At 41.2% G+C, this 57,671-nt stretch carries 57 protein-coding genes, 1 tRNA gene and 1 rRNA gene (1 of these 59 running past the window's edge); 5 read left to right on the top strand and 54 right to left on the bottom strand.

Annotated features, from left to right (window positions below; translation table 11 throughout):
* The 9 genes from CSV70_RS13215 to CSV70_RS13175 all read right to left on the bottom strand — a co-directional run.
* Positions 1–1,364, bottom strand: the 5' portion of a protein-coding gene (locus CSV70_RS13215) for an anthranilate synthase component I family protein (RefSeq protein ID WP_085132339.1). Its footprint begins 67 nt before the window's first position; 1,364 of the gene's 1,431 nt are visible here — the first part of the coding sequence; the start codon lies at positions 1,362–1,364; its stop codon lies off the left edge, out of view.
* Between the two features lie 26 nt (positions 1,365–1,390).
* Positions 1,391–2,032 carry a peroxiredoxin family protein gene (locus CSV70_RS13210; RefSeq protein WP_085132338.1) on the bottom strand — a complete coding sequence of 214 codons (642 nt, stop codon included), beginning with the start codon at positions 2,030–2,032 and terminating at the stop codon, positions 1,391–1,393.
* 231 nt (positions 2,033–2,263) lie between these two features.
* The gene (cysK, locus tag CSV70_RS13205; protein ID WP_085132337.1) at positions 2,264–3,190 is read right to left on the bottom strand and encodes a cysteine synthase A; all 927 of its coding nucleotides are present in this window, start codon (positions 3,188–3,190) and stop codon (positions 2,264–2,266) included.
* Between the two features lie 299 nt (positions 3,191–3,489).
* On the bottom strand, positions 3,490–4,359 hold the full coding sequence (gene hslO / locus CSV70_RS13200; protein ID WP_085132336.1) for an Hsp33 family molecular chaperone HslO: 870 nt from the start codon (positions 4,357–4,359) through the stop codon (positions 3,490–3,492).
* A gap of 12 nt (positions 4,360–4,371) precedes the next feature.
* Positions 4,372–5,136, bottom strand: coding sequence for a type III pantothenate kinase (locus tag CSV70_RS13195; RefSeq protein ID WP_085132335.1), 765 nt, complete (start codon positions 5,134–5,136; stop codon positions 4,372–4,374).
* A 139-nt stretch (positions 5,137–5,275) separates the two neighbouring features.
* A complete protein-coding gene (gene ftsH / locus CSV70_RS13190; RefSeq protein WP_099679264.1) occupies positions 5,276–7,288 on the bottom strand; it encodes an ATP-dependent zinc metalloprotease FtsH in 2,013 nt (670 codons plus the stop codon).
* A gap of 131 nt (positions 7,289–7,419) precedes the next feature.
* Positions 7,420–7,962, bottom strand: coding sequence for a hypoxanthine phosphoribosyltransferase (gene hpt / locus CSV70_RS13185; RefSeq protein WP_085132333.1), 543 nt, complete (start codon positions 7,960–7,962; stop codon positions 7,420–7,422).
* Between the two features lie 19 nt (positions 7,963–7,981).
* Positions 7,982–9,391: a tRNA lysidine(34) synthetase TilS gene (gene tilS, locus CSV70_RS13180; RefSeq protein WP_099661130.1), complete on the bottom strand. Its 1,410-nt coding sequence runs from the start codon at positions 9,389–9,391 to the stop codon at positions 7,982–7,984.
* Positions 9,392–9,426: 35 nt separating this feature from the next.
* Positions 9,427–11,826, bottom strand: a complete 2,400-nt coding sequence (locus CSV70_RS13175; RefSeq protein ID WP_085132331.1) for a SpoIIE family protein phosphatase — start codon at positions 11,824–11,826, stop codon at positions 9,427–9,429.
* Positions 11,827–12,034: 208 nt separating this feature from the next.
* On the opposite strand from CSV70_RS13175, the gene CSV70_RS13170 reads away from it, so the two are divergent.
* Positions 12,035–12,108 (top strand) — tRNA-Met (locus CSV70_RS13170).
* Between the two features lie 423 nt (positions 12,109–12,531).
* Here CSV70_RS13170 and CSV70_RS13165 read toward each other — a convergent pair.
* The 24 genes from CSV70_RS13165 to CSV70_RS13050 all read right to left on the bottom strand — a co-directional run bounded on the left by CSV70_RS13165 (position 12,532) and on the right by CSV70_RS13050 (position 35,132).
* On the bottom strand, positions 12,532–12,957 hold the full coding sequence (locus tag CSV70_RS13165) for a S1 domain-containing RNA-binding protein (protein ID WP_029054887.1): 426 nt from the start codon (positions 12,955–12,957) through the stop codon (positions 12,532–12,534).
* A gap of 121 nt (positions 12,958–13,078) precedes the next feature.
* The gene (locus CSV70_RS13160) at positions 13,079–13,492 is read right to left on the bottom strand and encodes an FtsB family cell division protein (protein WP_085132330.1); all 414 of its coding nucleotides are present in this window, start codon (positions 13,490–13,492) and stop codon (positions 13,079–13,081) included.
* Between the two features lie 29 nt (positions 13,493–13,521).
* A complete protein-coding gene (gene yabQ / locus CSV70_RS13155; protein ID WP_085132329.1) occupies positions 13,522–14,007 on the bottom strand; it encodes a spore cortex biosynthesis protein YabQ in 486 nt (161 codons plus the stop codon).
* A complete protein-coding gene (gene yabP, locus CSV70_RS13150) occupies positions 14,004–14,300 on the bottom strand; it encodes a sporulation protein YabP (protein ID WP_029054884.1) in 297 nt (98 codons plus the stop codon). The genes yabQ and yabP overlap by 4 nt, the downstream gene beginning before the upstream one ends.
* A gap of 126 nt (positions 14,301–14,426) precedes the next feature.
* A complete protein-coding gene (locus CSV70_RS13145; RefSeq protein ID WP_085132328.1) occupies positions 14,427–14,717 on the bottom strand; it encodes an RNA-binding S4 domain-containing protein in 291 nt (96 codons plus the stop codon).
* Complete coding sequence (gene yabN, locus CSV70_RS13140) at positions 14,714–16,174, bottom strand: bifunctional methyltransferase/pyrophosphohydrolase YabN (protein WP_099661129.1); 1,461 nt, start codon at positions 16,172–16,174, stop codon at positions 14,714–14,716. Before yabN ends, CSV70_RS13145 begins: the two co-directional genes overlap by 4 nt.
* Before the next feature lie 5 nt (positions 16,175–16,179).
* On the bottom strand, positions 16,180–17,772 hold the full coding sequence (locus CSV70_RS13135; protein WP_085132326.1) for a putative polysaccharide biosynthesis protein: 1,593 nt from the start codon (positions 17,770–17,772) through the stop codon (positions 16,180–16,182).
* 51 nt (positions 17,773–17,823) lie between these two features.
* A complete protein-coding gene (gene ytaF, locus CSV70_RS13130; RefSeq protein WP_085132325.1) occupies positions 17,824–18,417 on the bottom strand; it encodes a sporulation membrane protein YtaF in 594 nt (197 codons plus the stop codon).
* Between the two features lie 513 nt (positions 18,418–18,930).
* On the bottom strand, positions 18,931–20,136 hold the full coding sequence (locus CSV70_RS13125) for an NAD(P)-dependent malic enzyme (RefSeq protein ID WP_085132324.1): 1,206 nt from the start codon (positions 20,134–20,136) through the stop codon (positions 18,931–18,933).
* A 575-nt stretch (positions 20,137–20,711) separates the two neighbouring features.
* Positions 20,712–21,248 (bottom strand): stage V sporulation protein T, encoded by a 537-nt coding sequence (spoVT, locus tag CSV70_RS13120; RefSeq protein ID WP_085132323.1) that lies wholly within the window; start codon positions 21,246–21,248, stop codon positions 20,712–20,714.
* A gap of 83 nt (positions 21,249–21,331) precedes the next feature.
* Entirely contained in the window at positions 21,332–24,865 is a 3,534-nt protein-coding gene (gene mfd, locus CSV70_RS13115; protein WP_099661128.1) for a transcription-repair coupling factor, read from the bottom strand.
* 103 nt (positions 24,866–24,968) lie between these two features.
* On the bottom strand, positions 24,969–25,187 hold the full coding sequence (locus CSV70_RS13110) for an anti-sigma-F factor Fin (protein ID WP_085132321.1): 219 nt from the start codon (positions 25,185–25,187) through the stop codon (positions 24,969–24,971).
* A 47-nt stretch (positions 25,188–25,234) separates the two neighbouring features.
* Positions 25,235–25,807, bottom strand: a complete 573-nt coding sequence (gene pth / locus CSV70_RS13105; protein ID WP_099627851.1) for an aminoacyl-tRNA hydrolase — start codon at positions 25,805–25,807, stop codon at positions 25,235–25,237.
* Between the two features lie 80 nt (positions 25,808–25,887).
* Complete coding sequence (locus CSV70_RS13100; RefSeq protein WP_085132319.1) at positions 25,888–26,517, bottom strand: 50S ribosomal protein L25/general stress protein Ctc; 630 nt, start codon at positions 26,515–26,517, stop codon at positions 25,888–25,890.
* 81 nt (positions 26,518–26,598) lie between these two features.
* Entirely contained in the window at positions 26,599–27,558 is a 960-nt protein-coding gene (locus CSV70_RS13095) for a ribose-phosphate diphosphokinase (RefSeq protein WP_085132318.1), read from the bottom strand.
* Between the two features lie 27 nt (positions 27,559–27,585).
* Complete coding sequence (glmU, locus tag CSV70_RS13090; protein WP_099627850.1) at positions 27,586–28,944, bottom strand: bifunctional UDP-N-acetylglucosamine diphosphorylase/glucosamine-1-phosphate N-acetyltransferase GlmU; 1,359 nt, start codon at positions 28,942–28,944, stop codon at positions 27,586–27,588.
* A 448-nt stretch (positions 28,945–29,392) separates the two neighbouring features.
* On the bottom strand, positions 29,393–29,680 hold the full coding sequence (gene spoVG, locus CSV70_RS13085; RefSeq protein ID WP_085132316.1) for a septation regulator SpoVG: 288 nt from the start codon (positions 29,678–29,680) through the stop codon (positions 29,393–29,395).
* Positions 29,681–29,933: 253 nt separating this feature from the next.
* Positions 29,934–30,308 carry a RidA family protein gene (locus CSV70_RS13080; RefSeq protein ID WP_085132315.1) on the bottom strand — a complete coding sequence of 125 codons (375 nt, stop codon included), beginning with the start codon at positions 30,306–30,308 and terminating at the stop codon, positions 29,934–29,936.
* Complete coding sequence (purR, locus tag CSV70_RS13075; RefSeq protein ID WP_085132314.1) at positions 30,296–31,138, bottom strand: pur operon repressor; 843 nt, start codon at positions 31,136–31,138, stop codon at positions 30,296–30,298. Before purR ends, CSV70_RS13080 begins: the two co-directional genes overlap by 13 nt.
* Before the next feature lie 58 nt (positions 31,139–31,196).
* Complete coding sequence (gene ispE / locus CSV70_RS13070) at positions 31,197–32,063, bottom strand: 4-(cytidine 5'-diphospho)-2-C-methyl-D-erythritol kinase (RefSeq protein ID WP_099661127.1); 867 nt, start codon at positions 32,061–32,063, stop codon at positions 31,197–31,199.
* A 190-nt stretch (positions 32,064–32,253) separates the two neighbouring features.
* Positions 32,254–32,604, bottom strand: coding sequence for a DUF2200 domain-containing protein (locus tag CSV70_RS13065; protein WP_085132312.1), 351 nt, complete (start codon positions 32,602–32,604; stop codon positions 32,254–32,256).
* On the bottom strand, positions 32,591–33,685 hold the full coding sequence (locus tag CSV70_RS13060) for an NAD(P)H-dependent flavin oxidoreductase (protein ID WP_099661126.1): 1,095 nt from the start codon (positions 33,683–33,685) through the stop codon (positions 32,591–32,593). The genes CSV70_RS13065 and CSV70_RS13060 overlap by 14 nt, the downstream gene beginning before the upstream one ends.
* A 21-nt stretch (positions 33,686–33,706) precedes the next feature.
* Entirely contained in the window at positions 33,707–33,910 is a 204-nt protein-coding gene (locus CSV70_RS13055) for a hypothetical protein (protein ID WP_099661125.1), read from the bottom strand.
* Positions 33,911–34,085: 175 nt separating this feature from the next.
* Positions 34,086–35,132 (bottom strand): S-layer homology domain-containing protein, encoded by a 1,047-nt coding sequence (locus tag CSV70_RS13050; RefSeq protein ID WP_158232355.1) that lies wholly within the window; start codon positions 35,130–35,132, stop codon positions 34,086–34,088.
* Between the two features lie 428 nt (positions 35,133–35,560).
* On the opposite strand from CSV70_RS13050, the gene CSV70_RS16535 reads away from it, so the two are divergent.
* Positions 35,561–35,710 (top strand): hypothetical protein, encoded by a 150-nt coding sequence (locus CSV70_RS16535; RefSeq protein WP_157111246.1) that lies wholly within the window; start codon positions 35,561–35,563, stop codon positions 35,708–35,710.
* Between the two features lie 144 nt (positions 35,711–35,854).
* Here the strand turns inward: CSV70_RS16535 and CSV70_RS13045 are convergent, their stop codons facing one another.
* The 7 genes from CSV70_RS13045 to metG form a co-directional block, all read right to left on the bottom strand.
* Complete coding sequence (locus CSV70_RS13045; RefSeq protein ID WP_085132308.1) at positions 35,855–36,028, bottom strand: small, acid-soluble spore protein, alpha/beta type; 174 nt, start codon at positions 36,026–36,028, stop codon at positions 35,855–35,857.
* A 141-nt stretch (positions 36,029–36,169) separates the two neighbouring features.
* Positions 36,170–36,436 (bottom strand): biofilm formation stimulator Veg, encoded by a 267-nt coding sequence (gene veg / locus CSV70_RS13040; RefSeq protein WP_029054863.1) that lies wholly within the window; start codon positions 36,434–36,436, stop codon positions 36,170–36,172.
* Positions 36,437–36,579: 143 nt separating this feature from the next.
* A complete protein-coding gene (gene rsmA, locus CSV70_RS13035; RefSeq protein ID WP_085132307.1) occupies positions 36,580–37,473 on the bottom strand; it encodes a 16S rRNA (adenine(1518)-N(6)/adenine(1519)-N(6))-dimethyltransferase RsmA in 894 nt (297 codons plus the stop codon).
* Positions 37,466–38,032 (bottom strand): ribonuclease M5, encoded by a 567-nt coding sequence (gene rnmV, locus CSV70_RS13030; RefSeq protein WP_085132306.1) that lies wholly within the window; start codon positions 38,030–38,032, stop codon positions 37,466–37,468. Before rnmV ends, rsmA begins: the two co-directional genes overlap by 8 nt.
* 133 nt (positions 38,033–38,165) lie before the next feature.
* Entirely contained in the window at positions 38,166–39,437 is a 1,272-nt protein-coding gene (locus CSV70_RS13025) for a G5 and 3D domain-containing protein (RefSeq protein ID WP_085132305.1), read from the bottom strand.
* A 132-nt stretch (positions 39,438–39,569) separates the two neighbouring features.
* Positions 39,570–40,337 carry a TatD family hydrolase gene (locus CSV70_RS13020; RefSeq protein ID WP_085132304.1) on the bottom strand — a complete coding sequence of 256 codons (768 nt, stop codon included), beginning with the start codon at positions 40,335–40,337 and terminating at the stop codon, positions 39,570–39,572.
* Positions 40,338–40,863: 526 nt separating this feature from the next.
* Complete coding sequence (gene metG / locus CSV70_RS13015; RefSeq protein ID WP_099629281.1) at positions 40,864–42,858, bottom strand: methionine--tRNA ligase; 1,995 nt, start codon at positions 42,856–42,858, stop codon at positions 40,864–40,866.
* A gap of 266 nt (positions 42,859–43,124) precedes the next feature.
* Between metG and CSV70_RS13010 the strand changes: the two genes are divergently transcribed.
* On the top strand, positions 43,125–43,400 hold the full coding sequence (locus CSV70_RS13010; protein WP_029054857.1) for a transition state genes transcriptional regulator AbrB: 276 nt from the start codon (positions 43,125–43,127) through the stop codon (positions 43,398–43,400).
* A gap of 43 nt (positions 43,401–43,443) precedes the next feature.
* On the opposite strand, the gene rsmI is transcribed toward CSV70_RS13010, so the two are convergent.
* From rsmI to CSV70_RS12945, 13 genes are all read right to left on the bottom strand, one after another.
* Positions 43,444–44,319 (bottom strand): 16S rRNA (cytidine(1402)-2'-O)-methyltransferase, encoded by an 876-nt coding sequence (gene rsmI / locus CSV70_RS13005; RefSeq protein WP_099629288.1) that lies wholly within the window; start codon positions 44,317–44,319, stop codon positions 43,444–43,446.
* Complete coding sequence (locus CSV70_RS13000) at positions 44,319–44,582, bottom strand: GIY-YIG nuclease family protein (protein ID WP_085132302.1); 264 nt, start codon at positions 44,580–44,582, stop codon at positions 44,319–44,321. Before CSV70_RS13000 ends, rsmI begins: the two co-directional genes overlap by 1 nt.
* A complete protein-coding gene (locus tag CSV70_RS12995) occupies positions 44,569–45,312 on the bottom strand; it encodes a tRNA1(Val) (adenine(37)-N6)-methyltransferase (RefSeq protein ID WP_099629282.1) in 744 nt (247 codons plus the stop codon). The genes CSV70_RS13000 and CSV70_RS12995 overlap by 14 nt, the downstream gene beginning before the upstream one ends.
* Before the next feature lie 55 nt (positions 45,313–45,367).
* Complete coding sequence (yabA, locus tag CSV70_RS12990) at positions 45,368–45,727, bottom strand: DNA replication initiation control protein YabA (protein WP_085132300.1); 360 nt, start codon at positions 45,725–45,727, stop codon at positions 45,368–45,370.
* Between the two features lie 13 nt (positions 45,728–45,740).
* The gene (locus tag CSV70_RS12985) at positions 45,741–46,568 is read right to left on the bottom strand and encodes a PSP1 domain-containing protein (protein ID WP_099629283.1); all 828 of its coding nucleotides are present in this window, start codon (positions 46,566–46,568) and stop codon (positions 45,741–45,743) included.
* Positions 46,561–47,571: a DNA polymerase III subunit delta' gene (gene holB, locus CSV70_RS12980; RefSeq protein ID WP_085132298.1), complete on the bottom strand. Its 1,011-nt coding sequence runs from the start codon at positions 47,569–47,571 to the stop codon at positions 46,561–46,563. The genes CSV70_RS12985 and holB overlap by 8 nt, the downstream gene beginning before the upstream one ends.
* Before the next feature lie 68 nt (positions 47,572–47,639).
* Positions 47,640–48,080, bottom strand: coding sequence for a YaaR family protein (locus CSV70_RS12975; RefSeq protein ID WP_085132297.1), 441 nt, complete (start codon positions 48,078–48,080; stop codon positions 47,640–47,642).
* A 17-nt stretch (positions 48,081–48,097) separates the two neighbouring features.
* The gene (locus CSV70_RS12970; RefSeq protein WP_009499399.1) at positions 48,098–48,427 is read right to left on the bottom strand and encodes a cyclic-di-AMP receptor; all 330 of its coding nucleotides are present in this window, start codon (positions 48,425–48,427) and stop codon (positions 48,098–48,100) included.
* 53 nt (positions 48,428–48,480) lie between these two features.
* Positions 48,481–49,122 carry a dTMP kinase gene (gene tmk / locus CSV70_RS12965; RefSeq protein ID WP_099629284.1) on the bottom strand — a complete coding sequence of 214 codons (642 nt, stop codon included), beginning with the start codon at positions 49,120–49,122 and terminating at the stop codon, positions 48,481–48,483.
* 15 nt (positions 49,123–49,137) lie between these two features.
* On the bottom strand, positions 49,138–50,562 hold the full coding sequence (locus tag CSV70_RS12960) for an aminotransferase class I/II-fold pyridoxal phosphate-dependent enzyme (RefSeq protein WP_099629285.1): 1,425 nt from the start codon (positions 50,560–50,562) through the stop codon (positions 49,138–49,140).
* Between the two features lie 153 nt (positions 50,563–50,715).
* On the bottom strand, positions 50,716–53,046 hold the full coding sequence (locus CSV70_RS12955) for a winged helix-turn-helix domain-containing protein (protein ID WP_099629286.1): 2,331 nt from the start codon (positions 53,044–53,046) through the stop codon (positions 50,716–50,718).
* Positions 53,047–53,081: 35 nt separating this feature from the next.
* Positions 53,082–55,643 (bottom strand): winged helix-turn-helix domain-containing protein, encoded by a 2,562-nt coding sequence (locus CSV70_RS12950; RefSeq protein ID WP_099629287.1) that lies wholly within the window; start codon positions 55,641–55,643, stop codon positions 53,082–53,084.
* A 67-nt stretch (positions 55,644–55,710) separates the two neighbouring features.
* On the bottom strand, positions 55,711–55,914 hold the full coding sequence (locus CSV70_RS12945; protein WP_085132292.1) for a helix-turn-helix transcriptional regulator: 204 nt from the start codon (positions 55,912–55,914) through the stop codon (positions 55,711–55,713).
* 672 nt (positions 55,915–56,586) lie between these two features.
* Here CSV70_RS12945 and CSV70_RS12940 point away from each other — a divergent pair.
* A complete protein-coding gene (locus CSV70_RS12940; RefSeq protein WP_085132291.1) occupies positions 56,587–56,970 on the top strand; it encodes a helix-turn-helix domain-containing protein in 384 nt (127 codons plus the stop codon).
* 224 nt (positions 56,971–57,194) lie between these two features.
* Positions 57,195–57,425 (top strand): hypothetical protein, encoded by a 231-nt coding sequence (locus CSV70_RS12935; RefSeq protein ID WP_085132290.1) that lies wholly within the window; start codon positions 57,195–57,197, stop codon positions 57,423–57,425.
* Between the two features lie 156 nt (positions 57,426–57,581).
* On the opposite strand, the gene rrf is transcribed toward CSV70_RS12935, so the two are convergent.
* Positions 57,582–57,671: ribosomal RNA gene (rrf, locus tag CSV70_RS12930) — 5S ribosomal RNA — on the bottom strand; the annotation flags it as partial.

Genomic DNA, 57,671 nt, shown 5'->3' with positions numbered 1-57,671 from the left:
TTCGCTTTATTGAGAGACTCTTGATATTCAGCAGCAGGATCCGAATCAGGTACTAAACCAGCACCCGCTTGGATATGCACGATACCATCTTGAATGAATGCTGTACGAATGGTGATATTCAGCTCCAGATCTCCGTTGAAACCAATCCAACCCATTGATCCTGTATAGAGTCCTCTGCGCGTCGGCTCCAGTTCTTCAATGATTTCCATTGTCCTCAATTTAGGATCTCCCGTAATGGAGCCTCCAGGGAATACTCCGTGTACAATAGATGCCAGATCTTCAGAAGACGCAGTACCGCGAACATTAGACACCAAATGCATAACGTGCGAATACTTTTCGACGACCATGAATTCATCCACTTCCACTGTGCCTTCCTGACAGATCCCTTCAAAGTCGGCACATTCGAGATCGACAAGCATCTTGTGCTCACCTATCTCCTTTGCGTTCGATATCAATTCTTCCTGTAAAGCAAAGTCTTCCGCTTCCGTCATCCCACGCTTTCGTGTACCACCGATTGGTCGCGTGCTCAACTCAGTCCCACGCTTTTTCAACAATAATTCAGGCGAACCGGAAACTACTTCAAAGTTCGGTGCCGCCATATAGGCCATATAAGGTGAAGGATTGAACGAGCGCAATGCTTCATACATCAATAAAGATGGTGCGATGAGCGGTTTTGACTGGCGTACGGACAAATTCACTTGCACGACATCTCCATCCTCAATGAATTGCTGTACATCGCGCACCATTTGCTCGAACTGTTCTCCCGTTACAGATACTTGTAAATCTTCTTCTGTAACGTCCACATCCACCGCCTGACCAGTAGTAAATTGACGATTCAGCAGACCTGTTTGTGATGCTTCGGTCCATTCCTTTACCATACTATCCAGCGCATGCCGTTTTTCAGGCAATGCCATAAAGTAGACATTTTCCTTTTCTATATCGAACACAGCCCATTGATCAAAGAGATAAAAGAATACGTCAGGCGTCGTCAAATCGTTCTCCGCAATAATCGGTAGGGTCTCGTAGCGTCTGACATAATCGTAACTGACCATCCCAATCGCCCCCCCTTGATAGGCAGGCATATCGTTCTGATGCTCCAATTCATATTTCGCCATAAAGTCATTCAACAAGACTAGCGGATCTTCTCCCGTCAGCAATTCTTCTTTACCATCACGCCATTCTAAACGTAGACCGGTTTCGGTTGCATTGAACGTCACAAGCGGATCAAGTCCCGCCACACACATCTTCCCGCCACGACCACTCTCCAACAAAACATGCCGATCCATTTCTGTTGCAAGTTGGCGATAGGCATAAAAGAATTCGTCTTTTGTCATTGAAGCTGTCTGATAGGCTACTGTATTCATGCTAGTTCCCCCTGCGTCTCTAGTATTTACTCTGCGTTACTTTCGTCTATTAACTGTTTGATCATCGTATCATCCAACGGCAGCATCACTTTATCTGTAATCACACCTTCTTTATTGATGATATACGAAGTCGGATAAACTTTTATCTGATACATTTTCATTACTTCGCTGTCCTTATCCAATAAAATTGGAAACGTTAATTTATATTCATCGACGAATTCTTTCGCACTCTCTACCTTATTCTTCTCAGTTTTCGTCATGTTGACTGCGAGTATCTCCATATCGTCGGACTCTTTATTGTCTATATAGTAGTTTTCCATATGCGGCATTTCTGATCGGCATGGCGGACACCACGACGCCCAGAAGTTCAACATGACCGTCTTGCCACGGTAATCGGACAATTTGACTGTGTCACCTGAAAGTGTAGTTAATTCGAAATCCGGAGCCAAATCTCCTTTAGCAAGCCCAGGCTTATCAACGTCCGTAGTAGTTTGCCAATCTTCAGGTAAACGATCAACCACATCTTTCGGCAAGCTTTCCATATTCAAATCCTCATAACCTGGGATGCCGCCCGTTTCTTCTTTAATTTCCTTGTTCAATAAGAAAATAATCGTGCCCATGACAATTACAATTATAATCGAAACTATTATGCTCCACTTTTTATTCACAGTGAGCCTCCTCTGTTCTATGTATAACTAGCTTGGTTCATCTCAATTATACAGAATTTTGCCCACTGATAACAGCTTAGAGATTATGCTATTTAGTTACAGGATAAAAAAAGAAACTGTCACTAGAAGCAACTTACTACTTCTAGCGACAGTTTCATATGCAGAAAGGATAAAATTACTTCATTGGAATCACTGGTGCGCTAGCAAATGGCTCCCACGATACCTTATCTCTTACTCTTCATCAAACTGATAAAGGGGCGTGCTCAAGTAACGCTCTCCGTTAGATGGAATGATCGCGACTACCGTTTTGCCTTTGCCTAACTTCTTAGCCACTTGCAATGCAGCTGCAATCGCTGCGCCTGAAGATACTCCTCCAAGGATGCCTTCCTCACGAGCTGCACGACGCGCAAACGTATACGCGTCATCATTAGATACTTTGATAATCTCATCGTAGATTTTCGTATCTAATACTTCCGGCACGAATCCTGCACCGATCCCTTGAATTTTATGTGGTCCCGGCTTACCGCCAGATAATACCGCTGAATCTTCTGGCTCTACCGCTACGATATTGATTCCAGGGAAACGCTCTTTCAGCACTTCACCTGCTCCTGTAATTGTACCACCCGTACCGATTCCCGAGATAAATGCATCTACTTGCTCCAACGCATTCGCGATTTCTGGTCCCGTTGTCAGACGATGAACTTCGGGGTTTGCTTCATTGTTAAACTGTTGCGGTAGGAACCAACCGTTTTCTTCTGCCAATTGCTCAGCTTTTGAGATTGCGCCTTTCATTCCTTCAGCTCCCGGTGTTAATACCAAATCCGCTCCGTATGCGCGAAGTAAATTGCGTCGCTCTAGACTCATTGTGTCCGGCATGACGAGTACAGATTTATATCCTTTCGCCGCCGCAATCATAGCGAGCCCGATTCCTGTATTGCCACTAGTCGGTTCGATGATTGTGCTATCTTCTTTCAAATCACCGCTTTTTTCTGCCGCCTCGATCATGGCGAGTGCAATACGATCTTTGACGCTTGAGCCAGGATTGAAGAATTCAAGTTTCAAATACACATCTGCGTCATCTGCACCTGTTAAACGATTTAATTTTACTAACGGCGTGTTACCTACCAAATCAATAACTGAATTTCCCACTCTACTCATTTGTCATCCGCTCCTAATACCTAGTATTTTAATATGATTTATTAACTTGATATTACTACCATCTATTTTACTTGTCAATATAATCATTCAGAACATTATGGTTTATCAATCCTACACTAAACAAGCTAATCCGCAGGTTTCATGTAATACTGCATAAAAGGTGGTATCCATTTATACTAGGGATGCTTGTGCGGGTGCTGGTAGCGCTTTCTAAATTGATTGTACAAATTTGCGTAGATTAGTAAATTACCCGCCACCGCAAAACACTTTCGGCAACGGGTGAGTAGTTTAGAGTAAAATCAAATTAATTCACGAAGCTCTTGCTCAGAGAATTGATACTTCTCCAAACAGAAGTGGCATTGCGCTTCCGCACCCTGATCTTCATCGATCATCGCTTGAATTTCTACAGCTCCAAGCCCCTTAATCGCTTCGCTAAAACGTTCCTTTGAACAATCACACTCAAATCTTACGTCGATTCTAGAGAGGAATTCTACATTTTCCTGACCTAGTACTTCTGCTAAGATTCCTTCAGGTGTCAGTCCGTTGTCAATCATAGTAGAAATTGCCGTCATGTTCGCGATTCTTCCTTCCAGCAATTCAATCGTCTCTTCCGTAGCTCCTGGCATTACTTGCAGAATAAAGCCACCTGATGCTTTAACCGTGTTATCTGGATCAACGAGTACACCTAACGCCACAGCGGATGGTACTTGTTCAGATACTACCATGTACTGTGTGAAGTCTTCTGCAATTTCCCCGGAAATAATCGGTACTTGCCCCGTAAAATAATCTTTCATTCCTAAATCTTTTACAATCGATAGCATACCTTCCGTACCTACTGCTCCACGAACGTCTAATTTGCCTTGTTTATTCAGCGGTAAATGCGTTTGTGGATTCGTTGCATAACCACGAACTTCCCCTCTAGCATTAGCATCCACGACAATTGGACCAAGTGGACCATCGCCTTGAATTTTTACCGTAATGCTATCATCGCCTTTTAACATAGCCCCCATCATGACTGATGCTGAAATTGTACGCCCAAGAGCAGCAGTCGCTGTCGGCCACATTTGATGACGCTCTTGCACTTCTCCTACTGTTTCTGTTGAACGAACTGCATATGCGCGTATTTGCCCTTCAAAGGCTAATGCTTTTACTAAGTAATCTGTTGTCATTTTATTCTCTCCTTACATATTTCTTTCATAAATCAGATGTAATCCTTTTAGCGTTAAAAAATCATCCACAATATCAATCACTTTGGTTTCAGATGCAATTAAATCCGCCATTCCACCTGTTGCGATCACAGTAGGTTCTACTGCACAATCTTCTTTTATACGGTTGACGATTCCTTCTACTTGTCCAACGTAACCAAATATTATACCCGACTGCATGGCAGCTACGGTGTTCTTACCTACTACATGCTCCGGCCGTGCCAGTTGAACGCGCGGTAGTTTAGAGGCACGATCAAATAATGCTTCCATGGAGATTTTAATACCAGGCGCGATAGAACCACCCATGTATTCGCCATGCTCATTAACATAGCAATACGTAGTAGCTGTTCCAAAGTCTACGATAATGAGCGGACTACCGTATTCACGAATCGCTGCCACCGCATTGACAATGCGATCTGCACCGACTTCGCGGGGATTTTCATATTTGATATTTAATCCGGTTTTTACGCCAGGTCCAACGACCATCGGCTTTTGATTAAAATACTTTTTACACATTTGCTCTAACGGGAACATAACGGGCGGCACTACAGAAGAAATAATAATGCCTGTGATGTCAGTGAATGAAATCCCCACATGCTGGAACAATGCCTTTACTTGCATAGCATATTCGTCTTCTGTTTTATGTCGATAGGTTTCCATCCGCCAATGGTGCTTCAGTTGATCCCCTTCATATACACCTAACACAATATTCGTATTGCCTGTGTCTAATACTAATAACATAGTCGTTGTCCCCTCTTACTTTGACTTTTTCCCGTACATCATATCATAATTTCACATCCAGATACTGTGAATGTGTACTGAACGCGCTCCCCCTTCATAAGAAAACAGCCGACTGTATACAGTCGGCTGTTGGGTTCGCTTAGTCTCTACGTTCTTCATCAATGGATGGCAGTGTCTTATCTACTGCTCCACTTTCACTTGGCAAGTCACCGATTGACGGGTCTGATGGCGCACCCGTGCTATCAGGAGTTGTAGTTTCCACAGGGGATTCTTCTACAATTTTCTTGTCATCAACGCTACCATCGTTGTTGTCGTATGGGCGATCAGGCAAAGTACCGTGATCTTTCAAGTGATTGATTTGTTCCGCATCCAACGTTTCGACTTCCAATAAAGTGGTTGCGATTAGATTAAGCAACTCTCGGTTTTCAGTCAAAATTTGTCTTGTGCGTTCGTATTGTTCTTTTATGATCATTTGCATTTCAGAGTCAATCTCGTATGCGATTGCTTCAGAATAGTTTTGTTCAGAGTTGAAGTCACGTCCAAGGAATACTTGGCCGCCTTGTGTCTGCCCGAACTGCATCGGACCAATTTTATCACTCATTCCATATTCTGTAACCATCGATCGTGCAATACCTGTAGCGCGCTGGAAGTCATTATGTGCACCGGTTGACACTTCACCTAGTACAATTTCTTCTGATACACGTCCACCTAGAAGACCCGCGATTTTGTCGAGAAGTTCAGGTTTTGTCATGAAGTAGCGATCTTCTTTCGGAAGCATAACTGCGTATCCACCAGCTTGCCCACGAGGAACTATAGTTACTTTATGGACAATTTCTGCATCGTCGAGCATTAAACCTACGACTACGTGACCCGCTTCGTGGAACGCAACGATGTTTCGCTCTTTTTTCGAGATGACACGATTTGTTTTCGCAGGGCCTGCAATCACACGATCCGTCGCTTCATCAATATCGGACATATCGATTTTCTTTTTATCTCTTCTCGCTGCCACAAGAGCTGCTTCATTCAATAAGTTCTCAAGATCTGCACCAGAGAATCCTGGAGTACGTTGAGCAAGAGCTTTCATATCGACCGTATCATCAAGCGGCTTATTTCGTGCATGTACTTTCAACACAGCTTCTCTTCCTTTAACATCTGGACGACCAACCGTAATTTGACGGTCAAAACGTCCCGGACGAAGAAGTGCCGGATCCAAAATATCCGGACGGTTTGTTGCAGCAAAGATAATAATTCCTTCGTTCCCTTCAAATCCATCCATTTCTACTAGCAACTGGTTCAATGTTTGCTCACGTTCATCGTGACCGCCACCTAAGCCGGCTCCACGCTGACGTCCAACTGCATCAATTTCATCAATAAAAATAATACATGGTGAGTTTTTCTTAGCATTCTCAAATAAATCACGTACTCGAGAAGCACCCACACCTACGAACATCTCAACGAAATCAGAACCTGAAATCGAGAAGAATGGTACACCTGATTCACCTGCTACTGCACGTGCAAGCAATGTTTTACCTGTACCTGGAGGTCCTACTAATAAGATCCCTTTCGGAATTCGTGCACCTAACTCCACAAACTTACTGGCATCTTTCAAGAAGTCCACGACTTCTTCGAGCTCAGCCTTTTCCTCATCTGCACCTGCAACGTCATTGAAACGTACTTTCTTCCGATCATCCGATTGCAGTTTCGCTTTACTTTTTCCGAAGTTCATCACCTTGCCGCCACCGCCGCCTTGTGATTGGTTCAGTAAGAAGAAGAAAAGGATAATAATAATTATGAATGGTACGAGTCCTGTAAAGAACGATACCCACGCGCTTGTTTCTTTTGGCGGCAGGATGTCAATCTCAGTACTTGTCGTTTTGACAATTTCACCAATACTGTCCATATCATTTTCCGGAATGTTTGTTACGAAAGTTTCACCTTTTTCGTAGCCAGCCATTTCCCCTTTTACTTCATACACAAGCTGTAATGGCTGAAAAGTTGCATTTTCAACTTTCCCCTGTTCCAGCGCTGTGACGAATTCATCATACCGAATTGGTTTCATCTTCGGATTTGGATTGTTAAGCGAACTGAAAATCCCCATTATTGCTAGGAAAATCAATCCATATAAAAGAAAGTATCGAAGTATTCGATTCATCCCAAGCCTCCTCATCTCATTCAACAAAAACTAAACAGAAAACTATTGTAAATTTTAGCATAGATTAACACTACTTAACAAAAGAAATGCCTTAAGGCAAATAGCCTTCAATTCGGTTCATTGCACTTCCGTCAGAAAGAGTAAATTTCCTTTTTCAATACCCCAATGTACGGTAAATTACGGTATTTCTCTGCATAATCCAAGCCGTACCCAACAACGAACGCATCTGGTACATCGAAACCTACGTAATCTGCTTTCAAATCTACTTTACGTCCTGTCGGCTTATCCAACAACGTAACGATTTTGATAGAGTTTGCTTTTCTGTATTTAAACAGCTCCACTAAGTAATTCAATGTCTTCCCACTGTCAATAATGTCTTCAATAATCAACACGTCGCGACCTTCTATGCTAGTGTTCAAATCTTTGATGATCTTCACTTCACCTGATGAAACTGTCGCATTTCCATAACTAGAAACATCCATGAAATCTAATTCGATATACGTATCAATACGTTTGATCAAGTCACTCATAAATGGTAGTGCACCTTTAAGTACACCAACTGCTAATGGGAATTTTTCACGGTACTCCTCAGTTAATGTTGCTCCAAGTTCTCGGACTTTCTCTTCTAGTTGCTCTTCTGAAATTAAAACATGCTCGATATCTTGCGCGATCATCGGCCCGTCCCCCTCTATTTTATCTTGTCTCGCCTTCTCGCGTAATCCATATGTATGAATCGCCTTCCAGTTGGCGGCGTGAAAACATCTCACTATACCGTACACCAGGTATTGCACACACAGTACCGCTTGCTGTCGTAACGACAGGTTGCTGTTGCCTTTGCATGATCCCTATCTTCTCATCAATCAATATCCGCTTCACACGTTTCGGCTCGGACATTCCTTTGATCAACATTCTATCTCCAGTCATCCGAAGACGTACAGTTAGCGGCAGTTCCGTCTCAGGCAATTGGAAATACCTGATTTCATCTGAAGGTGAGAATTCTTCTATCATATGTGCGCTGGCATGATGCCAGTAAAACTGAATATTCCCCCACGTATGCCAAGTACCTTTTTCAAGTGCTTTTGGACGAAGGGACGCTGTATCTATATCCATTTTTGTAATTAGCAGTTTATCATATTCCCTGATAAACCGATAGCCATACGCCAAATCAATTGTGACATTTCCAGCTGAGTTCGTAATATGTTGTAACAGTTCATCCACTACTGCAAAATGCCACTCAGCGTTCTCTGTTGCTGGGTTAGTTAGACATTTTAATAGTAGTTGAATCACGCGCTTTTGTAAAGCGTGGGGAATAGCAAGAAACGCCTCCCGTTGAAAAGAGGGAAGCTGCTCCTGCGTATACGTAACAATCGAACGCCAATGTTGATCCGCAAGCTCATTCAGCAAGCTTTCATCCGCTTGCCGTTGTTCTATTTGGCGGACTGTGTTGACTGCGACGGATGGGTTTTCGTCCATCAAGAATGGTAGCACGTGATGTCGCATACGATTACGTAAATAATTGTCTTGCTGATTACTTGGATCTTCCCGGAACATTATTTTATGATGTGACGCATACATGTACAATTCACTCTTTCTTAACGGAAGAAGTGGACGTATAACTTTACCCGAGTGGATTGTCCGCTGAATAGGCATACCATTTAATGATTGTCCCTTACTTAATTGAATCAGCACCGTCTCTAGTTGGTCATCTGCATGATGGGCTGTTGCGAGAACTGTGAACCTCTCACTTTCCATCGTTTGTTCGAAACGTGCATAACGCTGTTGCCGACATACTTGCTGCATATTACCGCCCTGGCTATCCAAGATAACTGGAATAGGTATTTGTTCAGAATAAAAGGGTAGCCCGAATTCCTTGCACAGTTGCTTCACAACAAACGCATCTTCAGCAGATTCAACTCCACGCAACATGTGATCTACATGGATGGCCGCTACTTCAATGACCAAAGATTGCTGATGCGTCGCTAGAAAGTGAAGCAGTGCCATGGAATCCACACCACCCGAACACGCGACTAATACACGAGAGCCGGGAGGAATCAACGTTTGCTTGTCAATAAATTTTAATACCTTTTGCTGCAAACTTTTCATGATCCATCTCCCTCCTCTCTCTATTCTAACATTGTTTAGCTAGAAATGATTCGAGGTTGCTTATTCGCTTTTGACCACTTTGGCACAATATGGCCGACTTTCATTACGAGAATCGTCCGATCATCCTCCACTGACTCAAATACCCGTTCCATCTCCATCATTACTTGATCTGCAATCGTCCGACAATCCATATCTTTAAAGCGTTCTATCGTTTGATTCATCACGTCTTCCTGGATATCAAGCGGTATATCTCCATTAAATATGCCGTCCGTCATCATAACGACGATATCACCGGACTTGAGCTTTTCATTTTTCGCTTCTATAGAAAATGACGGCAAGAAACCAAATGGTACTGTTTTGCTGTCTAACCGAATACAATCATCACTTCTTTTAATGTAGGTACTCATCGAACCTGCTTTCCACGACCATAGTCGCCCTTCTTGTAAATCAATTAACGCCAAGTCGAGCGTTGCATACATATCATCCAATCCGTTCAATGCCATCATATAATGCAAAGTGTGGATCGCTGTTTCCGGATCCATTTTTTGACCCAGACACTCCCGCATCAGCCGGATTACCTTTCTACTTTCGTGGTAAGCATTGATGTCTTGTCCCATCCCGTCCGACAACAGTACGGCTGACAAGCCATCATGAATCTTGAATAGCTCATACGCATCACCACCATTGAACGATCCCTTTCCAGCTGTCGTGACGATATCATAATCAAGTGAAAAACGAACAGCTGAACTAAAGGTCAGTTGTACATGCGGGAACGGGAACGGCTGATAAGTCGATTTTGAAATATGCATCGGTTCATCGTACATTTGCTCCAAGATAGGCAGTAATAAATATTCTCCAACCGTCGTTTCGGCTTCAAAATCCGCCTTTTTTTCCGGTACAGAAATCACAATTCTGCAGGCACCCCGTTCTTCTGATAATATATCTATTTGAAAAAACTCTATGGCTTGTGATTGTAAACGATTCGCAAGCTCTTCTTCAGCCAACTTATACGTTGTCAGATCTTCCTTTACCTCTCTCATAACTTTTTCAATATGCGTACTCATATCACGCAATTGTAGTGCTAGCATCTTTCGACCATGCTGCAACTGCCCCATCAATAATTTATTGGCCCCTCTCTCTTCTAATTCATTCATTAATCCTTTAAAACGTAGACATTTATATTTCATCTTCTGTTCAACACGTACACGTGCCGCTTTTTTCGTTGCAGAATAAGTTGTTTCCCATTCGTCAATCAACGGTTCTATACTGTCCTCTTCACTTTCCCAGCACTTTCGGTAACGAAAACAGGATTGACAAATAGATGGTACTTGACTTGTTGCCGCCACTTCCTCTTCGGGTGACAGACGATCATTCACAAGTGTTGACATGAAATGAGCAAACTGTTGGAACTCCTCTAACTGCCCGTCCAGTTTATCCGCCAGCCATTGCTGTCGCTTTTCCGATATTCCTTCTTGTTTCGGCAATAAAACTTGTCGTATTTGACTTAATTTACGTGAAGGAATCAATATAAACAGTAAAGCCGCGGCACCAACTGTGGAAAAGTGAACGGTATCTAGAGGCAGTGTCGCATCATATAGAAGGAAAAAGAGCGAAACAAAGACACTGCCGGTGATGACCCCTAGCTTTCCAAAGCGTTTTAGTGAACCTGCCAACAAACCAGTCATACCATATAACGCCATCATGCCCGTGAAGGACAACTCTGATACACCTATGATTAATGCAATAATCATTCCGACAGTTGTAGCGAACGGCACTCCCCCCACTACGGCGGCTACAAATATCGCTAAAAACAAGAACACCCCCGCAACCGATACCGTACCGATTTGGAATCCTCCCATCCCGGTAGCTGCCAGCGCTCCCACAATACACATCGCACTGATCTGCTCAGGATTCCACGGCCCATACAGCATTCTTTCTATAGAAGGAAAAGCCAGTAACATGAAAATGGTCATGAACAACGCAAGCAACGCTTCTAACCCTATAGACAACTGAATGGCTAAAGGCAACATCCCATCGCCGTATTTAACGAGCTGCCAAATTAATTGTGGAATAATCATTGCTCCGGCCACAGCGATTGGAATAGACCTTTTCACGACTGGAATCTTTATGATTGAATGAAACAGTAGTAATTGCGCCAAATGAATGACAGCTTGTCCTACCCCAAGAAACGCACTGCCTGCCATCCCTCCTATAAATACGTAGATCATGTGTTGACGGTAGCGCATACTTGCTAATGCCCAGATCGGCAAGAAGAATGGTACTGCCATATCGAATACTACTGCTTGCGATAGAAAGAATGATCCTACTAAGAATAGAAGGGCAGTTAGCAAGTATACTTTCCGATTCATAAACTCTTGCCAGTACGCCCTGAACATCTGTACAATTGGTCGTTCCATATTGTCAATCATCTTCATTTCCCATACCCCCTATGTTCTCTTACATAAAACTATACATGGGGTTGGCGAGAAATTTTGTCTGTTTGTGGCGGCATATTCACAAAACATTTCGACGTATTCCGTATGTATATTTTTTAGCAAAAGAGATGTTGACACTTCTTCAAATGCCTAGTATGATAAGAGACGTTGCATATGGAATTACCTAATTTCAATGCAAAAACATCTTGGCGGCGTAGCTCAGATGGCTAGAGCGTTCGGTTCATACCCGAAAGGTCGTGGGTTCGACCCCCTCCGCCGCTATAATAGAAGTACAAAAATCCTCTTGCTTACGCAGAGGATTTTTTGTTGGAGAAAATGATCTGTGGATTAACCTTGAATTTAGTACACTATCGATTTAATGCATGGTTAATTATTGTAAGCGTTAATAAGAAGTGCTAGTGGTTTGGCTGGATCATTTATTAGTCTATTTTGTACAAGGACACTTACTTGACTGACTATGAGAGTGTAAAGCCAATGAACCCCACTGTACTTACGAGAAATGCATGAGCGGTATCACCAAGTAGCTGTACTTCCTCTTAAAACTACAACGGAACGAACACTCAGTGGCACTGGCATAACAAAATGGACTCGAATTTTCCCCACAAAAAAACGCATGCTCCATATTGCGGAACATACGTATAGGATGTCATCTGATTTTAGTTCGCAGTTGAATTAGTCAGCAAGTTATCCTCTTCTGGCTCCACGACCGCCACGCTTGGACTCTGTCGCTCTCTTTAAGGTAGTTAGACGTTCTTCGCTGTCCTTCATGAATTTTGCCATCTTCTGTTCAAAATTCTCTGGTCGTTCAAAGCTCGGTTTGCTTCCTTGACGAGGTCTAGTTGGACGTTGTGGACGCTGTGGACGTTGTTCTGACTCAGGTTTAGCCTTACGGATGGAAAGACCGATTTTACCGTCAGATCCCACATTCATTACTTTGACTTCAACCATATCGCCGACTTTTAAATGATCATTAATATCTTTGACATAATTGTCAGCTACTTCACTAATATGGACTAATCCTGTGGATCCGCTTGGCAATTCAACAAATGCCCCAAAATTTGTGATCCCGGTTACTTTACCTTCTAACTTGCTGCCTACTTCAATTGACATAAAAAAAATGCTCCTCCTTAAGTTTTAAGCGGCTCGTAAGCCTATCAACCATATTGGCAGTGCCTGTATTTTACAGGCTCCTATCTATATTATAGCCAACAAAAAAAGAGTGTCAACTTGACTACTCTTTTCTTATCTCTTTTTCTGACTCTTTTTTCTTATCAGGAATGGAAAAAATGATCTCATTGGACTCAGAAAGAAAGTATTCTTTCCGTGCGAGTTTCGCAATATACTCGTCATCATCCAATCGAATCAACTGCGTATTCAGTTGTTCTTGCTGTTCTTTCAAATCCTCTAATGTAGCTATTGCTTGGGCTTTTTCCTTATGTTTCGCAGCCAGAATTTCTTTCTGACCAGCGTTCATATTGAACAAACTTCCAGCAACCACACAGACGATGACAAAAAATACGGCCAACCTATTACGCAAACGTTTTTGTTGTGCTTTTTTAAAATTTTCTTTTTTTTGCATGGAGCGCACATAGTCTGTATCGATTGATGTCACATTCTTTGTTGAGGGCTTCTGTGTTTTTTTCATGGCGCACACACCTTTCTGGCGTAATTCTACTATTGCACTCTATTATATAGTACTCTGCATTTATTTTGAAGGAATTTCCCTACGTTCTTCACTAATCTTATAAACGGTGACGTGATTACTGACAGAATAGAAACAATTAAATAGAAAATACGTTGAATCGTTAGGTAGACAAGACGAATGATGAGCCAAATCGGCCTAAGCACCACAAGTAACAGTAGTCTACCTACAATTCTCACAGGATGATGGAAGATAGCTGCGTACAATAACAAGCCACTAATCTGGGCAACAGGGTCATACATTCTCCATGCCCCGTCGCGTACCAAAACTAATACCCAAAACGACATGATACCTAACATAATCCAGATAAGGCATTCAAACCAGAATGCCCATCTTCTAATGAATGAACGTTTATCGCACGCGGCGACAATGGTTCCGAATAAATCCAGTACAATTCCAGCAGTAATACCTGTCCCGATCATCGCCAATAGACTGAAGAACTGGACGGATAGGCTCATCCGAATAATTTATGGAGGAAATTGCGTGAACCTGCTTCTTCGTCATCATATTGAAGTGTTTGGACAGTACCTTCAAGCGTGAGTAGGCCCTTGTCCACATCTAGATGTACAATACGCAGTTCCTCCCCACGGATTTGCAGTACGCCTAGCGATGTTCTAACAAGAAATTCCTCCTGGTCAAAGCGGTCGATCGTTTTCACGGATGTGAGGTCCATTCTTTTGCGATTGCGCATCGTCACTACGTGGTCTCCTGATGGAATAGTATACATGGAGCTGTCTGTTTGAATCTGCATATGCGTCCCCCTTCTCTAGTACGTTCCCCATATCATATGCAGAGGCTTGGCCAGACATGACAAGCCATTTTTAAGTTGGGGGGCAAACCCTCTATTCTACTCCTCTTTAGTCTATCTTCTCGTCAATTAATTTTCATCGTCTACAAACTCAGGTTCCACTTTCTCTAAGCGCTCTTCGCTAGTGATCGTGTACATACCTGCTGCGTCTTCTTTTTTAGTTGACGCCTTCAGCTCATTTACCGTAGCATTGACGATCTTTTGGCCAAATCGGATTGAAAGTTCATCACCCGGTTTGACAACAGACGATGCCTTGGCTACTTTCCCATTAATTGTGATTCTGCCTTGGTCAGCCACTTGCTTCGCTAGCGTTCGGCGTTTTATAAAGCGTGATACTTTTAAAAACTTGTCGAGTCTCATTTAGATTCTTCCTCTCTTTTGGCCTGTTGCCAGAATTCTTCTAGTTCGTCTACTGTATAATTTTCAAATTTTCCGCTTCCTTGTTTCACGGATTGCTCCACGGAATGGAAACGAGATTTGAATTTTTCGTTGGCGTGCCACATGGCTTCTTCTGGTGAGAGCTTCAGGAATCTTGCGATGTTGACGATAGTGAACAATACGTCTCCGAGCTCGTCTAGCTGCTGCTCCGGCCCACCACTTTTTACTTCTTCCTGAAACTCTTGCCACTCTTCCTGGAACTTGTCGAAAGCTCCTTCTATAGACGGCCAGTCAAACCCAACTTTGGCTGCGGTCTTTTGATAGTTATAAGATGTCAGCAAGGACGATGCCAAACGTTCTTGTCCTTCTAACAGCATAGACGGTTTAGGTTTTTCCTGCTCCTTGATAGCTTGCCAGTTCGTCAACACTTCTTCGGTTGTATCAGCTTGTGTTTGCGCAAATACATGTGGATGTCGTCGTATCATTTTGGCCCCTACAGTTTCGAGTACATCTTCCATAGAGAAGTAGCCATTGTCTTCCCCGATTTGCGCATGAAGAAAGACTTGTAGCAAAACATCTCCTAGTTCTTCGATGATAGCATCATCATTTTCTTCATCAATGGCCTGGATCAACTCAAAGGATTCCTCGATTAAATAGCGCTTCAATGATTCATGCGTTTGCTCACGATCCCAAGGACAGCCGTCCGGTCCACGCAAAGTCGCAATGATGTCCCTTAATGAACTCCACTCTTTCAGTCGTTGTTCGTGTTCAAGTAGCGGCGGTACATAGACAGTCGTTAGATTATTCAATGTCACTGTTCGGTCAAGTTCAAACAGCGGTATTTCAGTCAACACTTCATCTCGTGAACCGGCTGATGTAACGATGGTGACGACGTGAGAATCGGGATATTTCTCCATCAAAGACAATTTCACGTCAGAAGCGACGAATGCATCATAGACTTGTCCAATTAATACATGCTGATCCATGCGTACGTCGTCACGTTTCAAGTCTGTACCGTCAAGCAACTGGAATCCTTCAATCGGATCAATACGCAACGCTGTAAAAATCGGATCTAAAAAGCTACTGCCGCCAGCAATATGAAGTTCAATCTCACCTGTCCGTTCTTTTTCAATCAACAGTTGAACCGTACGTTCCGCTACAAGTGGGTGTCCCGGCACAGCGTATGTAATCGGCTGTTGCACACTCAATTCCAGTAGTTTATCGACGATTTGCTGATAGACGTCTTCAAACGCATCATTTGCTTCATAAATCCTATCAAAACTTTCCATCTCTAGCCCTTCCGAACGTAATTCTGCAACGATGGGATGTTCTTCTGTCCGAAGATAGAGATGGTCCGCTTGTTTTAATAATCGATACGTGCCTAGCGACAGTTGTTCTAAATCACTTGCACCTAGTCCGATAACAGTTATTTTATTCATATAATTCACCTTCTATTTTTAGTTAGCCATAGTTGAGCAGTTGCCAATCGTTTTCCAAAAGGCAGTAAATACCACTCTTTTTCATTCATTATACGTGATTTCAAGATGACGAAAAGGAATATGATTGCTCCAATTGCGACAGCTGACATTGCAGTTAACGTTGAGCTTGTACGTGAGGATAATCCATCAAACAACCATGAGTCGGCTAGAAGCATCCAGGGAATCAATATCCCTGCCATTGCAACACTAGCAATAATTAGCACGGTATAAAACCGTCGCGGAGCCAGCGGAAACTTCCAAAATCTTTTAAAGTAAAAAATCAATAATATAGCAACGATTGCGAATGAAATAGCGCCTGACGCAGCGGCACCTTCAATTCCATATTGATGAACCATTAATGGTGTAGTTGACAGTTTGATTACGACACCAAGCAGCATGAGTAGTAACGGCCCACGCACTTTACCACTTCCTTGAAGAATTGCTGTCAGTGGTAAAATAATCGACAACCAGAAAATCTGCATACAGAAGATGATTAACGCAACAGATCCTGTTCGTGATTGAAACAGCATTTCATTAACGAAAGGTAGTACGAGAACCAACCCTATCGTCGCAGCCCAACCGAATAAAATAGATGTCCGGAACGTCAAACTAATGAACGGTAAGGCGCCCCGTCTATCATTTTTAGATGCATGATGCGCGATTAACGGTACGAGGGCTAGCGCCAATGTAGATGCAAGCAAAATACCCATTTGCACAAGCGGCTGTCCCCGATCATAGACACCTTTCATTTCCATAGCGGTCTCACTCATTGTCCCCGCCTCGATTAATGCGTTATAGATCGTAAAAGAGTCCACCAATTGAAATACCAGTAAAATTAAAGAACTCGCACTGACACCAATGCTAATCTTGGTCAGATCTTTAATCACTTGCCACGGCTTCACAGTAACTGCCACCAAACGTTCTCGTTGCAGGAAGAACCAAGTCAGGATCAAGACACCTGTCGCTTCTCCTGCAACTGCTGCCCACATCGTAATTTCCCCTACCTTATAAAGTGATGTTCCTGCACGTATCGCAATCCACGTACCCGCAAGGACGATGATCACCCTGAACAACTGCTCTGAGACGTTGGAAATCGCTACAGGTATCATTTGCCCTTCTGATTGAAAGACACCCTTCAGCACAGCTAGGAACGGCAGTACGAGGACGATATATGCACCTGCCTGCAAAACGGGAGCTAGTGCAGTGTCTCCCATTAGTTCTGCAAAGAAAGAAGAACCTGAACGCAATAACAGAAAAATCCCTATTGATAAAACAAGTAGATAGGCTAGTGACACACGTAAAATTCCACGTGATTCTCCAGGACTTTTGCTTTCTGCAAGCATTTTAGACACCGCGACAGCAAAACCCGAGGACGTCCAAACGATAAATATTCCGATAAACGGATACACTTGCTGATAAATATAGAATCCTTTATCTCCAACTAAGTTTTGAAAGGGCACTCGATAAACCGCGCTTAGCACTTTGACGATGATGGCAGCAATAGTTAGAATCGATGCACCTTTCATAAACGACTTCATATTCCATTTAGTCAACGCCATATACGTGCCTCTTTCATTCGATGATGATTTCTAGTATACCATTTCATCACGTCAGAATAGGCGCGTGGCCGCAATCAATAAAATAATCACCCCACTCATAAATGTTCCGAATTGCCCTACTGACATCTTGCCAATCCGCACGCCTGCCAGTTTCGTGCCTAGCCCCACACCAATTGACAATGTAATATAACTGCCAACAGCGGCTGATAATGCGATGGCAATCGGTGACAATGCCAAAAGACCTGCTCCGATACCATTCGTTAACGCATTCGCAGATAGCGCAATACCAAGCAGCAAAGCCTCCCCAAGACTAATATGCGAAGATCCGTCAAAATCCATTTTTTCCGGTTCACTAAATACATTTGCTTGATGTTTTCGTTGTGGACGAAATGCAATAATCATAATGCGTATTCCGATGATGCTAAGTACAGCAAATGCTATAAGATCGGGTAGTATGCCCGGTAACATTTCAGCCAGCCATGCACCGGCGACTATGCCAATCAAACTGAAGATAAAACAAATTGCCGCAATGAGTGCATTTGATGTGAATGGAATTCGTACTCGCTGTACCCCATAAGAAAGTCCAACTCCAAAGTTGTCAATGCTAGATGAAATTGCAAAGCCTGCGATCAGTAGCCAAGTCATTCCGCTCCCCCATTTGGTTTTATCATACTATACGCGCACAATGAAGCAGGCGTGTGTGCGTTAGGCGCGTAAAAGAACCAGCCTTTCCTATGCACGCGGAGGGGCTGGTTTATAGCTGTAGGAAAAGCAGATAGAGGGTGGCTTTTGAATCCGCTACAAACCCCAATTAATATAAGACTTCATTGTAGCTATTGCTTGAATTCATGACGTCTTGTACTTAATTTAGGTCAAGACTAGACCACATTGCCAACGCATTGAGCGGTTGCCCAGCCATTATGATCGCTTGCAAAGCATGATAGAGCGTTTGTGCATGTGGATAGAGCAGTAATCAAGTGCTATAGAGCGGTTAACCATGAACTATGAGCGGTTGTACGAATTTATGAGCGAAAACTTCCGCAAGCCTACGACAAAGCATCCACCCAGAACATCGCTAAATAGATCTTCGCGCGCTCAATTTATTAAAAAAAAACGTCTTTCCCTTACTTACAAGGAAAGACGGGTCATTATTCATCTTCATCTGGGTGTAGGCAAAACCATTTCCTTCGCAACGGATACACCTGTACGAATCGCTGCTTTTCCTACTGCATGTGCAACAATCGTCGGGATACGGTCATCAAATGGATCCGGAATGATGTAATCATCACGAAGATCTTCATCCTTGATCAAGTCTGCAATCGCGTACGTCGCTGCAAGCTTCATCTCTTCGTTGATCTCTGTTGCTCTAACGTCTAGTGCTCCACGGAAGATACCAGGGAACGCCAAGACGTTGTTGACCTGATTAGGATAATCGGAACGGCCTGTCGCAATAATACGCACACCATACTCATCTGCCAATTCAGGCTTCAACTCAGGTATTGGATTCGCCAGTCCGAATACGATAGGATCTGTATTCATTAGTGCAATCAATTCCTTCGTCAGCAAGTTTGCTACAGATACACCGACGAATACGTCAGCACCCTTCATTGCAGCTGCTAATGAACCTTCGATTTTATCGAGATTTGTGACGCGTGACATTTCATGCTTAATGTCATTCATCGCATTCTCGCGCCCTTCAAAAATAATACCTTTCGAATCACACATGATAATGTTTTTGAAGCCCATATTCAACAATAGTTTCGTAATCGCAACTCCAGCGGCACCGGCGCCATTCAAGACGATTTTCACATCTTCTTTTTCTTTTCCAACTACTTTTAATGCATTAAGTAACCCTGCACCCACTACGATTGCCGTGCCATGCTGATCATCATGGAAGATTGGAATATTACACTCTTCACGCAATCTGCGTTCAATTTCGAAACAACGAGGAGCTGATATATCTTCGAGGTTTATACCACCAAATGTTGGGCTCATTGCTTTTACGATGTTGACAATTTCATCGACATCTTTTGTATCCAGACAAATCGGGAATGCGTCAATCCCTGCAAATTGCTTCAGCAATAGAGCTTTCCCTTCCATTACCGGCAAAGCTGCTTCAGGGCCGATATCTCCAAGTCCAAGTACAGCCGTTCCGTCTGTCACAACTGCAACCAAATTCCCTTTAATTGTATATTCATATGCAAGAGATGGGTCTTGAGCGATTTCTACACAAGGCTCAGCAACTCCTGGTGAGTACGCCAAACTCAAATCCTCTTTATTTTCTAATGGCACCTTCGAAACCACTTCCATTTTTCCATTGTGAATTTGATGCATGTGTAAAGAAGATTTGTATTTCCTGTTCATAATATCGCTCTCCCTATCTGGTTTTTTATTGTTCAAACGTGTTGGTAGTGATTATAAGCGCAAACGCAAAGCAAATACAAGTAGCAATATTCTGGCAACTACCAAAATCAAGAAATCGTAAGCGGTTACATCACCTATACAACGGGTTTTTCAGCGCTTTTAAAAAAATTGAAAAAAGTTTTGACTTTTATGCTTTTTCGTAGTATGTGAAACCTTTCACTTTTCATTTTACACCTTGTGAAGCCCTTCACTAAAGGCTTTTGTGAATATGTTCACATAAAGAAAAATGATACTCAAAAGTGATATATGGATGTAGCATGTGAAAAACTTCACTTTTTAATTGAGGAAAAGTATTGAAGTGTATTTGGTGCTTCACGCGTCGGAAAAGGTAGTATATGTAAATTAGACGACGGATTTCATTCTGATTACTTGCTTAGGTTAAGTTCATTTACATGTTATTGTTCTGAAAATAACATACTAAATTACATTTAGAGAAAATTAGTCATCAAAAAACTCACAGCAGATTCATCCACTGTGAGTTTTCGTTAAAAACTTAATATTTTTATCAAACTCGTTTAGCTTTCCATCTGTTTCGCCAGGAAGTTGGCCGCTGTCTCTGCAGCTTTTTGCTCGACCTCTCCAACAAAATGAACTTTTGACAGTAAGTAAACTGCACCGATAGCGTCGCCATTTGTAATGATAGGTACAATACAATAAGACTTAATCTGCTCTACTTGGCCTGGTACCCATTCTACCGTCTTCTCATGCTTTTCCATGACAGTAGATCGGCCGTTCAGAATTTCTTCGCATATCGGTGCCAACTGTCGGTTCATATAGTCCTTCTTGGCAAGACCCGCTACCGCTAGCATCTCATCGCGGTCACTGATTAGTGCAGGTGTACCAATCGTTTCATAAAGTGATTCTGCATATTCTACCGCAAATTCGCCAAGCTCTGAAATAGGTGAATATTTCTTTAAAATGACTTCCCCTTCTCGATCAGTGAATATCTCCAAAGGGTCCCCCTCACGAATGCGAAGTGTCCTTCTAATTTCTTTCGGTATAACTACTCTTCCCAAGTCATCAATTCTGCGGACAATACCCGTTGCTTTCATGTATAATGCCTCACTTTCTCGAAATTAAATGTATTTCTGAGAATAGTATGCATCAACATTGGTCATTTTATGCAATCAAGGTGTTACAAGGTATCCTTAGATTCTACTTCCTCTGCTGTTTCCTGCATGGTGTGTACCATGTCTTCTACCATATCGAATTCCGTAAACTGCTTGGACTTTTTTTCATTCACGGTTATGGTAATTTGTCCGTTGTCGATTGTCAATCCAACCGCATGGCCAAACTTCAATGAACGTTCCATCAGTTTTGCACCGTCAGCACGAGCTGTTCCTTCTGCCGACAAGCGGATTTCCACTATTCCCTGTACATTTTTAATGGATATTACACCAGCGTCACGACCCCACGCCTTCATACGTCCAACGCGGAGCAATAAATCGGCTTCGAATGGCATATCACCGAAACGGTCGATCATCTCGTCAACAAGCTCTAGATAATCCTCATCGCCAGTAATTGCTTTTACACGTTTATACATTTGGATTTTTTGATAACCATCCTGAATGTATGATTCAGGAAGATAGGCATTGATAGGCAAGGAGATTTCGACATCTGCTTTGTCTTCTTTTACGACACCTGTCTGTCTTTCTTCAATCGCTTCTTGTAGTAACTGCGAATACAGATCGAAACCAACCGAGTCAATGAATCCATGTTGCTGCGAACCAAGTAAATTCCCTGCACCCCGAATGGATAGATCACGCATAGCAATTTTAAAACCAGAGCCAAGCTCAGTGAACTCTTTGATTGCTTGTAAACGATTTTCTGCAACTTCTGTTAACACTTTATCGCGCTGATAGAGCATATAGCTGTATGCCACGCGATTGGAACGACCGACTCGGCCACGTAGTTGATAAAGCTGTGAAAGTCCCATGCGATCTGCATCATGAACAATTAACGTATTAACGTTTGGAATATCGATTCCGGTTTCGATAATGGTCGTTGTAACGAGCACATCAAATTCTCCTTCGAGAAAACTCAGAATTACTGCTTCGAGGGCCGCCTCACCCATCCGACCATGTGCAGAGGCGATACGCGCTTCTGGTACCAAGTCACGAATTTCCTGAACTTTACGATCCATATCTTCTACACGATTATATAGATAGAAAACTTGTCCGCCGCGTCCCATCTCTCGCTCAATCGCTTCACGAACGAGTCCACCGTTATGTTCCATGACATATGTTTGGACAGGGAAACGATTAGCTGGCGGTGTTTCAATTACTGATAAATCGCGCACTCCGACCATCGACATATGCAAAGTTCTTGGAATGGGAGTTGCAGTCAACGTCAGTACATCTACGTTATTTTTCAACTGCTTCAATTTCTCTTTATGCGTTACTCCAAAACGTTGCTCTTCATCAACAACGAGAAGCCCAAGATCCTGGTAGACTACATCTTTAGACAATAAGCGATGCGTACCAATGACAATGTCAACAGTTCCCGCTTTCAGCCCTTTAATCGTTTCATCCTGCTCTTTCTTAGAACGGAAACGATTGAGTAATGAAACTGTCACAGGATAATCTGCAAAACGCTCTTTCATCGTTTCGAAATGTTGCTGTGCAAGTATCGTAGTCGGCACTAAGAACGCAACTTGTTTACCGTTCGTTACTGCTTTAAACGCCGCACGAATCGCAACTTCCGTTTTTCCGTATCCTACGTCACCGCATAATAATCGATCCATAGGCCGTATACGTTCCATATCTTTCTTAATTTCCTCGATGGACTGTAACTGGTCCTGTGTCTCTTCGTATGGAAAAGCATTTTCGAATGAACGCTGCAAATCATCGTCTTCACTAAAAGCAAAGCCTTTTTCTGCTTCTCGTCTAGCGTATAATTTGATCAAGTCATCCGCAATATCTTGAATGGCCGCCGTTACTTTACGTTTAGTTTTTACCCAATCTGTACCGCCAAGTTTATGTAGCTTTGGCTCTTTCTCTCCTGTAGCGACATACTTTTGAATTAAATCAATCTGATCAGCAGGCACGAAGAGTTTATCCTCACCACGATAACGAATATCTAGGTAGTCTTTCTGGATGCCTTTAACATCCAATGTAACGACACCATAGTATTTCCCAATACCGTGATGCACGTGGACGATATGGTCACCTGGCTTGATCTCTGAATAACTTTTGATCCGTTCGGCATTCGTGAGTTTAGGGGGGCGCGCTTTGCGTTTTGGCTTACCAGTAAACAATTCCGCGTCCGTAATGACAGCAAGCTTCTGAAACGGCAATTCAAAACCTACTGATAAATCCCCTTCTATAATGGACAACACACCATCTTTGTTCGGCTTGCCGTTAATCGCCGCTTCTATATCATACTCTCGTAAAATCTCTTGAATTGCCTTCATTCTATCGGTTGAAGAAGCCAAAAGAAAAACGTTATAGTTCGCTTGTTGCCAACGCTCTATTTCACTTTTCAATAGAGGCATCTGACTATGAAACTGTTGCATCGGCTTACAAGAAATCGAAATAGACTTCTTGATAGTGAAGCCAGGTACTGAGCGTGTAAACAAAGATAAGTAGAGTCGCTGCTGATTCATATCCGCAAGTACTTGCTCGTAATTCCATGCGAGTTTCGTATCGTGTAACATTTTACCGTCTTCGAGCATCGCAAGCTGGAATTCCTGCTCTTCCGACTCCAGTGTAGCTACAGATTCTTGTATTCGACCCAACTCATCAAAGATTATGATACCATTTGCAGGGAAGTAGTCAGTCAGCATGGCGCTTGTTCCGGAAGAAAATGAAGCATATTTCTTCATTGTATCTGGCACAATTCCATCTTTCATCATGCCGATATCTTGCATGATCGACATCAATAACTGCTGCTGTAATTCTTCACTTTTGATTTTGGCTAGACTTTCACCAAGCGCTTGCTCCACCTTTTGTGAAACTTGCTGTAACTCTCCAGGCGTCCATATGAATTCGGTCGCCGGCAATAACGTAATCGAGTCTAATTTTCCTGTTGAACGCTGATCTTCTGCCGAAAATGTTCGAATGGAATCAATTGTCGTATCGAATAACTCAATACGAACAGGTTCTGTCATCGTTAGCGGATAAATATCCAGTATGCCACCGCGCAACGCAAATTCGCCCGGTGCACTCACCAGTTCTTTTCGGATATAGCCCATGGATACTAGATTTTCCAGCCAGACACCTATATCAATCTCTTCATCTGTTGAAGCTGTTACGTAATGTGCCAACCATCGTTCCTTTGACGGCAACAATTTTCGCAAACCTGCAACGGGTGTAATATAAATACCACTGCCTATACGCGCCATATGATCCAATGTGTCTATTCTGCCCGCACGTAGTTCATAACTTGCAAAAGAAAAGTCTGCCGCAACAAGTTCTTCTGCGGTGTATAAGTGAATATGTTCGTCACCGACTAATTTACTCAATTCCTCATACGTTCGCTGTGCTTGAAGCATATTTGGTGAAACAATTAAGACAGGGCGTGTCAGTGACTGCTGAATCAATTTAAAAAAGATCGCTTTGGATCCCCCTGCAAGACCTGTGATCAACTGCTGATTCTGCCCGTCTTCCAAGTCATTCAGCAAGCCTTGAATCTCTTTCTCTTCTAGAAAAAGCTGTTCTATTACTCCCACTCGACTACTCCTCCTTATCTATTAACTTAGTCTATCTCTATATATCGAACAGAATGCTTTATGCACAAAAAGCTTTGGCTATTAGCGCCAAAGCATCTGTTACTTATTGTAACCATTTTTTTAAGGTGTAATAATCCGGAAACGCCTGCAATGATTGCTCACAGTGTTCACAAATACATCGTATATGCAGGCCACCATCTGGGTCTACAGACAAAAATGTGTTTTTATCTGTATTGTCTATTTGACTCAAAGTATCTTTTGCCGATTCGAATGGAATGGAGCCGATCTCCGTATGACAGTGATTGCACGAATAACGGATCATATTCTCTTCACCTTCCTTTTTCAAAGTATAGGCAAAGAATTGATATATTATGCTTTTCCGTTAAATTTATTCATCACTTCAAGAAATGGCTTCTTTTTCATTGTCCATTCTTCACAGGCGTCTGCACTCTTTTGTATCGCGTCTTCAATCAACGGTTGCTCGTCGTTGCTAAAAGGAGATAATACATAATCAGCGATCTTCATACCGCCTGTAGGACGATCGACGCCCATACGAATACGATTGAATTCAGAAGTACCTAGATGTGCAATGAGTGACTTCATACCATTATGGCCACCCGCACTTCCCTTTTGACGAAGTCGGATTTTCCCTGCCGGCAAATCCAAGTCATCGTATAATACGACTATTTCTTCGTCGTCCACTTCAAAGTAATCCGCTAAGGGACGGACACATTCACCCGATAAGTTCATATAAGTCATAGGCTTTAATAATATTATTTTACCTTCAGCCGTATGGACAGTCGTAAATTGACCATTGAATTTTTGCTGGAATGCTGGGGCTTGCCATCGCTTAGCCAATTCATCAATGACTTGAAAACCGATATTATGACGCGTGTTTTCGTAGTTTTTCCCGGGATTTCCGAGACCAATTAGTAATTTCATGTTCTTCTCTTCCTTTTCTAAACAATATATATACATAGAAAAGGAGCGCACGGTTCAAACTCGTGCGCCCATTTTGTAACTTATTTCTCTTCTTTATCTTCACCGATTACTTCCGGCTCAGCTTCAGTGCTTTCAGTAGCTTCATCTAATGCTTCCATTTCTTCTTCAGTACGTGGAGCAGAAATAGTTACTAACCCTACTTCGTCCTCAGTCAAGATTTCAAACTTCACTTTTTCGCGGATATCACTAACAAGAATTGTTTCACCAATTTCAAGTTCTGAAACATCTACGTCGATATGTTCAGGAATGTCAGATGGCTTTACGCGAATTGTAACTTCCCATACCGGTTGTTGAATTGTTCCGCCTGCTTTTTCACCTGGCGCGTCCCCAACAAGGTTGATCGCTACATCTACTTCAAGCTCTTCTGTCATATTGATCGCCAAGAAGTCAGCGTGTGTAAGGAAACCAGTCAAAACGTCAGACTGATAATCGTTTAATACGACGTTTACATCGTTGCCGTCAACAGTCAATTTGATTACACCGTTTCTTCCTGTTTCACGAAGTGTGTCTAGAAGATCACGTTCTTTTACCGCGATTGGCGTGCTTTCTGTTTTATAACCGTATACTACTGAAGGAATCCAACCGCTTTTTCTTAATTCGCTTACTGTCTTCTTATCAGTTTCTCTTAAGTTCGACTTAATTGTGCTCATTTGTACAGTCACCTATCCTATCATTAAGTTTTTTATACATCTTTGAATATTCAATATCAGAAGATATCAGTTAACTATTCATCATTCAAATAATGTACTTACAGACTTATTCTCAAACACACGAATGATTGCAGATGCCAACAATGGCGCAATCGATAGTTGTTTGATTTTTGGAGATTGTTTACTTTCCGGCAATTTAATAGAATTCGTAATCACTAATTGCTTGATTTGAGAATTATTAATGCGCTCAATCGCTGGTCCGGATAAAACAGGGTGTGAACAACAAGCATACACTTCTTTTGCTCCACTTTCAATTAGAGCGCTCGCAGCAATGGTTATAGTTCCGGCTGTATCGATAATATCATCAATTAAAATGGCCGTTTTTCCTTCTACATTGCCAACAATATTCATCACTTCCGCTACGTTCGGACGTGGGCGACGCTTATCGATTATTGCAATTGGTGCTTTCATACGATCCGCCATTTTACGCGCACGCGTTACACCGCCATGGTCAGGTGAAACGATAACAAGATCATCGCCTGCTAATCCTTGATTCTGGAAGTATTCCGTTAGGATGGGTTCTGCAATCAAGTGATCGATTGGAATATCGAAGAAACCTTGTATTTGTGGCGCGTGCAAGTCTACTGCAATTACACGATCAGCGCCTGCCTTTTCTAGTAAGTTTGCAACTAATTTAGCCGTTATAGGTTCACGTGAACTCGCTTTACGGTCTTGGCGTGCATACCCGTAATATGGCATAACCACGTTAATCGTACGCGCAGATGCACGCATTAAGGCATCTAACATAATGAGAAGCTCCATTAAGTTATCGTTGACCGGATTAGAAGTTGATTGAATAACAAATACTTCACAGCCACGGATGCTTTCATCGATATTGATTTGAATTTCCCCGTCACTAAAACGTTTGACTGAGAGCTTGCCGAGCGGAAGCCCGACTTGATCTGCTACTTCTTTTGCAAGTGGTTCGTTCGCAGTTAAAGAAAAGATTTTCAGTTTGTCGTTTGGATATTGATTTGCCATGATGGCCCTCCTGTTAGTTGGGTAAGATTAGTTTTTTACGTATCCTTCTTTATTCTCTTGCCGAACACGTGCAATTGCAAGTGAATTTTCTGGAACATTTTTTGTGACTGTGGATCCCGCTGCCACAATCGCATTCTTTCCTATCGTGACTGGTGCGACCAAATTGGCATTGCAGCCAATAAATGCATTGTCTTCTATCTCTGTTTTGTACTTGTTTTTCCCATCGTAATTCACTGTAATCGTACCACAGCCAACATTAACATTCTTGCCTATTTCTGTATCCCCTATGTAACTGAGGTGGGAAACTTTACTTTCGTCACCAAGTTGAGATTTTTTCACCTCAACAAAGTTGCCTACTTTCACATGATCACCAAGCTGTGTTTCGGGTCGTAAGTGCGCAAATGGACCGACGGCAGTCTGATTTCCAACTTTACTATCACGAACGACTGACGAATGAATCGTCGTGTTGTCGCCCACTGTACTGTTTTGGATATGACTATTGGGACCAATGACACATTGTGAACCGATTTTTGTAGCACCCTCAATCAGTACACCAGGTTGGATAACAGTATCACGTCCTATTTCCGCTTCTGCACTGATCACTGTCTGCTCAGGGCTGATGATTGTGACACCGTTACGCATGTGCTTCTCCGCAATCAATTGGCGCATACTTTTTTCAGCTTGTGCCAGCGCCACGCGATCATTGACGCCCAGTGTTTCATGGAAATCTGGCGTCGTATAAGCAGAAATTCGCTGTCCTTCAGATTTCAAAATTCCTAATACATCCGGAAGATAATACTCACCTTGCGCATTGTCGTTATTCACTTTTTTCAGTGTGTCGAATAACACACGATTATCGAAGCAATACGTGCCTGTATTAATTTCCTTAACAAGACGCTCACTATCATTCGTATCTTTATGTTCGACGTTTCGCATTACGTCACCATTCTCTGCACGGATGATGCGGCCATAACCCGTTGGATCATCTGCAATTGCAGTAAGTATTGTCGCCTTCGCTTCCGTTTCATGGTGGTGTGCGAGGAGTGCTGCCATTGTCTCAGTACTAATTAACGGTGTATCCCCACAGACGACGAGCGTAGTACCTTCAAGGTCTGCAAGTACACTCTCAGCTTGTTGCACGGCATGTGCTGTGCCCAGTTGTTGTGCTTGTAGCGCATATTCACTTTTGTTGCCCAGCGTCTGCTCTACCATCTCGGCACCATGACCGACAATCGTGACGATCCGATCTGAGCGGAGATCACGAATGTGATCGATTACGTGCTCCACCATTGGCTTTCCACAGACAGGATGAAGTACTTTATAAAGATCCGACTTCATTCGCGTGCCCTGTCCCGCTGCCAGGACGATCGCATATGTATTTGTCATCTGTCAGCCTCCATCCTTATTTGATAAATTCATAATTGACTATATCGGAAATGACTGATTTTTTCAAGCATATCCCCTTGACAATTACATAACTTTATTTTATGATTGTTAATCTTTTTGTGATTATATTGGCATAGCGATAATAATAGTGGTAGGTAATTATAGAGGAAGCGTTCAAAAATGCAAGTAATTAGGAGTAGGCGGGAATTTGTAAGTACGAGGGGATGGAAGCGCCAGTTGGCGGATGCTTTCTTCATGAATCTGCGGTAGGGACGGCTTTTGCGAGTAAAAGCGAAGCATTAGGAGCACATCTTTGCACTCAATCCCTACTCCCCTACTGCTACCCGCTTCTCCACTTCCATTTCAAGACAATAATAAGGCCATCTACTCGAATAGATGGCCTTTTGATAGATACGAAGAATGGAAACGCTTTCTCTAACGATATAAATTATAGAACAGCCTCTTGTAATTCCCCTTGCTGTTCGTCTACTCGATGATAAGCCGCTAGAATGGACTCCTGTACTTTTGTCCGTGCATCTGAATTAATCGGATGCGCCACATCACGGAACTCCCCATCCGGTGTGCGTTTGCTAGGCATTGCCACAAATAATCCGTCATTCCCCTCGATAACTCGGATATCATGGATAACAAACTGATCGTTAAGCGTAATGGAAGCAATTGCTCTCATTCTACCTTCCGTGTCTACCTTGCGTAATCTCACATCTGTGATTTCCATTTTCCCCACTCCCTTGTTGTCGTTTTCACACTGAACGTATTCTAGGTTAGTTGGCATGATGAATTTTTTAACCATAATACTGGTGCTGATTCTATAATACTAGTTTTTCAGTCGAATGAAAATAGAATCTTTTGTGAATTTTTTAATATTTGTATATTCCTTCAAATATACAGCTACTTTCCACCTACTCATTCTCTACTAACAAGAAAACCCGACCTGATCTAGATTACGTCAGGTCGGGCTTCACATTCAATTACTTACAAAGCGCGATTGCTTCGATTTCTACTCGTACATCTTTTGGAAGACGGGCCACTTCCACTGTCGAGCGAGCCGGTTTATGCTCCCCAAAGTGTTCTTCATAAATAGCATTTAGCGCTCCAAATTCATTCATGTCTTGAATAAATACTGTGGTTTTAATGACTTGTTGTAAGCTTGAACCCGCTTCTTCCAGTACTTTGCTCAAGTTTTGAAGAACTTGATTTGTCTGTGCTTCTATTCCGCCACTTACTACTTCACCAGCAAGCGTCAAAGGAATCTGTCCTGACGTGTACACTACACCGTTCACTTTTACTGCTTGTGAATAAGGTCCAATTGCCTGTGGTGCTTGTTCTGTTTTTACATATTCCATAACTCATTACCGCCCCTCGTGAAATAATTCCCTTCTTCCAACTCGATCTTGCGGTGTTTCTCATCGACAGCATGCAGTTTCACTAATGAAAGATAATCATCAACCAGAACTTCTTCAAGATGTTCAGCTTCTACTAGGACCGCCACACCGCCAAGTTCACAGTTGAATTCTTCAAGCAAGCTCTTCATACCTTGCATCGTGCCGCCCACTTTCATAAAGTCATCTGTCAACAATACTTTTTGACCGCTCTGCATACTTCTCTTTGACAGTACCATTGTTTGGATCCTACGGGCAGAACCAGAAACGTAATTAATGCTGACAGTAGGACCTTCCGTCACTTTGCTGTCCCGTCTAACTACGATTACAGGCACGTTTAAATGACGGGCTATCGCATGGGCAATCGGAATACCTTTCGTCGCAACTGTCATGATTGCATCGATTTCTTTATCAAAAAAAGCTGTCGCAATCACTTTGCCAATTCGATCAAGAAAACGAGGATTCCCCAATAGGTCAGTCATATACAAATAACCGCCAGGAAGCAATCGATCCGATTTCCTGAGTTCATTCATTAGTAAATGAATGACTTCCTTTACCTCTTCACGACCGACCAACGGAATATATTTAATACCGCCAGCAGCGCCTGAAATCGTCACTAAACGACCCGTACTACTCTCTTCAAATGTCTCTTTCAAAATACCAAGATCTTCACTAATTGAGGACTTGGCCGCTGAATACCGGTTCGAAAAAAACGTCAAAGAAATGAGTGTGTGCGGATTTTCCAGCAAATGACGTGTCATATCGACAAGCCTTTCACTTCTTTTCCATTTCATATAATACCGACTCCTAAATCCGAATGATTTATAAGTACATTATCATAATTGTCCGGCATTAATCAACTACAATAGGTTCCCCAAGCATACGCACTGCATGCACATCATGGCAAAACCCTTTTAAAGCATTGACAATTCTTGGCACACGCGATTCGTGTTTTACCAGTCCAAATACCGTCGGACCGCTACCGCTCATTAAAACAGCATCCGCGCCAAAACGCTCCATTTGTTCCTTGAGTATGATGACTTCCTCATGAAGACCCATCGTTACAGGCTCCAGCACATTGCCTAGTGATGCACACATCTTGTCATAATCACTCTCTTGCAACGCTTCTATCATACGCTCCGTTTGCGGATGCGTGATAGAAGACAAGTTCAACTGACCATAGATATTGCCAGTGGAAACGCCGATTGTCGGTTTCGCCAGCACGACCCAGCAGTTAGGTGGAGCAGGTAGATGCGTAATGTCTTCTCCTCGCCCTCTTGCAATAGCAGTGCCACCATATACACAAAATGATACATCCGATCCGATTTCCGCACCTAGGATTGCCAGCTGATCCAAAGTTAAGCCCAGTTCCCATAGGCGGTTTAATCCACGAAGAGTCGCGGCTGCATCTGAACTACCGCCTGCTAGTCCTGCGGCAATCGGAATATTTTTATCCAGAGTAATTTCAACTCCATAATTCAAGCGATAACGTTTTCTTAATAAATCCGCTGCTTGATACGCCAAGTTTTTGCGATCATTTGGCACAAATCGATGAGATGACTTAATCGTAATGGCGTGATCCGTTGTAGGACGTAGCCAGATACGGTCAGCCAAATCAACCGTTGTCATAATCATCTCGACATCATGATAGCCATCCGGCCTTTTACTCAACACATCTAATGTTAAGTTGATTTTCGCAGGCGCCTTTTCGTAAATCATGATAAAAGCTCCCTCCCCACTGCATTGTTCTTGCTCATATATTACCACAGAATGAATAGAACATAAGGGGATTAAATAAAAAAAAGAACTGCAAAGCCTTTGCAGTTTACTTTGTTACGTGAATTTCCGTTCTACAGTTCTGTAGTCGAGCATTCTTACAGTTAGTTTTGAATACGTTAAATTTCATTTGTTATTTGCGTAAGATCTTTTCCATCGCTTTACCCTTCGCCAACTCATCAATCAGTTTATCTAAATAACGTATTTCTCGCATCGTGGATTCTTCAATATCCTCCACTCTAACACCACATATTACCCCTTTGATTAGTCCCCGTGAAGAATTCATCTTAGGAGCTTCAGCAAAGAACGTCTCAAAGTCTGTCTGTTTTTCTATTTGTACTTCCAGCTCTTCTTGGCTGTATCCCGTCAACCAACGAATGATTTCCTCGACTTCCGATTTTGTGCGTCCTTTTTTCTCTGCCTTTTTAATATAGAGCGGGTAAACCTTGGCAAAACTCATTGTATAAATCTTATGTGTCGTCATCGTTACCCTCCAATCGTCTGTCACGTATGATAGTTTCAACTTGTAAAACGATTCGCGACAGCAAAGCTGCGGCATTTCGTCTCGCACTTAAGCGAGGTGACTGTCCGCTCCAAAGATGAATCCATTGGGGACGATTTTGCTTGGCCGCTTCACTTCGAATTCCTGCTGTCAATGTGTTCATTATAGGATAATCCGGTAAATCTTCTTCGTAAGGTTTTATTTCACGGATAAAGTCATTTTGAATGCCCCTTGCTGGTTTACCACTAAATACCGATGTGATGACAGTTTGATCTTCCGTGCTTGTGAGAATAGCATCGATATGTTGTGTTTTCGCTCCGCTTTCAACTGCCGTTACAAAAGCAGTCCCCATTTGAACCGCTTGTGCTCCGAGTGTAAGAGCTGCTAAGACACCTCTTCCATCCATAATGCCTCCAGCAGCAATAACCGGAATCTGGACATGGTCTACAGCTTGAGGAATAAGCGACATCGTTCCGATCATAGAATCGCCGAAGCTTCCTGAAAATGTACCACGATGTCCCCCCGCTTCGCTTCCTTGCATCACGACCATATCAACTCCGTATCCTTCATTGATTATAGCTTCTTTCACAGTCGTAGCAGTCCCCATAACGATGATGTTCTCTTCTTTTAATCTTCGGACATTTTCTTTAGACGGCACCCCAAAGGTGAAACTACAAACCGTTATCTCTTCTTCAATTAGGACTTCCACTTGCTTATCAAAGTTCTCGCTAGACACTTGCTTTACATCAGGTTCAGCAATTTGTAACTCTTCACGATAAGGTCGTAATAATTCGTTAGCCTTTCTAATCTTATCTGTGGATACCTCTGCTGTCTCTGGAATAAACAAATTGACTCCGAAAGGCTGATCCGTTAGTGCCTTTATCCTCTTTATCGCTTCTCTCATATCTTCCGCCTTCATATAGCCTGCCCCTAGCGTACCCAAGCCACCCGCATTGGATACAGCAGCTATTAACTCAGGTGTGGTCGTACCGCCAGCCATTCCTGCTTGAATGATGGGGTATGTAATTCCAAGTTTTTTTGTTACATCATTTTTATTCCACATCTTTACTGCCCCCTCAAAATATTATGTAGCAGTTTTATTGTTTCTCTTTTCTTCACGTCTCATCAATATTTTATTTCCCAACCAATAACCGATTAAAGCAGCCGCTGCCATAAGCGCAATCGATAAAAATGAATTCAAACCCTCAAAAAACAACTCCTTGATCAAGCCGAAGATACCGACAAAGACACCAGCGAATAGTGCACGACCTATATTTCCTTTCTTCACACTTTCTCCTCCTGCCATTCTATAGATCTACGCAAGGACTGAGAATTTTCGTACGTATAATGAATGTTCACTCCATCATATCGTAAATCACAGAAAATTGAAGTTCCTATCATCATTTTATGTATTAGAAAAAGTTGCAAAGCCATTTCACTCTGCAACTCTACTAATTCATCTATTACTTTATCATCGAATTCGGTAAGTACACTAAATTTGCCGCTGTACTTACATTGTCATCGTTCACTGTCAGTATCACCACATAGCCGGTCTTTTCCCATCCCGAATTAAACGTAGTTTCATAGTCGGTATCAGAATAATAGTCCGCTCCAAATTCACGTTGTGCGTGCTCATTTAATTCATTGTAAATCGCAAACATTTCATCTGAAGTATGATAGTCATCCTCGCCTTCCATAAAATCATACGTTATGAACTGCAATTTGTTGTTTTCGAAGTAATAAATCAAATCGGTGTAGTAATTATACTTTGTAGTTCGATAGATCAATAATCGTTTATTTCCCTCACGTAAATTAGAAAGCAATATTGCCGGCGACTTCGATTCAACACTTATTACTTGAGCAGGATCCATTCCAAAGTGAATTCCTCTCGTCACCATGACTGGCGGCGCAGGTCGAAACGCGGGATCCATGGCTCTTGCTACAAATGCGGCAATATGTGACCGTGTTAGTGTTTCATTTGGTTTAAATGTACCATCTGGATACCCTGAGGTGATATTTTCAAAAGCCAATTTACGCACCGCATTATAGGCAGTAGAACCCTTCGGTACGTCTTTAAATCGAATATCTTTTTCTTTCGTCAATTTAAATGCATTTGCAATAAAAGCAGCCATATGTCCACGTGTTACCTTTTGCGTAGGTTTGAACGTACCATCAGGATATCCATTAATAATCCCCGCTTTTACCGCGGAGTTAATATAACCAGAAGAATATCTGCTAGAAGAAACATCTGTAAACTTCGTCTTCGTTTTCTTTCCATCAAGCCCTGTAGCTTTAGCCACCATAATTGCAACCTCTTCACGTGACACTTTGTCATTTAATCCAAAGCGCACACTAGGTTCAATCACTTTGTTTTCCAGCAAATACATAATCGCAGTATAGTTCGGATGATTTTTCGGTACATCTGTAAATATTTTAGTGGAAGCCTGTGTTTTAGAAGCTACTGAAAACGTCAAAACAAGTATTAAAATTATTGCAAAAACATTTTTCATACGTGTTGATCCCCTTTTCGCCATAATATGTAATGACTATATCACGTTAATTAAACAAAAAGTTGAATATGTTAAAACATGTTGTTTTACTACACAAACATACTAAATTCGCTACATACATCATCATAATTCGTCTACATGCATTGGTGTGATTCTATTTTTTAAGGATTTCAATAGTATATTTTTACTGCACACGCTTCAATAAGTCGGAGTATACTATCAATATTGTGTTGTGCAACACAACGCTGTAAAAGCAATTGAGCACAATATCTTGTTCTAACTAAAACTATAAAATGAACTGCTATAATAGTGTCGTTTTTCGGAAGTTCTGTACAGTAGATGGCAAGAAATAGATCCCCTTCCGAAGTAACCTAAACATACATGTTATCACGTGATCTTCGATGTATGGAATATCGGTGATACACAGAATGCAATTCTACAATGTTATTGAAGTAGACTTCGGTGCAAAACAAGTACTTCCAACCGATCCGGACAAGGCTGTGGACATGACACCTCTTCTTCCAAGCAAACCAAGCGCGATTGTTCCCAGTGATAGTAAACAGTGGAAACGTAAATAATTCCATATGATTGCAGGACCGTCTACAGATTATAATGACTGGTAGATAGCCTTAAAGTTTATCGCAATAAAAGAACTGCAAAGTAATTTCTCCTTTGCAGTTCCATTCGTCAGCCTGTTTTGGATTCTACGGACATTGGTTGGATTATTTTCTTTCCTCCACTTGTCTACTCGCCATTTCAATTGCATGTTTTACCATGTTTCCTGCATCACGTGAGCGGATACCGCCCCAGCCTTCTTTCTGTACTACATCATAGAAGCCAAGCTCTTTCGCGATTTCTACTTTCAATTGATCTGACATGACGCCTTTTCTCGCCATTTTAGTTTCCTCCTTTTCGGCTGACATCTGTAGTCTGCGCCATACAGAGAAAATTACACTTCGATTAGTTAACGTAATAAAAAATCCGCCAGAACGTTCCGGGCGGATTCACTAGGAAATAAATTAAAATAGCATGATAAATTATTTGATGATAAAGGCCGTTTGGTCCGAACCATCAAGGACTGTTATTTCAACCGCTTCGGTTAAAATATCAGCATAGCTGTAAGAAACTCTTTCAAACGCATTGTCATCCTGATCCAACTCTACTACGAAAACGGCACGATACGTATCGCGCAAGACTCCAGCATGTTCAATCGTCTTCTTACGACCGCCATTTGCTTTTAAATGGAGACGTTTCCCTAAATGAGCGTCCAGTGACTTTTTAATGTCTGCTAATGTTTTTGGCATGTTACTTACACCTCACTAAATACAAGCATAACATTTTTCCAGACGTTTGTCAACAAAATTTTTATTTTAACAGTTTCTATATGTCTTTGTCAATCACTTTATGATGAAATTCACTATTTTTTCATATGAAATTGTCATTAATTTTATTCCGTTTTTAGCTTGCCAAAGTAAGGGTATAGTGCATTGGCCAGTTTGATGAACTCTGGAATCGATAATGTTTCCCCTCTTCTACTTGGATCTATCTCTGATTGTTCAAACGCTTGCTGAATCAAATCCTTTTTTTCCTTACCTTCAGGGAGTGAGGACTGAAGGTTGTTCCACAGCGTCTTACGACGATGCAAGAACGACCCTTGCGTCACAGTGAATAAGAAGTCTTCATCCTCTACAGGAGCGTGTGCCACTTCTCTGCGCGTCAAACGAAGTACAGCGGATTCTACATTCGGTTGAGGAATGAATACCGTTTTTGGTACAATCATAGATACTTCTGCATCCATATAGTACTGGACAGCGATTGATAACGAACCATATGCCTTTGTACTTGGTACGGCTGTAATTCGATCTGCTACTTCTTTTTGCATCATAATGACAAGCTGACTTACGCGGGCTTTTTCCATCAGAAACTTCATGATGATCGGTGTTGTAATATAATACGGTAAATTGGCCACGACTACGATATCTTCATAGTCTGCAAATTGCTCTTCAATTACTTGATGAATATCTGCTTTTAGTATATCTTGGTGAATGACAGTGACATTCGAATAAGGAGACATTGTATCTTCGAGTACAGGTAACAGTCGACCGTCAATTTCAAATGCTACAACTTTGCCCGCCTGCCGTGCGAGATGCTCTGTTAACGCACCAATTCCTGGTCCTACTTCAATGACTCCCGTGTTTTTCGTAATCGCTGCGTGAGAGACGATATTATGCAGTACGTTCGAATCCACCAAGAAATTCTGACCTAGACTCTTCTTGAATGAAAACCCATGTTTCTGTAAAATTTCTTTTGTTCTCACTGGGGTTGCTATATCTTTATACATCTGTTTTCATTTCCTCCTCATTAAGAACTTGTATCGCTTCATTCAACTTCGCGACAGAAATCCGGAACATCTCCAGTCGTTTTTTCAATCCTTTACCGTTTACTTGCCCAATATGCAATAACTCCGACAGACGTTCTCTTCTTTTTCTGGAGTCGGTATGACCGATTAATCTGGCCTCTAGTAATATAGCCATCGGTATCTCTTCTATTGTATGCTCACTCACCGTGTAAACAGAAGCCAATGCTTGACGAATCGCTTCGTCATTCGCATGTTCGATTCCTACTCCACGTCCATTTTTCGCAATAGTTTCTTTCTTTGGTAAAAACGCATGCTTCACATCAGGAATCTGTTCTTCGATAATTGCCCGGATGCGTCGGCCTGGAAAGTCTGGATCGGTAAAAACAATGACTCCACGTGTCTGTTGTGCGTGACGTATCCGCTCGATCGTCTTGTCTGAGATCGCTGAACCGTTCGTTTCAATCGTATCCGCTCCTGTCGCACGTTTGACAGCCACAGTGTCGGACTTCCCTTCCACCACAACTACTTCTTCTATATTCACACTATTCCTCTTTTCTTACGATAGCATTCTTTCTATTTTACTGTGTTTTTTCAATTCTGTACAACCATATCGGCTGGAAACAGAAAAAACCGATAAGAGTGAGTATTTTTCTCCTCTTATCGGTATATGGCTATTAATTGATGACTTTAATTTTTACTTGACGACGACCAAATGAGTAAGCTGCTTCTTTTGTAGGCATGTGTAAATCGATACGGTTTCCTTTGATAGCACCACCTGTATCTCCTGCGATTGCATAACCATAGCCTTCCACCCAAACTTTAGAGCCTAGTGGAATCACTCGTGGATCAACCGCGATTAATTTCATATTCGGGTTCGCACGCAAGTTAATACCTGTCGCTGTAATCCCTGAACAACCATTACAATAAGCTGTATACGCACTTGCATTCGCGAAGAATTCTTTTCCACCGCTCGGTTCGCTACTGTTACCACGTGATACTGCCACTTGCGCCTGTGCTGGTGTACTTGAAGACTTTGCCGTTGCATTTGTAGATGCTTTTGCTAGAGCCGGTGTTGCAGTTGCAACTTCTACTTTTGGTGCTTTAGCTCCTACATGCACTACTTTATGTGTAGGTTCTTCCACCATTGTCTTACCAACTAATTCACGAGAAACTACTTTTCCGTTCTTTTTGGTAATTTGGAATTTCTTTTGTAGTTTACCATTTTTACCATTCGTAACAACTTTCTCTTTACCTTTAAGCATAGTCATATCTGTTTTTCTTTTTGTTTTGAAGTCTGCTGTTTCTTCAATTACATCTGTAATCTTTTCTACACGTGCAATGTTAACCACTGCATTAGATGCCGTCAACTTTGCACTCGTGTCGCCTTCTACTTTATCCAAGTTTGAAAGACGGATGTTCTGATCTGTCAAAAACTTTCTGACCGTTGTTTGCGTTGACCATACCGTACGCTCTTTACCCCCGTCTTTAACAGTCACAGGGAATGCTTTAGCAATTGCAATCGGTTGATTTTCCGTAATCTTCGTCGCTAAAGCTGGTTCAACTTCATCATGTGTAGTGACTTCAATATTTGCCGTTTTCAGTACATCATTCACTGTTGCCTCTGTTGTCCAGAGTTCTTGTGTTTTGCCATCTACGTCAATTACTACTTTGTTTGCTTTTTGCCATTTGATTTTTGTATCATTTTCAATTGGCGTGTTCACTGTCGGCTCTACTAAATCATGCTCTTGTACTTTCACGTCATTCGCTGCTAGTACTTCTCCGACTGTCGCTGCTGCTGTACGTAATTCTATTTGCTTACCATTAAGGTCCATTGAGACATTCTTCTTTTTTCCGTCAATCAATACGAGTGACGTTGTCGCTACGAATAATGCCACTGCCATAAATAAAATCGCAATGCGCATAAACTTAGTATTCTTCTGAGACATGTTAAAATTTTCCCCTTTCATTACTCGGCTGAGTATATAGCGTTTGTTTTACACTGTCAAACTTCCAAACTACTAACCGTTCCCAACTTAAGACATTTCAGATCCGTTAGACAAATAATTGCCATAAGTCGTTCACGTAATCTTAAACAGTTGTAATGCATTTGCAGTCGTTTGCTTTGCTACTTCCTCAACCGACACTTCTTTCAACCTTGCGATTTCTTCCGCCACTAATGTGACATAAGAAGGTTCGTTGCGTTTCCCCCGATAAGGATGTGGCGCTAAATATGGTGCATCCGTTTCGATCAGTAGTTTGTCTAGGGAAATAGTTGTTGCTACTTCTTTTGGCATTCTAGCATTCTTAAATGTTACAGGTCCGCCTAGCGAGATAAGAAAATTCATTTCTATACATTGTTTTGCTGTTTCAACACTACCGCTGTAACAATGCATAATCCCGCCAACTTCCGCTGCATTTTCTTCTTGCAGAATACGGACTACATCACCTGTTGCGTCGCGATTATGAATGATGATTGGCAGTTCTACTTCTTTTGCCAGTTGTATCTGTTTACGGAACAACTCTTGCTGTATATCTTTCGGTGATTTATCCCAGTGGTAATCGAGACCGGTTTCTCCAATGCCGACGACTTTCGGATGGGCTGACAACTCTTTGATCCATTGTAGATCGCTATCAGTGCAATCTATTGCATCGACAGGGTGCCAACCAATAACACCATAGATGAATGTGTATTTTTCTACTAATTCCATAGCTTTGTTGATAGTTTTTGTATCAAACCCAACTACGATCATTTTTTCTACGTTTGCATCAATAGCACGTTGAATGACTTCTTCCACGTCTTCTTCGTATTGATCTGCATTTAAATGAACATGTGTATCAATAAACATAGTATCTCTCCTAACACTGTTTTCTATTCTATTGTCTTTGATTGTGTCTTTCATCTCATTTGTATTACAGTTGTGTAACAAATAGTTTGTTTATTCCGTCTACGCGCTTCGAAACGCTTTACCGCTAGACATGCTCAAGCATTAGCGAGGATCCGGTAAACTTTTAGTATTTATAGGTTTGTTGTAACATGTGCGACATAAAGTTAAGCAAAGTGGTATATCATTTTCTAGGGTAAAGGACGTTGCATTTGATGTTTGGACTAAGAAAAGGACACGGAAAAAGTATATACTTCTTCATTTTCTATAACTAGACATGTCGCGTAAGCTTTCTAGCAGAACAACTGTTTAATACCGCCTCTTTCCTACCAAGTCGCCAAACCTTTACATAACAAGCAATAATCCCTCATGCGCAACTACATAACTCCGCATCCTACTCTTCAACCACCTAATTGATACCTAAACAAAAAAACTGCCAACAGAAGTCATTGATTCTGACCTCTACTGACAGCTTTATTTACATGACCAATTATTTTACTTGTGCTCCATTCTCTAATGCCGGATCAACAGTAGCAAGTTTTAGCACACCGTCTTTTTCGCCTGCTAAAATCATACCTTGTGATAATTCACCACGTAGTTTAACTGGCTTCAAATTCGCAACGACGATTACTTTCATACCTACTACATCCTCAGCACTGTAATGTTGCGCAATGCCAGACACTACTTGACGCTGCTCATAGCCTAAGTCCACCTGTAGCTTTAATAGTTTGTCGGCTTTTGGCATTTTTTCACACGCTGTGACAGTGCCTACACGCATGTCTACGTTCATGAATGCGTCGAATGTGATTTCATTTGTTTCTTCTTTCATTTCCTCCACCTGGTCTTCTACTTCAGCAGGTGCCGTGATCGCCATTTGCTGACGAATGTACTCGACTTCTACTTCTGTCTCCAGACGCGGGAAGATGGGAACACCTTTATTGATAACAGTTGTGCCCGAAGGAATTGCATAGCCTTCATGTAATGTACTCCAACCTAATGAATCATCAGATAGACCTAGTTGTTCTATCATTTGTTTCGGTGCATTTGTCATGAACGGCTGCAAGAGTACCGCTGTATGATGAAGGGATAATGCCAAGTGATACATGACTGACGCTAATTTCATGCGATCTTCTTCTGATTTCGCCAATACCCATGGAGATGTTTCATCAATATATTTATTTGTACGAGAAATTAATGCCCACACATCGGAGAGAACGACACTGAATTGCATTTTCTCCATAGAGGTCTCGTATTTTTTCACTGTATGCTGAATCATATCGCGTAATGACGCATCAAATTCAGTCGGTACAAGACCTTCTGTCAGAACTTCACCATCGAAGTATTTATTGATCATAGAGATCGTTCGGTTCAATAAGTTTCCTAAGTCATTCGCCAAGTCATAATTAATACGTTCGACAAATGCTTCCGGTGAAAATACGCCGTCTTGACCAAATGGTAATTCACGAAGTAGGAAGTAACGCGTAGCATCAAGACCATAGCGTTCAACAAGCATTTCCGGATAAACTACATTGCCTTTAGATTTCGACATCTTACCGTCTTTCATCATGATGAAACCATGTGCAAATACTTTCTTCGGTAATGGCAAATCGAGTGCCATCAAGAAGATTGGCCAATAAATTGTATGGAAACGAACGATATCTTTCCCCACAACGTGAACGTCCGCAGGCCAGTATTTATTGAATAAAGACTCGTCATCAGACATATAACCAAGTGACGTAATGTAATTCGTCAATGCATCAACCCAGACGTAAATAACATGTTTTGGATCTCCAGGCACTTTAATTCCCCAGTCAAATGACATACGGGAAACAGATAAATCTTCAAGTCCTGGTTTAATGAAGTTATTGATCATTTCATTTTTGCGTGATTCCGGTTCAATGAATGTAGGATTCTCTTCATAATAGGTAAGTAGACGGTCTGCATACTTTTTCATATTGAAGAAGTATGACTCTTCTTCTACTCGGTGAACCGGACGACCACAGTCTGGACAGTTTCCATCTACCAGTTGCGACTCGGTAAAATACGATTCACACGGAACACATTTCCATCCTTCATACTTTCCTTTATAGATATCTCCATTATCAAGGAACTTCTTAAATATCTTTTCAACGATGGTCTTATGACGGTCTTCTGTTGTACGGATCAAATCATCATAAGAAATATCCATCAGTTTCCATAAATCTTTCGCGATGTCCGCAATGCCATCGACATATTTAATTGGAGATAGACCTTCCTCTTCTGCCTTTTCCTGAATCTTCTGGCCATGTTCGTCCATTCCAGTTAGAAATCTGACATCGTATCCACGTAAACGCTTATATCGCGCCATTGCATCTGATGCAATTGTCGTGTATGCAGTTCCTATGTGAAATTTTCCACTTGGATAATAAATAGGTGTTGTGATATAAAATGTTTTTGATTGATTCTCCACGCGTAATTCCTCCAAATAATTAATGTATATTTTCATTTTATAGGATGTTACACAAAAGTGCCATGTTCTCCTCTGAAGCTTATACTTTTATAACTTCTTTTAGCTTGCTCATTGACGACAATTCCCATACTTACAACGTCTCTCATTTTTTACCTGTCAAATAATTAATAAAAATTAATAGTGTTTATTTGAGTTATGATGATTGACGATTATTGGAAGTGTTGGTATGATATTTAACAGACAAGAGAATCATGTCGAATTTTGACGAATGTTAAATTTGGAGTGTAGGAGGAATTCTTTCCATGAAGTCTACTGGAATTGTAAGAAAAGTTGATGAGCTAGGCCGTGTTGTGATCCCGATTGAACTTCGTCGTACGCTCGGTATCGAGCAAAAAGACGCGTTAGAAATATACGTGGACGACGATAAAATTATCTTGAAAAAGTACATGCCTAATATGACATGTTCTATTACAGGAGAAGTATCGGACGATAACCTTCGTTTGATCGATGGTAAATTAATTTTGAGCCCTGAAGGTGCAAAGCAATTGATGGATGAAATTCAAAACAAAATCAATTGATTGACAAAAAACCTGAACATGTATACGTTCAGGTTTTTTCGTCTTAATCCACGTGATATGCCTGATAAACATCTCGTTTACTCAACTCACGAACATCTGCCACTTCCTTGATTGCATCTTTCGAACGAACTTCCTTTTCTTCTATTATCTGCTCGACATGCTGTTTAATCGATAAATCTGTCCACCAGGCAGTCGCGATTTCGAGTTGCACGTTTTGATTACCTTCCACAACCAAACAGAACTCCCCTCTGATTTCATTGGATTCTGCCCACTCAATTGCTTCTGCAATCGTTCCTCTTAAGAACTCTTCAAACCGCTTCGTCAATTCACGGGCCATCACAATCTTCCGTTCATCTCCAAATTGTTCTCCTAAACCGCGCAATGTTTGTTTTAAACGATGTGGGGCTTCGTAAAATAACAATGTTTCTTCATAGTGCTGTAATTTCTCAAGCTGTTTTTTTGATTCCTTCTTTTGACGCGATAGAAATCCGAAAAACAGAAATGGTTGCGGTGTAATACCTGAAGCAACTAATGCTGTAATAGCTGCATTCGGTCCCGGCACGGGAACGACAGCAATTCCTTTTTCAATCGCCAATTCCACGAGATCTGCACCGGGATCTGAAATACACGGCATTCCCGCATCACTGACAATGGCAATATCCTTCCCTTCTTGAAGGAGTTCTATAATTTTTTCTCCCGCCACACGCGTATTATGCTCGTGATAGCTGATCATTTGTGTGTTAATCTCAAAATGATTACATAATTTAATCGTATTACGCGTATCCTCCGCCGCAATATAATCTGCTTCCTGTAAGATCCGGACTGCACGGTATGTCATATCTTCGAGGTTGCCGATTGGTGTGCCTACGATGAACAATTTTCCGAACTCTGTTGCTTCGGCACTCTTTTGTGACGTAATCATGTGGACCGCTCCTTTTTTATATAGTGTTCTTTTTGTTTTCGGGTTAATTGCTTAAACTGATATTCTGCTTGCATCGCTTGTCGCTGTGTTTCAAATGATTCTTGATAAATGTACTTTACAGGCAGACGTCCTCTCGTATACTTTGCACCTTTTCCTTCATTATGTACACGCAAGCGGCGTTCTAAGTCATTCGTATATCCAGCATAGTATGATCCATCATTACATGTCAGCACATAGAAGAAATGTTCATTCTTCTCCATACAATAACTGCCTCACTTCTTCTGTATACTCTCCGTTTTCTCGATAGACATATAAAGGAGGAAGAATTTTAAGATCAGGTTTTCCATCCTTAATTGCCTCGATCAATAGTGTATTCGCTTCTTTCCCTTCTTTCGGATAAACAAAACGAATACGCTTCGGTTCTAGTCGATACTGTCTCATGGATGTGATGATGTCTAGGAGTCTACCGGGACGGTGGACAAAAGCAGCTTTTCCACCTTGTTTCAATAATTCACTTGCAGACTTTACTGCTTGATCAAGTGTAAGCTCCACTTCATGCCTAGCAATCGTATAATACTCACTTTTATTTCTAGCACTTGCATCATTTGCCGGGAAATAAGGCGGATTGCATGTGACGGTATCATATAACTCATAACCGATTTTTTTTGCAATACCTATGACGTTCCCGTTTTCAATGGTAATCTGTCCTTCCAAACCGTTTAGCGCTATACTTCTTTGTGCCATATCCGCTAAACGTTCTTGCAATTCAATACCGATGATTTCACCTTTCGTCCGAGCACTCATAAACAAAGGGATTACACCGTTACCTGTGCACAAATCTACAACCTTTCCTCCACGGATCGGCATATAGGCAAAACGAGCCAACAACACTGCATCTAGGGAAAAGGAAAAAACAGAAGGACTTTGAATGATGCGTAAGTCCTCCGCTAATAAATAGTCTAGTCGTTCATCACTTTCTAGGTTCACAATCTACACTCCTTTAATCAAAAGAAAAAGCCAATACCTAAAAATAGGAATTGACCTCTCAACCGTTCTGTTTATTTAAGAATGACAGGCAGAATAGACAATCTTCGCCTTTACGGCTACTGCCATAGTGGACATTGCACACATGGAAACCTTCATTGTACAAACGAGCTAGATTGTCTACGCCTTCGCCCACGTCAAGCTTCTTTGGACGTTCATCACGCGCGGCCTCTTCTATTTCTTGTGTAATCTTATCGATTTCATCGAGTCGCGTTCGTAGATGATGGTTTTCCAGACGAAGCGAGTGGTTTTCTTCAGTCATCTCTGCAACAAATCCAATAAGTTCCCTGAATTGTTTTTGCATAGAATCCAACTGTTGTTCAAAATCCATTACCCTGTCAAGGAAGTTCACTTCTTTCAACTGTTCCACCTCATCATTTAGTCAATTGAGCTGTTTCTTTCTGTAAATCCTCAATCTCACTCCACGCATATTCCACTACTCGTTCAAATGCCGGCATATTCACTTGAAGCACACGCTCCAATAAGTTCAGTCCGACTACCTTTCCTACTCCATCTTGTGTCACTACTTGTTTACCAAGATCGGGCATTAGCGCTTTCGCTTCTTCATATTCATCATTTTCATACTTCAAGCAACACATCAAGCGACCGCATAGACCTGAAATCTTCGATGGGTTCAGTGAAAGGTTTTGATCTTTTGCCATCTTAATGGATACCGGCTCAAAATCTCCTAAAAATGTTGAACAGCAAAGCATTCTACCACATGGACCAATCCCACCTAGCATTTTCGCTTCATCACGTACACCGATTTGGCGCAATTCGATTCTCGTCCGGAAAATCGCAGCAAGATCCTTTACTAGATTGCGGAAGTCCACGCGACCTTCAGCAGTAAAGTAAAAGACAATTTTATTACGGTCAAATGTATATTCTACATCTACTAAACGCATATCTAATTGATGTTCTATGATTTTTTCAGCGCAGACATCAAACGCTTCATTTGCCTCTTGCTCATTCTCTTTCACACGTTCACGATCACCATCATCTGCAAGACGAATGATCTTTTTCAGTGGCAGGACGACATCTTCATCATCTATTTCATTACTTCGACTGGCTACTTTACCGTACTCTACGCCTCTTGCGGTTTCCACAATGACATAGTCGCCAATTTCAATTGGCATATCCAAGGAATCAAAATAATATAATTTCCCCGCCTTTTTAAAGCGGACGCCTATGACTTTAAACAAACAATAACCCCTCCTGCATAGTAAGCACCAATTGTTCTAGTAAAAGCGTACGATTCATATTTTGATGCAATCGTTTTTTCGCCTGCAAGACGGCATCTATTTTAACAGTTAAACTGCTATATGCGTTTTTGACAGAGTGTCCCGTGAAAACTTCTAATTGATCGGGATAGGATATAGTCGACTGCAAACCCGCTTTTATCGCCACAATATCACGGTATGCGAAGAGAAGCAAATCAAGCCCTTGTTCACAATCACTTTTTTCCTTCATGAAAGGCATCCAATCCGTCTGAATGAACAGCAATGCCTCTCCTGGAGATCGCTGTTCGATTGCTTCTACTAATTTTAACACTAATTTCCGTCTCTGTACAAAGGAATCTTCTTGGGCCATCTCATAAGCCACTTCGACATTTGCTGTCATCATCGTTACAGTGGATGCCATAGAAACTGTAACTCCTTTTTCCACGAGACTTTCAATACTATTTTGGCGATTCATCGGCTGAAGTGAAATACGCTGACAACGTGATTGAATCGTCGGCAAAATGGATGTATAGGAATCCGTAAGCAAGATAGCTGTAACACTTCCTTCAGGTTCTTCAAGAAATTTCAGCAATGTATTGGCTGCGGAAATATTCATTCTTTCCGCATGAACCATTACATATACTTTCCGTCCTTCTTCATACCCTTTTTTCGTCATCTTCATAATCAATTCAGACATTTGATCCTTTTTGATATCCTGTCCATCCGGTCTAATCCATACTACGTTCGGATGATTACCCGATTCTATACGTTTGCACGAATGACATGTTTCACATGGAACATTTTCTTTTGGATTCATGCATAATAGCAATTTCGTAAAATATTGCGCAACCGCTTCTTTGCCTGCACCATTTGAACCGTCAAATATATAAGCATGTCCTATACGCTGTCTTTTGTGAATCATAGTTAATTTATCGATAACTGGTTTCTGAGACTGCAATGCATGGTCGTGCAACTTCTGTGACATGCAAGCTCCTCCTTAGTTAGTAAAGTTGTTGCAAAAAAAACCGTGCTACATGTAAGTGCGGCACGGGATCACGTATATAAATTGATCAGAAGACCTTTGATTTCACCTATTTTGGCAAGTAAATCAATGGATGATTCTTCTTCATCCAACAGCGCTTCCGTCAACGCCATTAGTTTTTCATCTATTGTTTGGACAAGATTCAACCGGCGACCTTCACCAAATTGGTTCCATGTATGAGATTGTGTTAACTCAATACCTGAATCTACTGCTTCTTTCAAAAAGCGTTTGATCAACATCTTATATTTTGCCATGTCACGTAAATTTCGAGACCTCGCGAGACGATCTCCAGCACTTGAGATATCCCCAAATAACCGTGCGATCTGTTCTCCTTGCAGACGCGATCCTTGTTTTTCTACCATTTGTCCAAACTTGGCATTACTTTGTGCATGCCGAAGTGGATCAGGCGATAACTTATCCATCCCTGTACGGTATTCACCATTGACTTTCATCAGCATTCACCTCTAAATCAAAAATGGTGGAACTGTTCAATTGGCAAGACAAATACAGTAGCTCCGCCTACTTCTACTTCAATTGGATACGGAATATATGAATCCGCATTACCGCCCATTGGTGAAACTGGTGCGACCATTTGATCCCGAGAACGGCAATTATCACGAATTAAATCCAGTGCCTTGGAGACTAACTCATCTTCCACACCCATTAGAAATGTTGTGTTACCTGCGCGAAGAAATCCACCTGTACTGGCTAATTTTGTGTTCCGAAAATCACTTTTAGTCAATGCGGAAGATAATCGGTTACTGTCCTGGTCCTGTACCACTGCTACAATCAGTTTCAATGTACTCTCCCCTTTTCCGATTTCTCATAAAAACATATATCTTCTTTATTATATCACGAATTCTTATGTAAGTTGACTTCTGAACTTACAATTTGCCAAACATTTTCAACCACTTGTGCTGGTAATTGTTGAGCGTCTACCACTCGGATTCGCCCTTCATCCCGTAGCATCACTTCTTGATAACCTTTGTACACTTGCTCATGAAATTCCACTTTTTCTAAATCCAGACGGTTTTGTTCACGGTCTTTATCTCTCCATATTCGGGCTAGTCCTACTTCAGGCGGCACATCGAAGAAAATTGTGCAATCCGGCATATATTCCTCAATCGCGAACAAGTTGATTGCCAGTACTTCATCAATGCCTAAATCACGTGCAAATCCTTGATATGCCAATGAACTGTCAATGAAACGATCGCATAATACAATTTTGTTCTGCTTTAGTGCAGGTATAATTTTCTCTACTAAATGTTGTCTGCGCGCGGCTGCATACAACAATGCTTCCGTCTTGCCGTCCATCGCACTGTGATTTGAATCCAAGATGACTTCACGAATTTTTTCTGCAATAGGAATACCACCTGGTTCTCGTGTCATGACCACATCTTGCCCTTGTGCCTTTAGGCGTTCTGCAATTTCTTGCAATACGGTCGTCTTACCAGCCCCTTCCGGCCCTTCAAAACTAATAAATAATCCTGCCATCTTCTTATCCCCTATCTATTCCAGAACTACTTTTACTTTTTTCGTCTCCATATTGATTGCTCCTTGAAATCTACAGCCAGCCATTAAAAGATCTTGTATTTGTTCGGTGTGCTCTTGGCTAATACGTTCTCCAGCACATAAAAGAGGTATACCGGGTGGATATGGAATAATCGCATCTGCTGCTACTTTTCCCGTTGCTAACTGGATATGTATCCACTCCGTATCCATCATATGAAGCTGAGTTGCTGTATATACTACCGATGACGGAGAACTGATCGATAAAAAGTTGTTGACCCGTATTGAAGTAGCTTTTTTCACCGTTACACAGTCCATCGCTCGTTTAAATTTTCCAATTATGTCAGCGCATCGTTCTTCATCCCCCGCCTTCACCAAGGGCAATACAAACAACACTTGATACACATCCGCCAATTCTGAATAAATTCCCTGCTGCTCCAATGCTTCCTGCAAGGCGTATCCCGTATGACCTGTAGCACGGATCAGCAACTTTAGTTTATCGTCAGTCTCCACCACTTCGACGCACTCTATATTACACAGACCTTGAATTAAATTATTTCGGTATATTTGAAAGCTTTTATAGTGATCTTCACTATACGTCTCTGCATAATACCTTGCATCATCCAAAGAGGCCATCAATAAATAGGATGGACTGCTCGACTGTAGCATCTGGAGAAAATGTGCTACTCTTTCCCCCTTCACAAATTTCGATCGAACATGTAAAAAAGAAGCCATCGTCATGGCGGGTAAAGTTTTATGCGCAGACTGAACGACCAGATCTGCTCCGAGTTCAAGTGCACTCTTGGGAAATGCATCATTTACTATAAAATGTGCACCATGCGCTTCATCAATGAGAATCGGTATACTGTGGCTATGACATACTTCTACAATCTGTTTTAAATCTTTATTTATTAATCCGTAATAAGTAGGTGTGGTGAGAACAGCCGCTTTCACATTCGGATACTGCTTGAGTGCTTCATTTACAGACTTCAATGATACCGTTCCAGCCGTCTGCGTCTGTTCATCCCAATCCGGAGATAGAAACACTGGATTCGCACCTGTCAGTTCCAGCGCATTGAATATCGATTTATGTGCATTACGTTGCACAATTACCAAGTCTCCCGGCTGAACTGTCGCATACAGCATAGCCAGGTTCCCTACAGTCGAACCATTCACCAGAAAGAAACTCCGTTCACTTTCATAAAGACGCGCCAACTTGTCTTCTGCTTCTTTAATCGCTCCTGTCGGTTCATGTAAGTCATCAAGTCCTGTCAGTTCCGTCAGGTCATAGACAAGTGCTTGGCGTACAGCTGCCGGCAAATCAGATAATGCGCCACCTTTATGTCCGGGTACATGGAATGAAACGGGTTTCCTATTATGGAAATTCTCCAATGCCTGCACAAGTGGACGATCTTGATACTTCATCATACGCACTCCTTTACTTTCATTTAGTATAGCAAAAAGCGACACTCCTGACTAAGGGAGTATCGCTTTTCATGTCACATCATAGTGTTTACGCGCTGTTAACTCAGCTTATAGGCTTTAACTGACACTTCTTGTTAGCGTGAGGCAGCAGCTCTAAGACGAAATTCTGTTGTTTGATGCCTGAATTAATCGCTCTACGTAGAAATGTGGAACCCGAGTCCAGTTCACATCTTGTTGTTGCTTACGAACTCTTACATATTCCTTCAACATACATCCTATCGACTCTTCCTTAATAAATAACTGCGTATAGTCATATTCTTTACTATACATCATAGCTTCATGTAAAGACCGGGCCATCTCCAACCAGTGTTCTTGATGAGCGTAACACGAGCTTTCTAAAATTGTCGCTTCGATGAATGTCTCAATTTGCTCTTCCTGTAACGCTTCACTTTTCACATGTAATACTTTCTTTAACGCATCTTCCCATTGATCTTTCTGCAACAGTAGTCTTACATCTACGAGTGTGACAAATGGGTGTGGTTGAAGATCTTCTACGAAATACTCTTGTATTTTTAAAAAGACGATCTCTGCTTCTTCTAGACAACCTTGTTTCAAGTAAATGAATACTTCAAATGCATATAAAAAATCTTTCCAATAGCGATCTTCTGTATATAATAATGCACTCTGCAACGTTCTATGCGCTTTTTCCATCTCGCCATTTGCCATATGTAGCTTACAACTCAATACATACATAGGAATTAGCAGACCCGGATCTTGGAAGTGATGAGCTGACAGAAGTGCTTCTACCTGATGTTCTCGAGATTCTTTCATTAAACCTTTCATGTACAATATCTCCGCCTGAATTCCGTGATAATAACCGACGATAGAAAGTTTATTTCTTTGGCAGGATTGACGTTTCAATTGCAATTTTCGGTATTCATGGATGGCCGACTTTTTATAAGAACCTAATGGCGTACGTGACAACGTAGGTTCCGTTTTATTGAACTGAAGTGGCATTAAATACAATTTGGAATGCTTCTGCACTTGTAAATCAAAACCTTTTTGGAGCCACTCTCCCACTTCTGTTGCTCCACCCATTCGAATGATTGTGATGTAGGACTTGATTAAGAAATAATCGTAGGCAGCAGATTGGCTTCTTACGATAAAAGCATTCCATTCTTTCCGATTCTCTTGTGCTGTCATTTTGCTTGTGACAAGATCCGCTGCATCCACTTGGTGCTCGGCAAGAAGAGAAAAAGCATACAGTAACTGAAGATCTAAAGATAATGGAATATGTGCTTCTTCAAATTCGTGGCACCAAGCTAGGAAAGTCGAAGTTTCTCCATTCCTAACAATGTCTTCGCCGTAATTCATCATCCAAGTGATAGCAAGTGGATACGCCTTTCCTAACAAAGCATGTGTGATTGCACGCACAATATCACCTTGCTGAAAGTATATTCCTGCTGCTTTTTTATGCAACTTGAATACAAACTCCCTTGAGTAGGTTTGTTGCAAGTTTTGCTGTAAAGCTATAGCGAAAAGAGGATGATAACGTGCGTTTTTTTGTGTGTCCATCTCTATGAAGAAACCCTTTCCTTCTAAATCCCTTAAATGAACCAGACTTTCTTTATTCCCAAGTAGTGCGTCACATACTCTTTGATCCATAGTGCTCAGAATGGATGTTGCTAATAGGAAATGCTGTGCCGAGCTGGAAAAGTCATCCCACAGATCATTCATTAACACATTCATAGTGTACTGCTGGTGCCTGCTAACATGCTGCAGATCACATGTATCTTGTGACTGTACAACATTACGTAGTCCTGCAGGCCAACCTTCTGTCTGAATGAATTCTTGCCATACTGATTGCTGCTGTTGAGGTTGTTTTTTCAAAAACACTTTCATATCTACAGTCGTAAAACGCAGATGCTGCATTTTGACTTCAGTAACAGTAAATAAAGATTGCCAGAGTGCAAGTGTAAAGGGAGGGAGATGACGACTGGCGAAGCAAATTTTCAATGATTCGGGCAAATCCATTACAAAATACTGGATCATTTCCAAGAGTTCTAGAGCAGTAATATGATGAAAGTCATCGATAATTAATCGAACTCGTTTTGTCATTACACTACCTAGTTCTTTGTAGAAATCCCACATCGTATCCAGTTCGTCACGGTCTGCATTGGCAAGCTTTTGTTGTAGTTTCTCTTGTGGAAGCAAATTGCATGCCGAGTAGACAGTATAGACGATATATCGAAAAAATTGGACAGCATCATTGTCGGTTTCATCGACTGTCAGCCATGCGATGTTTTCATCCAAGTTGTCCGACCAATGAGACAAAAATGACGTCTTTCCGTAACCAGTTGGAGCAGTAATAAATAGTACTTTGGATTGCACAGCTTCATATTGGACAGTAACCATATTCTCTCTGCTAATCCACTCTTCACGTTTGGCAGGTTTTTGTATTTTTGAGGCTAACAACGTGATCATGAAAGTCACCTCCTAATCGATAGTAGTTATCCTGTCTACTGCCAATCCTTGGCCTGTAATATTGCTTGAGTCCGTGAGCTGACGTTGAGTTTTTTATAGACTTTCGACAAGTACACTCTTACAGTTCCCTCTGAAAGAAAAAGCTGTTCGGCAATTTCCCTGTTGGATAAGCCTGCAGCAAGCGCTTTAATCAACTCTTCCTCGCGGGAAGTCAAATTTGGTTTACTATGGTGATGAATAGCTACAGGACGAATAATTTGATCGGTCCGTAACGACTGGGCAAAAACAAGTGGTACGGTTTTCCATTGTGGTTGTTCAAAGTTCATTCGACTTTTTATATAACTCATCAGCACTGGATGTAAAGCCTTTTCATCTAAAAACAAGCGTTTATAACCTAATCTAACTGCCAATTCCAGTGCGTCATGAAGTATATCAATTGCTAACTTTTTCTTGTTGTTTCTCCACATACAGATTGACCGTAGTATTTTCACCTCGATAATAGTTGTCATTTGAAATTCTTCTTTAGCTTCTTGTGTGACTCGATCAATATAATATAGTGCTTTTCGCGTATTACCTTTCATCATATGCAGTCTTGCTTTTACAAGCATCCAGAATTCCAAACAAGGTTCGGCTTGCTGATGTATTAAGTTGGATAATTTATTTAATTCAAACTCTGCACGATCGAAGGATCCTTCTCGAATATAACCTAGTGCCTTCATTGTAATTAAAATACATTGCCAGTTAGTATTAACCATTGATTCCATTGCATAGTTCAGTATGCCCTGAGCTTTGACAAATTGTTCATCTGCCAAATAAATTTTAGCTTGTAAAATGTACATCGGTACAGACAAGCCTGGATCACTATGACGATCAGTATAATCCATAGTTTTTTTCATATATTGTTCAGACTCGAATAATAGATCCATTTCATAGAAAACTTCAGCTTGTATACCTTGACTGTATTCTGCCAGATTATGTGCAAGGAACATATTACTTCGCAAGATATTATTAAATGTAGGAAGTCGTTTGATGGAGTTTATCTTCCCTCTGTTGCCTAAACTGGTTCTTAATAATTGTGGTTCAAAATGGTTGTAAATCATCGATACATTTCTCCATCGGGAATCCGCAGGCATTGAGCAATCATGAATTCTTCCCTGTAAATATGAGTTTTTTTCCTTTTTCACTCCATGCCGCGTAAACAACATAAACTTTTTTACACTGTCGAACATCAGCGAAGCATCTTCAAATGAATCTTTCTCTTTCCAACTCGTTTTTTCATGCCTACGTTCAAGCTCTCTGATAATCGACTCCGCTTTATCCATTTTATACTGAATAGCTAGATTGATTGCATATACTACAAGCGTTTCCACATGGAGTTCAAAAGAATTTTTACGCAGCACTATGACCCACCGCATGAACAGCTCAGTCTGATTTGATGAAAAGATATTTACTAGATTCTCTTCTATCCAACGATCGGCTACATCAAATAATTTCCCTTCGATCGCTAGCTCGATTCCTGTTTCATAATCTCCTTGTTCATACTCAACGTGAGCTACCTCACCGTAAATTTCTGTTATACAGTCTTTCGAAAAACGTTGATGCATTTCATTCTGTAGAGCAATTGAAAAAAGATTATGGTATCTGTACGTTAGTTGATTGCCCTTCAAACGATTGATAAACAGACCCCTCTTCTCAATCTCTCTCAATACTTCTTCACTATCTTTACGATTCAATACCTGATTACAACTTTCCGGTGTTATATATTTCAATACCGATGTACGAATGAGAAAATCTTGCACAGAGGGAGTGAGACTGAATAAGGCTTTAAATAGTAAGTAATTTGTCACGATAGGCGACAGAATGGAGGAATCTTTCGCTTTCCATTGGGGATCTTCTTCTGATTCAGTTAAATTTATCAATTGAATACCTAGAGGCCAACCTTCTGTAATTCGCAATACTTGCTGATAATAAAAGATTGTATGACTCGATTTAAGAGAACGCTTATCGTAAAATTCACGTACTTCATCTAATTGGAATTTAAGTTGTTCAATACCAACCTCGTACACCCAACCCTTCATCCTCCATTTAGAAATGATTAGGGGTACTTCACTACGACTTATTATAAAAACCTTTACGTGATGTGGTAAATTATCGATGAAGCGATTCATCATTTTATGAACAGCCTGATTCGCAACCTTATGATAATCATCCAGAATAAGTATGGTTCTTCCAGATTGGTTACTGAGTTCATCCAACAACATATCAATAATCATAGAATAGGGCGGGGTTGTTTTGACGAAAGACAATAACTTTTCTGCATTAATTTTAGTCCCACTTTTCTCAATTGACATGATCACGTAAATCCAAAATCGAATGGGATCATTATCCATTTCGTCTAGCGTCAACCACGCCGCATGATCTCTCGTATATGCAATTGATTTACTTACAAGCATGGACTTTCCATATCCTAGGGGTGCTCGTACAATAGTCAATCGCGTTAGTTTCTTATTTTCAAGCAAATCTATATGTCTTCTGTCGATAATTTCATTATCAGCAATAGGCATTTTAATCTTTTCATCTGAGCCGTTGTTGATCACTGATCTTCACTCCTTTCTATCACTCATGAAAACCTATCTAAACATCTACTGATTTATAATTTCCAATTCACTCAATATCTGAGTTGAAAAATATTTCTCCTATCGGCATATTAAGAACATCCGAAATCTTTTTCATGGTTTTAGCACTTGGATAATAAGCACCGTTTTCTATTTTGGATAAAGCTGTACGACCGATTCCTACTTGCTCTGCCAGTTCCGCTTGAGTTAAATTCATCTTCTTTCTAATCTCTTTTATATTGTTGGCAAACATCTAATCCAACTCCCCACTTTTGCTCTATAATTTGTGTCTATTTGTAGTGTCATTAATATTAAATATATTTCTATTGGATAAGTAATATATGTCTCTTCATTCTTTTTGCCTAATGCTATATATTCTTAATTATTGTGTCGCCAGTATATAAGCTCACTATCACTTGTAGTTTGTACTAGTTAATCATATTTTATTTTACAAATATTTTCGTATTAGAGAATAGAGTAAAATTCTTAAAATAAAATTTTCTAGAAACTTTCCATTCCATTAAACGCAGAGAACACTTTATATAATTAATTCGCAATATTTGTTTAGCGTTACAACACATTTTATGTCTAAATGTTTTTTTTGTCAACACTTAAACTTTGTTTTCTATCAAAAGGGTCTATATAATCTGTTAATTATCTTGCCAATATTATGGAAATTTGAAATAAATCTGCTAAACAACCACACTAGTTGCAATATCCAATTAAAAATAGACTTTTAATCATTTTTGATTTTAGTCTTTGTGCCTACTTACGGTAAATAATAAATGTGAAGTGACACGACACACTATTAAATCTATTTTGAATATTTCTCTGCTAGCTATTTCTTTATATTTATTAAGGTATCGGTTATGATAGATATACAGTTAGAACGTCAAACTTAGACATATTAAGGTGGGTGAAGAAATTGAATGAGTTTGGGAAACGCTTGCGGAAACTCCGAGAACAAAAAAAAATGACATTACGTTATTTGGCTGAACGTGCTAATCTTAGCTATTCCTTCATTGCTTCATTGGAAAAAGGAAGATATAACCCTTCACGTGAATCAATTTGTGCATTAGCGTCTGCATTAGATGTGGATAGGAATGAACTACTAATATTGGCCGGCTTTATACCAAATGATAAGTCTGATCAAGTATATATTTCTTCAAAAGACGAACTAAATACTAAAGAAATGGCTCTTGAAAAGTTATTAGAAGAAAAGGTTTCTTACAATGGCATACAACTATCAACTTTAGAGAAAAATGCTTTATTGGCTTTCGTAAAAACCATGGTCAGTTTAAAAAAATAATCTTTTCACCCATCTTTCATTTTACTAACAATACTCAATAGTATTCTCTGTCATTCTACTATATAATAACTGTAGAATGATTTTTCTATTTACGGTTTTGCACATTAAATTAAATCCTTTACTTTATTGAAATTAGCGTTCAGGTACTTGCTAAATGGATAATTATTTATGGTCTCTCTCCCGTCGATCCAGTCTTTAAGCTAGTTAAAAAGGAGATGAACAATATGCCGGCTTATATAGTTAATGAATATTATGTCTTTACTTCTTATGAAGATTTGTCTTCCCTTATTTTTGATATTATCCATTATTCTCTTTTACCTGTACAACAGGACCGACATTCATTTTCAATTCTTACTGGTCATCTGGACATTATTAGACTTAAATTTCAATGCGACAATGGGCTCTGTATTAATGTACGCTACGAAAGCGAAGACGATATTTACTACTCCGTATGATTATCCGGCTACAATTGAATTGTATTAAATAGAAATAATCGCTATCAAATCCATGGGCTTTCCGACATGGATTGTTTTTTTTTGACTCATTTGTCTAGTGAGTATTACTGTGATAAAACACAAAAAAGCCACTCCCCAAAGGGAATGGCTTCGCATGCCTAGCAACGTCCTACTCTCACAGGGGGAAACCCCCAACTACCATCGGCGCTGAAGAGCTTAACTTCCGTGTTCGGTATGGGAACGGGT

The organism is Sporosarcina sp. P25 (assembly GCF_002743235.1).
GTDB lineage: Bacteria > Bacillota > Bacilli > Bacillales_A > Planococcaceae > Sporosarcina > Sporosarcina ureae_B.
The sequence above is the reverse complement of the archived record's forward strand: the minus strand, read 5'-3'. Positions and strand labels throughout refer to the sequence as shown.

Excerpts from the sequence above, each read along its gene's own strand:
- pth (WP_099627851.1), bottom strand. The coding sequence starts at position 25,807 with ATGAAATTACTAATTGGTCTCGGAAATCCCGGGAAAAACTACGAAAAC.
- CSV70_RS13045 (WP_085132308.1), bottom strand. The coding sequence starts at position 36,028 with ATGGCGAGAAAAGGCGTCATGTCAGATCAATTGAAAGTAGAAATCGCG.
- CSV70_RS13125 (WP_085132324.1), bottom strand. The coding sequence starts at position 20,136 with ATGAACAGGAAATACAAATCTTCTTTACACATGCATCAAATTCACAAT.
- CSV70_RS13175 (WP_085132331.1), bottom strand. The coding sequence starts at position 11,826 with ATGAAGATGATTGACAATATGGAACGACCAATTGTACAGATGTTCAGG.
- CSV70_RS13195 (WP_085132335.1), bottom strand. The coding sequence starts at position 5,136 with ATGTTATTAGTATTAGACACAGGCAATACGAATATTGTGTTAGGTGTA.
- CSV70_RS13160 (WP_085132330.1), bottom strand. The coding sequence starts at position 13,492 with ATGAAAAAAACACAGAAGCCCTCAACAAAGAATGTGACATCAATCGAT.
- CSV70_RS13065 (WP_085132312.1), bottom strand. The coding sequence starts at position 32,604 with ATGACGACACATAAGATTTATACAATGAGTTTTGCCAAGGTTTACCCG.
- veg (WP_029054863.1), bottom strand. The coding sequence starts at position 36,436 with ATGCCAAAAACATTAGCAGACATTAAAAAGTCACTGGACGCTCATTTA.
- yabN (WP_099661129.1), bottom strand. The coding sequence starts at position 16,174 with ATGAATAAAATAACTGTTATCGGACTAGGTGCAAGTGATTTAGAACAA.
- CSV70_RS12960 (WP_099629285.1), bottom strand. The coding sequence starts at position 50,562 with ATGAAGTATCAAGATCGTCCACTTGTGCAGGCATTGGAGAATTTCCAT.
- CSV70_RS13060 (WP_099661126.1), bottom strand. The coding sequence starts at position 33,685 with ATGTGGAATAAAAATGATGTAACAAAAAAACTTGGAATTACATACCCC.
- purR (WP_085132314.1), bottom strand. The coding sequence starts at position 31,138 with ATGAAATGGAAAAGAAGTGAAAGGCTTGTCGATATGACACGTCATTTG.
- CSV70_RS13095 (WP_085132318.1), bottom strand. The coding sequence starts at position 27,558 with ATGGCAAATCAATATCCAAACGACAAACTGAAAATCTTTTCTTTAACT.
- hpt (WP_085132333.1), bottom strand. The coding sequence starts at position 7,962 with ATGATCGCGCAAGATATCGAGCATGTTTTAATTTCAGAAGAGCAACTA.
- spoVT (WP_085132323.1), bottom strand. The coding sequence starts at position 21,248 with ATGAAAGCAACGGGTATTGTCCGCAGAATTGATGACTTGGGAAGAGTA.
- tmk (WP_099629284.1), bottom strand. The coding sequence starts at position 49,122 with ATGGCAGGATTATTTATTAGTTTTGAAGGGCCGGAAGGGGCTGGTAAG.
- CSV70_RS13050 (WP_158232355.1), bottom strand. The coding sequence starts at position 35,132 with ATGAAAAATGTTTTTGCAATAATTTTAATACTTGTTTTGACGTTTTCA.
- CSV70_RS13135 (WP_085132326.1), bottom strand. The coding sequence starts at position 17,772 with ATGGCGTTGACTAAATGGAATATGAAGTCGTTTATGAAAGGTGCATCG.
- CSV70_RS12975 (WP_085132297.1), bottom strand. The coding sequence starts at position 48,080 with ATGAAAGTCAATGGTGAATACCGTACAGGGATGGATAAGTTATCGCCT.
- yabQ (WP_085132329.1), bottom strand. The coding sequence starts at position 14,007 with ATGAGCCTATCCGTCCAGTTCTTCAGTCTATTGGCGATGATCGGGACA.
- rsmA (WP_085132307.1), bottom strand. The coding sequence starts at position 37,473 with ATGTATAAAGATATAGCAACCCCAGTGAGAACAAAAGAAATTTTACAG.
- cysK (WP_085132337.1), bottom strand. The coding sequence starts at position 3,190 with ATGAGTAGAGTGGGAAATTCAGTTATTGATTTGGTAGGTAACACGCCG.
- yabP (WP_029054884.1), bottom strand. The coding sequence starts at position 14,300 with ATGCAGATTCAAACAGACAGCTCCATGTATACTATTCCATCAGGAGAC.
- CSV70_RS13145 (WP_085132328.1), bottom strand. The coding sequence starts at position 14,717 with ATGAGACTCGACAAGTTTTTAAAAGTATCACGCTTTATAAAACGCCGA.
- CSV70_RS13000 (WP_085132302.1), bottom strand. The coding sequence starts at position 44,582 with ATGGAGAAGAATGAACATTTCTTCTATGTGCTGACATGTAATGATGGA.
- glmU (WP_099627850.1), bottom strand. The coding sequence starts at position 28,944 with ATGACAAATACATATGCGATCGTCCTGGCAGCGGGACAGGGCACGCGA.
- CSV70_RS12945 (WP_085132292.1), bottom strand. The coding sequence starts at position 55,914 with ATGTTTGCCAACAATATAAAAGAGATTAGAAAGAAGATGAATTTAACT.
- hslO (WP_085132336.1), bottom strand. The coding sequence starts at position 4,359 with ATGACAACAGATTACTTAGTAAAAGCATTAGCCTTTGAAGGGCAAATA.
- CSV70_RS13080 (WP_085132315.1), bottom strand. The coding sequence starts at position 30,308 with ATGGAATATGTAAAAACAGAACAAGCACCACAGGCAATTGGACCTTAT.
- CSV70_RS13110 (WP_085132321.1), bottom strand. The coding sequence starts at position 25,187 with ATGATCCGTTATTCGTGCAATCACTGTCATACGGAGATCGGCTCCATT.
- CSV70_RS13020 (WP_085132304.1), bottom strand. The coding sequence starts at position 40,337 with ATGTTTATTGATACACATGTTCATTTAAATGCAGATCAATACGAAGAA.
- holB (WP_085132298.1), bottom strand. The coding sequence starts at position 47,571 with ATGTCACAGAAGTTGCACGACCATGCATTGCAGTCTCAGAAACCAGTT.
- ispE (WP_099661127.1), bottom strand. The coding sequence starts at position 32,063 with ATGATTTACGAAAAGGCGCCTGCGAAAATCAACTTAACATTAGATGTG.
- CSV70_RS13100 (WP_085132319.1), bottom strand. The coding sequence starts at position 26,517 with ATGAGCACAATTAAGTCGAACTTAAGAGAAACTGATAAGAAGACAGTA.
- ftsH (WP_099679264.1), bottom strand. The coding sequence starts at position 7,288 with ATGAATCGAATACTTCGATACTTTCTTTTATATGGATTGATTTTCCTA.
- CSV70_RS13010 (WP_029054857.1), top strand. The coding sequence starts at position 43,125 with ATGAAGTCTACTGGAATTGTAAGAAAAGTTGATGAGCTAGGCCGTGTT.
- tilS (WP_099661130.1), bottom strand. The coding sequence starts at position 9,391 with ATGAAAAGTTTGCAGCAAAAGGTATTAAAATTTATTGACAAGCAAACG.
- CSV70_RS12955 (WP_099629286.1), bottom strand. The coding sequence starts at position 53,046 with ATGATCACGTTGTTAGCCTCAAAAATACAAAAACCTGCCAAACGTGAA.
- CSV70_RS13165 (WP_029054887.1), bottom strand. The coding sequence starts at position 12,957 with ATGTCAATTGAAGTAGGCAGCAAGTTAGAAGGTAAAGTAACCGGGATC.
- spoVG (WP_085132316.1), bottom strand. The coding sequence starts at position 29,680 with ATGGAAATCACAGATGTGAGATTACGCAAGGTAGACACGGAAGGTAGA.
- metG (WP_099629281.1), bottom strand. The coding sequence starts at position 42,858 with ATGAAAATATACATTAATTATTTGGAGGAATTACGCGTGGAGAATCAA.
- CSV70_RS16535 (WP_157111246.1), top strand. The coding sequence starts at position 35,561 with ATGCAATTCTACAATGTTATTGAAGTAGACTTCGGTGCAAAACAAGTA.
- CSV70_RS13025 (WP_085132305.1), bottom strand. The coding sequence starts at position 39,437 with ATGTCTCAGAAGAATACTAAGTTTATGCGCATTGCGATTTTATTTATG.
- ytaF (WP_085132325.1), bottom strand. The coding sequence starts at position 18,417 with ATGACTTGGCTACTGATCGCAGGCTTTGCAATTTCATCTAGCATTGAC.
- CSV70_RS12935 (WP_085132290.1), top strand. The coding sequence starts at position 57,195 with ATGCCGGCTTATATAGTTAATGAATATTATGTCTTTACTTCTTATGAA.